The sequence below is a fragment of the Pelodictyon clathratiforme genome (genome assembly GCF_982375515.1).
In genome coordinates, this window is sequence record NZ_OZ455102.1 from 1,235,856 (window position 1) to 1,293,526 (window position 57,671).

Genomic DNA, 57,671 nt, shown 5'->3' on the forward strand with positions numbered 1-57,671 from the left:
TTGTTGCTCTATTTTCTATATTGGAGCTTGTTTGCATCTCGTCATCCGTGTAACCGTATTTAATATCATTTTACCCTATGCATCCGTTTACAAAAACCCTTGTCACAACAGCACTTCCATACGCCAATGGTCCGGTTCATCTTGGCCACCTGGCGGGCGTCTATCTTCCTGCGGATCTCTATGTCCGCTATATGAGGCTCAAGGGTGAGGATATCATTCATATCGGTGGCTCGGATGAACATGGAGTGCCCATTACCATTACAGCCGAGAGAGAGGGTATTTCACCCAAGGATGTTGTTGATCGCTATCACCGGATGAACAGTGAGGCCTTCTCAAAATGTGGTATCTCCTTTGATTATTATGGCCGAACCACTTCTGAGGTTCACCACAAGACGGCACAGGAGTTTTTTACTGACATTGAAGAGAAGGGGATTTTTATACGAAAGAGCGAGAAGCTTTTTTTTGACCGCAAGGCTGACCGTTTTCTTTCGGATCGTTATGTGACAGGAACATGCCCGATCTGCAACAATACGGAGGCGAATGGCGATCAGTGCGAACAGTGCGGCACCCATTTAAGCCCGCTCGAACTCATCAACCCGAAAAGCAAGCTCTCCGATGCGACTCCGGAACTTCGCGAGACCATGCACTGGTATTTTCCGCTGGGACGGTTCCAGGATCAGCTTGAGAGCTATGTGCATCAGCATGAGGATGACTGGCGACAGAATGTGCTCAATTATACGCATACCTGGCTGAAGCAAGGCTTGAAAGATCGGGCAATAACCCGTGATCTTTCCTGGGGGATCAAGGTTCCTTTGGAGAGCGAAGAAGCCGAGGGAAAAGTGCTCTATGTCTGGTTTGATGCCGTGCTGGGCTATATCTCCTTTACCAGGGAATGGGCAGAAAAACTGGGGCAGAGTGAGCGGTGGAAAGAGTACTGGCAGAACCCGGAGTGTCGCCTGCTTCATTTTATTGGCAAGGATAATGTTGTGTTCCACACGCTTATGCTTCCAGCAATCCTGATGGCCTGGAATGAAGGCCGCCAAAGCGAATGCTACAATCTTGCCGACAATGTACCTGCTTCGGAATTCATGAATTTTGAGGGAAGAAAATTTTCGAAGTCGAGAAACTATGCTGTCTATCTAGGCGAGTTCCTCGAGAAATTTCCGGCCGATACCCTGCGTTACAGCATTGCGATGAACTATCCGGAAAACAAGGATACCGATTTCAGTTGGCAGGATTTTCAGAACCGAACCAACGGTGAACTTGCCGATACTTTGGGTAACTTCATCAAGCGGTCGGTTGATTTTACCAATGCCCGTTTTGATGGCGAGGTTCCTTGGGACTACAGCGAAGACTTACTTAATAACGTATTACTTTGCGATCAGATTGATGACATAGCAAGGGCTTATGACGGTTTTCATTTCCGGGAGGCGGTATCATCAAGTATGGACATTGCTCGCAATGCGAATCGTTTTCTTACTCAGAATGAGCCTTGGAAGCTGATTAAAACTGATCCTGATGCTGCGGCTCGTGTTATGTCTATATCGCTTAATCTGTGTCATGCACTCTCAATTCTATTTTATCCTGTTATTCCGGAGACCTGCAATCGCATACATGCCATGCTTGGTTTCGATGGCACGATCGACAGCCTCATAAAGCCAGGCGTTTCCCTCTGGGAGCAGGCGAAAAAGCCCGGGTTGAACAAGGGTCATCGGCTTCTTGGAAAATCTGAAATTCTCTTCACAAAAATCGAGGATGCCGACATCGCTCCTGAACTCAAAAAAATAGAATTACTGGTTGCTGAAGCTGAAAAACGTGAGGCTGGAGCTGAACAGCAAAAGATGGAGTTCAAACCGCTCATCAGTTTTGACGACTTTCTCAAGGTCGACCTTCGGGTTGCAAGGGTCATCACGGCTGAAAAGGTGAAAAAAGCCGCAAAACTCCTGAAACTGCAACTCCAGGTTGGTTCTGCCACGAAGCAGGTACTTGCAGGGATTGCCAAATATTATACTCCGGAAGAGATGGTTGGCAAAAATGTGGTCATTGTGGCCAATCTTGCCGATCGCACCATTCGTGATGACGTTTCAGAGGGCATGATTCTTGCCGTAGAAGGCGCTGATGGGAAGCTTTTTGTCATAGAACCCGAAGGAGAGGAAATAAATGGCAGACAGATACAATAAAAGTTTGCAAATGAAGATTTATTGCTTACATTGAGAGCACAAACATCGTGGGGTGGAGCAATTGGTAGCTCGTCGGGCTCATAACCCGAAGGTTGCAGGTTCAAGTCCTGTCCCCACCACCAGTTAAGCCGCCTCTTCAAAGGGCGGCTTTTTTGTTACCCTCAGTTTACAGGCACTCATGACTCTTGAAAACTTGCGTTCCCGACTGTATTCCCTGGCCAGAAAAAAGCGCGTCTCTCTGTTTTTTTTCTACGCAGTTGTCTTCGTGCTCTTTTCGTATTCTGTTTCGGCTGAACCGTTACTCTGCGGTATCGATCGGCTCGAAGCCTCCGGATTCCAGGAGTTCTCCGGTTTACGGATCGGTCTCATTACCAATGCAGCAAGCATCAACCGGAAAGGGGAGCCGGGCTATGCCATCATGCTTCGCAGCGGTGTTAACCTGAAGTTTCTGATGGCTCCCGAGCATGGTTTTTCAGCGGATATTGAAGCAGGTAAAAAAGTTGGCAGCAGCGTGGTTTCAGATACGCTTCCGGTTTATTCACTCTACGGAGCTTCAAAAAAACCGGATATCCGAAAGTTGCAGGAAGTTGATCTGCTTGTTTTTGATCTTCAGGATGTCGGCACCCGTTGCTATACCTATATTTCGACTATGAAGAGTGCGATGGAAGCGTGTGAAGAGGCTGGCATAGCCTTCATGGTTCTTGATCGTCCCAATCCTGTTATTCCCCTGCATGCCGAAGGGTTTATGCTGGCGCCCGGATATGAGTCGTTTGTTGGGGCGGTTGCTGTTCCTTTTCTTCATGCGATGACGGTAGGCGAGATTGCTCTGTTGCTGAAGGAGCAATGCTGCAAGAAGCTTGATCTCCGAGTGATTGCGATGCAGGGGTACGGGCGGGACAAGTTTGCTGATGAGTATCCGGGATTCAGCTTCAAGAGCCCTTCGCCGAACATCAGAAGTATTGACACGGCAATAGTTTATCCTGCCACCGTCTTTTTCGAAGCGACAACCCTCAGTGAAGGGCGGGGTACCGATGCCCCTTTCATGCAGTTTGGAGCCCCTTTTATCAAAAGCGGTGAGCTTGCTGATGCGCTCAAAAGGTACAGCTTGCCGGGAGTTTCGTTCAGTGCCGTCATTTTTCAGCCCACTTCAGGCAAGTTCAGCGGCGTTCAATGCCAGGGAGTGAAGCTCACGGTGACTGATCGTAAAACGTTCACTCCATTTCGAACAGCAACTGCACTCTTGCTTGAACTTCAGCGCCTCTACCCTGATAAACTTGCTCTTGATCAGAGAGGTGATTTTTTTGACCGTCTTGCAGGAACCCCTCTTTTTCGGAAGATGATCAAAAAACAGCTTTCCCTTGAAAGCATTCTGGAGGAGAGTCGCTTGCAAGTGGAGCAGTTCAAACCCGCCTCTTATTTGCTCTACCACTGAAATGCCTTACCGGGGAATAGCTGTTCTGCCGGGCAGGCCATTTTTTGAAAGCAGTATCTGCCAGAGCTGAATAGAACGGGCCCGGAAAGAGCCTGAAAAGCTTAACAGGTAGTAGCGCCACATGCGTTGAAACCGTTCATTGTATCGGGTGCGCAGTTTTGGCCACTGCTTCTCGAAGTTCTCATGCCATGCCTTGAGTGTCAGGGAGTAGTCATAGGTAAAGACGTGCCAGTCTTCGAGCGTGAAAAGCCCCTCATAATTTTTTGTAATCTGGCTTGCAGAGGGTAGCATGGAGTTTGGAAAGATGTATTTGCAACTCCATGGATCACCATTGGTACAGGGTGTGTTGCTGCCGATAGTGTGCAGCAGGGTGATACCATCCGGCTTCAGGCATCTGTTGATCATCCTGAAATAGTTTCGGTAATTTTTATGTCCGACATGTTCGAACATACCGATTGAATAAATTCTGTCGAAGGAATCCTGGATGGCGCGATAGTCGGTCACCTCAATGGTGACTGGCAGACCTTTGCACTGTTCCCTGGCAAATCTGGCCTGTTCGGCAGAAACCGTTATAGCGGTCACCGAAACACCATACTCTTCAGCAGCGAAGCGGGCAGCTCCACCCCAGCCGCAGCCGATATCGAGGATATGCATTCCTGGCTTAAGCTGCAGTTTGTCGAATACCAGGCGGAGTTTCTTCTCCTGCGCTTCATCAAGATCCTCAGTCTCTTTCCAGTATCCACAGCTATAGATCATGCGTTTATCGAGCATGGTTTCAAAGAGGTCATTCCCGGTATCGTAATGGTGTTTCCCGACGGTAAATGCTCTTGACGGTCGTTGCAGGTTGAAGGTTTTGCCGATCCATTTTCCAGCCAGCATGGCCGGAGTAACGATTTGTTCATCAACCTTCGAGCTGAGGAGCCGGAAAAAGAACTCTTCAAGGTCATGGCAATCCCACCAGCAATCCATGTAGGCCTCTCCAAGACCGAGGTTGCCCTCGGTGATGACACGCTGGAAAACAAGGGGCTGATGAATCTGGATGTCCCAACGACGATGGCCATTGATACTGATGTCTGCAGGTTCGAAGAGACGTTCCAACTGCGTTTTAAAGTAGTTGTTCAACATTTCCTGAGAGTCAGTTTTGATGGGTAAGAAGCTATCCTGAAGCCTTGAATGTTCCTTCTGTCCTCAACCGACAAATCTGCGCATTTCCCTTATGCAAGTATTGCCTGTTGACTGGAAATTGTCAATCTCCAGATCTGCAAGCAATTCTCCCTCGTTATTTCTGAAGAAAAAATCCTCACCTCATACTCAGCAACTTTTTTATTTCATCGCTGATGTATAATACCGAAATACAGTGTAATGTACGTAATGATCGGCTTTTTGTCAAGCCTTCTCCAGGTTGCTTGTGGATCGAAAGGGTGTACTTTCAACCGTGGAGCTGAAAAAAAGCAGGAGAAGAGCTTCCGTTCAGGAATTCTGGATGGGAGCAGGAGTTCAGAGAATGGAAACAGAGAGGAGGTCAGTCAAGCCTCAGACTCTTTTTTCTGTTTTTTTTGTTTCGATGTCGTTTCTGATTCCGGTTTTTTGGGACGTCCTCTTTTTTTTGAGCCACTCTCTTTTTCGGCCTTTGGGCTGGGGAGTTCCGGTTCAGTGGCCATTTCATCGGGCTCTACAAGCTGTTCGTCAAGGCTTTCGTCGAGATGTTCATCGTGGATCTCTGGTTCGACGATAAGATCAAGATCATCGCACAGGAGTTCATCGATGATTTCATCTACCGGAGTCTGTGACTTTCCTCTCACACCTCGCTTGCTTTTCATTGCGGGCTCAATCAGGGTAACAACCTCATTTATGGAAGAAAAAATGTAGAGTTGTTTGTCGAGATTGGTCAATTTGAGAAGATCCTTGATCTGTTTACAGAGAGAGACAAAAATGGCCAATCCCTCTGACTGATTCGAGAGTTGATGAGCAAGCAGCATTGAGCTTATTCCGCAGGAATCAATGGCTTTTACCTGAGAAAAATCGATAATCAGGTTTTTGGTGTTCTCCTTGTTCACCATTCCGTCAATTGCCTGCCTGAATGCCTCTTTATGACGGAAATCGAAAACATCTTCCTCTATTTTCAGGATGGTCAATTCTTTACGGGTTGATACTGAGTGTTTCATGGTGATTTCCTGCGATAAAACCTGTAAAAGATTATAAATAAAACAGAGAGAGAATTACTCGCCAAGAGGATTATGCAACTTGTTGATAAAAAACACAGGGCATGATTTCCATGGGAGAGTCATTAATACCTAAGGTAAAAAAAAAGCTCATTGTTAATATTTATTTTAATCCGGAAAAAAAGATTTCTTGCATACATAGAGGTAAATGGAGTGATCAGGGGCCTTTTGAAAGCCGTTCAGCCAGCGAGTCAAGCTCCTTGCTGTTCAATGGGGCATCTGTCCAGTTTACGCTGAGCCGATTGTGAAAAAAAGTCAACTGCCGTTTTGCATAATTGCGTGTATGCTGCTTTATCAGTCGAACAGCATCATCAAACGAGATCATTCCATCGAGGTATTGAAAAAATTCCTGATATCCCACCGATTGCAGAGAAGATACTTTTCCACTGGCAATCAGTTTGTGATACTTGTGATAAAGCCCTTTAGCCTCATCGTAGAGTCCTGCATCAATCATATTATCAGTACGATGGTTGATACGCTGATAGAGCGTGGCACGCTCCATTGCAAGCCCTGTAGTGACAAAGCAGAGGTCACCATGCTGTCGCTTTTTTGCCCTTGCCTGTAACTCTGTGACGCTCAAACCGGTTATCTCAATGATTTCAAGACTTCGGATAAGGCGCTGGCTTTTTGTGGGGTCAAGAGTTGCGGCCTGATCGGGGTCTCTTTCGAACAGCTTTGCATAGAGCTTCTCGTTTCCTTCCTCTTCAAGTTCACCAAGCAGTCTTGCTCTTATTTCCGGGTTTGCGGGAGGGAGATCAGCAAACCCTTCAATCAGCCCCTCAAGGTAGAGTGTGGATCCTCCAGCAACAACCGCACGCTTTCCCCTTCGGTGCAGAGTGATAATCCGCTCTGCAGCTTCTGTGGCAAAGTCACCAGCCGTGAAGGGTTCTCCAATATTTTTTTCATTGACAAAATGGTGTCTTATCTCCCCGAGCGCACTCTCCGAAGGTTTCGCTGCACCGATATCAAATTCGCGGTAAATCTGCCGTGAATCGGCAGAGATGATTTCACCTCCGATCTTTTTTGCAACTGCCAAAGCAAGGGCAGATTTGCCAGAAGCTGTGGGTCCAAGAATAACAATAACCGACGGTTGTTTCTTCTCTGCTGTGGCCATATTTTTTATTTGGTAGAAGATGATCCATTTCATTCCAAGATAGAAATAAATGGTAAACCAAAATCACCATCTCTTCATTCTGTATGCGTGACTTCCATCATGTCAGCCCGAAAAACTGGATTAACAGTGGCTCTCGTCAAGCTTATTATGAAGAGGTATCATTGGAACTCATTTTTCCTTGAAACGACCAGGAACGTGCGGTTGGAGATACAATTGGAAAAGCGAAATGTTTTTCAGTTTTGATGATTTAACCGTAGATTACACAGGCGTAAAGAGCTGAATTCTTGCCGAAGATAGACGGAATAACCGAAGCTGTTCCTTTTTTATCCCGTGTGTACTGCGATTAACCATTAGTTTCGTTCTGTGATGGCGGGTATAAAATTGTCGACAGCAAGCAGCCGATTCTCCTGGAGCAGTCATCCTGGTAAAATTGGCATAGTGTTCGATTGCGCACGACCGGATACATGCCACAGACGTAATGCCTGTTGTGTAGAGCATCGCTATTTACCATCAAGGTTTCGCAACACATACATCTCCAGCCTGAGTCAAGCATACCTGATCTGGATTGCCCATAGTGTAAAAAATGCATATCCGGAGCAACTGATTACCGGGTTGTCTCTCCTTACGGGTTGCCTGCTTTCCGAATTTATGGAACGAAAATAAAGTATCCATGTTGCAAGACAAATACGATAAAAACGCAGACGAAGCTCATGCCAGCATGGTGCATGGGAACATTGACTTGAGTTTGCTTGATATTTTTCCCGACATCTGTCTTCTTATTGACAAGAACGGTTTAATTGTTTCGTCAAATATACGCTTTGCTGCCAGATTCCGCAGGCGTCCGGAAGAGTGTCTGGGTCTCAATGTTTTCGATTTGCTTTCTCATGATCTCCTGATTCCTGAGACTGCTGAACTACGCAGACATAAACTTGAGGAAGTTATCTGCACTGGAAGGCAGCTTACCTTTGAAGATGAACATGATGGGCGCAGTTATCGCCATACCATTTATCCTCTCCGCTCTCTGGCAGGTGACATCCAGAACATGTTCATTGTCGCACAGGATATAACGGATCTGAAACGATCTGAGCTGGCAGGGGAGAATGAGCAGGCGTTCAGAAAAGCAGTCATTGATGTCATCCCTGGTATCTTTTATCTGCTTGATACAGAAGTCCGACTTTCCGGATGGAATGCCTATCTGCGGGATGACATTATGGGTAAATCTGAAAGTGAGATGGCTGGCATCAATGCGCTGGAGAGTATCCATCCGGATGATTGGCTGACTATTCAGAGTAAAATGCAGAACGTTTTGATTGATGGGGTTGAGGAACGTGCTGAAATAAGGGCATTGCGTCAAGGAGGGCCTGAAATTGTCTGGTTTCTGATGACGGCAAAAAAAATAGTACTCAATGGAACCCCGTTTCTCATTGGTATGGGAATCGACATTACTGAACGCAAAAAGGCGGAGAGCGAACTTCAGAATCTGAACCGTTCACTTCTTGCGATCAGCAATTGTAATCAGGTACTTCTTCACGCCCATGATGAAACAGAATTGTTGAGTGCAATCTGTCGTATCGTTGTTGAGATTGGCGGTTATCGGATGGCGTGGGTTGGCTATGCTGAAGATGATCCGTCAAAAAGCGTACGTCCGGTTGCTCAGGCAGGCTTTGAAGAGGGTTATCTGGATATGCTGATGATCTCCTGGGCAGATGTCGAACGTGGTCGAGGGCCTGTGGGAACAACAATCCGTACGGGCCAGCCCTGTTCTGTCTGCAATGTGCTGTCAGATCAGCAATTTCTTCCCTGGCGTATTGAGGCGATGGCTCGTGGTTATGCTTCGGTTTTGAGTTTGCCTCTGAAATCCGACAATAAAACGTTTGGGGCATTGGCGATCTATTCCATCGTTCCGGATGCCTTTAATGCCGGCGAGATGACGCTGCTCACAGCTCTGGCCGACAATCTTGCCTATGGAATTTCAATGTTGCGAACCCGCAGGGCACAAGAGGCGGCAGAGGAGGCACTGCGTCAGAGTGAAGCCCGCTACCGGAGCCTGTTTCAGAATTACCATACCGTGATGTTGATCAGTGATCCGGAGAATGGTATGATTGTTGACGCCAATCCGGCAGCCATCAGCTTTTATGGCTGGGAGTTGAATGAACTCTGCCGAAAAAAAATCAGCCAGATAACTGTTTCGACGCCGCAAGAGGTTACGTCGGAAATGGAAGGAGGCTGTAATGAGGAGAGTAATCCTTTTCATTTCCGTCATTGCCGCTCTGATGGCTCTGTTCGCGATGTGGAAGTTTTCAGCGCTCCCGTTGAAATTCAGGGAAAAATGCTTCTCTATTCCGTTGTTCACGATGTTACTGTGCGCCTGCGCCATGAATCACTCATTCTCTTCCGTCAACGTCTGCTCCAGATGGCAGAGTCTCACTCGGTTGAGGAGCTGCTGAGATTGACTCTGGACGAAGCTGAAAGAGGTACAGGGAGCAAAATTGGGTTTTATCACTTTTTCGGGGAGAATGATGCGACATCCCTGCAGGTTTGTTCGACCAATGTATACAAGAATATGCAGGGGGGAGTGCAACAGTTCACGCATCCATATGTGAAAGGAGAGGAGTTGTGGGCTGATGTTCTGCATGGGCAGAGCGCCGTGATTACCAACGAATACAAAAGAGATGAGCGTCAGAATAACTTGCCGGGCAGCCATCCTGAAATAAAGCGAACATTGGTCGTTCCTGTACTTCAGGGAGAGAAGATTGTGGGCTTTTTTTGGGTTGGAAACAAGCCAGAGGCCTACATTGATGACGATATTCATTTGGTACGTACCATAGCAGATAGTGCATGGGATATCGTTTCTCGCAAGCTTGCCGAGCAGGCGCAACAGGAGATGCAGTCAGCCCTTACCCAGCTTCAGAAAATGGAGCTCGTCGGACAGCTTGCCGGAGGTATCGCTCATGATTTCAATAACATGCTTGCTGTGATTATCGGCAATATAGAGATGGCTATGGATCAGGAGGCTGCTTATGAAGAGCCATTACCATTCAATCTGAAAAACATACTCAATGCCGCTACACGATCTGCGCATTTGACGCGTCAACTCCTCGCGTTTGCCCGAAAGCAACCGGTAATGCCATTGGTTCTCGAACTGAATACGATGGTTGAAACCATGCTTTCGGTTCTGCGACGGCTGATTGGTGAAAATATCACCATTGTCTGGATTCCTGATACCCATCGTTGTCTGGTAAAAGTCGATCCATCACAGATTGATCAGATTCTTGTCAATCTCTGCATCAATGCCCGCGATGCAATTGCCGGAATAGGTAAAATTACTATTCAAATCGGCAGGCTCTGTGAGAAAAAAACTCTTGTTCCACCCTTGCATCCCTGTAAAATAGTCGGTGATTACGTAACACTTTCGGTTCGTGATAACGGTTGTGGTATTGAAAAAGAGCATCTTCCCCATATTTTTGAGCCCTTTTTTACCACCAAGGAGCCGGGAAAAGGGACTGGTTTGGGACTTTCAACAGTCTATGGCATTGTCAAACAAAACAATGGTTGCCTCGACTACAAGAGCGAACCGGGAAAGGGGAGTACTTTTAAAATTCACCTTCCCCGATACCAGGAAGGTTATGGCGATATCGAAGAGGATGAACCGGCTCCGCCAGAAGGCAAACAGGGTAAAGGAACGATACTCCTTGTGGAAAACGAACACGATATTCTCATCCTTTGTCGGGCGGCACTTGAAGAGGCTGGATACACTACGCTTTCGGCTGAGACCCCTCGTGAAGCAATCCGGCTTGCCCGGCAATACAACGGAGAGGTTGATATGCTTCTGACCGATGTTGTTATGCCTGACATGAACGGTTGTGACCTTGCCAAAGAGCTTCAGTCGATCATTCCGGACCTTAAAACGCTCTTTATGTCCGGTTATTCAAGTGATGTGATTTCCCGGCACGAGATGCTTGTCGAAAGGGTTAACTTTATTCAGAAGCCCTTCTCCCTGAAATTACTGACCACGATGGTGCATAATTTGCTCAATCATGCAAACCCATGATCTGTAAGGTAGTTGTAATTTATTCAGAGATCGAAAAGAGAGCTGAGTATCCAGGAAATTGCACTGATGACGATCGAGCCTGCTATAGCCCATCCAAAGTTGTCGATGGAGAATCCCCCGACAAGTGAGGCCGCAAACTGCAGAAGAAAGGCGTTGATGACCAGCAGAAAGAGCCCCAGCGTTACAATGATAAATGGTATTGAAAAAAAGAGCAGCACAGGCCGTACAACAGCGTTGATGAGGCCGAGCACCAAAGCAACAAGAATTGCAGCGCCAAAACTTTTTATATGAATTCCGTCGAGGATATGCGCAGTGGCATAAACCGCGCAGGCATTGATCAGCCATTGGATCAGGATATGCATCATCGCTCCCACTTTGATTTTTTTATTCCAGAAACAGTACAGCAAAATGTAACCAATTCAGCCAACTATCCCTTGTCGCACTTCCTTGTCGCACTCCCTTATCCAGTCACATTAAGCTCATCAAGTGCGTTCTGGAGTGTTTTGCATCCCGTGATGATGATGGGGAGATTTTTCAGTGATGGTTTCAGTTCGCGGGTATTGGCTTCGGGCAGCACAATTTGCTTGAAGCCAAGATGGGCCGCCTCCCTTATGCGCCGTTCGCTGTCGCTGATAGCCCTCAGTTCACCTGCAAGACCGATTTCTCCGCAGCAGACCGTTGCCGGATCGACCGGACGGTTCATCAGCCCTGAAGCAATGGCAGCAGCAATGGCAAGGTCTGCTGCGGGTTCAGCCAGTTTCAGGCCGCCGGCAATTTTTACGAAGACATCCTGTCCCCAGGTTTCGATGCGAAGCCTGTTTTCAAGCACAGCAAGGATAATCGACATGCGTTTCAGGTCGAATCCTGTGCTGATACGCTGAGGCATGGAGTAGTTGGTCTTCGAGACCAGCGCCTGAACCTCAACCAGAAGTGCTCTTGTTCCTTCGATAGCAGCCAGGATTGAATTTCCGGGCACATCGGTTCTGCGTCCGGAGATAAAGAATTCCGACGGATTACTGACCTCTTCAAGGCCACTCTCATCCATACGGAAGACACCGATTTCATTGGTGGAACCGAAGCGGTTCTTGACTGAGCGGATAATGCGGTAGCGCTGGTACCCTTCACCTTCAAACTGCAGGACGGTATCGACCATATGCTCAAGGGCTTTGGGTCCGGCAAGCGCACCCTCCTTGGTGATATGGCCGATAATCATCAAAATCACATTTTGCTGCTTGGCCGCCCTGATGAGCGTGGCAGCACACTCCCTGATCTGGGTAATGGTACCGGCAGAACTCTGGTATTCATCAGAATGGACTGTCTGAATGGAATCAATAATGACCAGTGCCGGTTTCTCGTGTGCAATGATTGCAAGGATGCTCTCAAGGTTCACTTCCGGTATCAGCCAGAGGTTAGGAGCCTTAATGGAGAGGCGCTGTGCCCGTTCGCGGATCTGGTTCGGCGACTCTTCACCGGAGATATAGAGCACCTTGGCCGGTGCGAGGCGGGGAGCAAGCTGGAGCATGAGGGTAGATTTACCAATACCGGGTTCTCCTCCCACCAGAACAGCAGATCCCTGCATAAGTCCTCCTCCGAGTACCCGGTCGAGCTCTCCAATGCCAGTCATGACTCGCTGAAATTCCGAGGGCACAGAGTCATGCAGGTTCTCCATAACGGCAACTCCTCTTGTTGAACCATCCCTCTGTTTTTTCTGTTCGGGCTCGACACGGCTCTCCTGAAGTGTCCCCCAACTCTGGCATTCAAAACATTTCCCCTGATATTTCAGGGAGATGGCCCCGCAGTTAGAGCAGATGTATCTGGTAGAAGATCTGGCCATTCTGCTCTACAGATTGTTAATGCGCTGGAATGACTGAAGCGTGTTTTTCAGCAGCATGGCAATGGTCATGGGACCGACTCCTCCGGGAACGGGGGTCATGGCTGAAGCAACGGTTGAAACAGCTTCGAAATCGACATCCCCGACGAGACGGTAGCCGCTTTTCGTCGATGGATCCTCAATGCGGTTGATGCCGACATCAATGACCACGGCTCCGGGTTTTACCATATCAGCAGTAATGAATCCTGCCTTGCCAATAGCCGCGATGAGGATGTCGGCCTGCAGGGTGTAGAATGGTATATTTTTCGTGGCGGAGTGGCAGATGGTAACGGTGCAGTTGGTGGCATCGAGCTTCTGCAGCATCAGGTTCGCCATAGGTTTGCCGACAATATTGCTGCGTCCGACAACAACACAATGTTTACCCCTCGTTTCAATGTTATAGCGTCCGAGAAGTTCAAGAATGCCATAAGGGGTGCAACTGACAAAACATTTGTCGAGATGCCCCATCACAAGACGACCAAGATTTTCGGGATGAAATCCATCGACATCTTTTGATGGATCAATGGCAAGGGTGACGGCAAATTCATCAATCTGTTTCGGAAGCGGTTGCTGGACAAGAATACCGTGTACCGTCGGGTCGTTGTTCAGTTTGTGAATAGTCTCAATCAGATGTTTTTCAGTGGTGTCATCGGCCATTTCAATCACCGTGGAAATCATGCCAATCTCTTTGCATGTTTTGGCTTTATTGCGTACATAAACCTGCGATGCCGGATCCTGGCCGACAATGATAACCGTCAGTCCCGGGACTTTGCCTGTGATGGATCGGAAGTTGTCAACACTGGCTTTCAGTTCGTTTTTCAGGTCAAGCGAGACCTTTTTTCCGTCGATAATGAGCATGGTGATATGGCTTTGTTTTATATGTTCCTTTCCGGGGTGATCTTCAGGCTCTCAGCGGAGAGCTGCATATAGCTATGAAAAATTCATCGAAGCAGCAAATATGAAAAGCAATGAGTTGCTTGTCAGAGGCAGAAGTGTCGTTTTTTTTATGAACAGAAGTGTTGTACTGTTGTCAAATTATCATGAGGATGGTTCGTTATGTCGCTGGTTTCTATAGGTGATGTTCTTGTTGACAAGGATGTTTTGAAGGCTTTTTTTTCATGCGATCTTCAGGAGTGCAAGGGCAAGTGTTGTGTAGAGGGGGAACTTGGCGCCCCGTTATCCGAGGCCGAAGCAATCCAGTTGCGCCAATCACCGGAAGAGTTGCTGCGGATGCTCCCTGAAAAAAGTGTAAAGTATATCCGAAGGCATGGTCCGGTTGAACTCTATCAGGGAAGGCACTACAGCCGCACCATTGATAATCGTGAATGCGTTTTTGCCTTTGTGCGTGACGGGATAACCTTTTGCGCCATTGAAAACGCATTTCGAGAAGGCATTATCGGCTTTGACAAACCGTTATCCTGTCGATTGTTTCCGATAAGGGTAAGAAAAAAGTTTGGTTTGGACTATCTTGTCTATGAGCAGCACTCCATGTGTCGCTCCGCCCGGAAAGCGGGTAGTGAGTCCAACGAACAACTTATTGATTATGTTCAGCTTGCTCTTGAATCATTGTATGGTAGAGACTGGATCGTGAGCCTGAAAGCATTTGTCGATTCTTCCACTCTGCGTCATGGCTGATATCCGGCTTCAACAAAGACAATCATTACAGCTCTCTGCACAGCAGATTTTAAGCAGTCAGCTCCTTCAGCTTCCGATGCTCAACCTTGAACAGCGTATTTATGAGGAGTTACAGGAAAATCCGTTACTTGAAGTAGTTGAAGAAAGTAAGGAGAGTGTCGGTGAAGTCGTTGCAGGCAGTGACGGGTCGAATGGTGACGATATGTTCGATGCGGTTGAACGCTTCAGTAAAAGTGCACTCAAGGAGCGCTCCGATGCGCCATTTTCTGTCGAAGATTCTGAAGGAAGGCTCAACTTCACCTATGAAGGCGGCTCAAAGGAGAGGTTCTTTCAGGCCGTTCAGCATGACAGTTTCCATGATACCCTGCTCCGGCAGTTAACATTACATGAAGAGGTCGGGGAGCGGGAGGCAAGGATTGCGGCCGAGATTCTTGGTAATCTTGACGGCGACGGTTATTTTGGCGAGGACTATGGAGTGATTGTTGACAGTCTGCACTTTGATGGCCTTGATATCAGCCAGAGGGAAGTCGAGGAAGTTGTGCGCAAAATTCATTTTCTTGATCCTCCTGGTATTGCCGTCAAAGATTTGCGTGAGCGGTTTCTTGTTCAACTGCAGGCCGGTTCGGAGCGTTATCCATCAAAGACGTATGAGGTTGCGACACGGATTCTTCGTGATCATTTTGATGATTTTCTGCACAGGCGCTTTGAACTGTTGCTGAAAAAACTTGCTGAGACAAAAGAGGGCGTTGAAGCGGCTGTTTCGGCCATCATCCGGCTTGATCCTCATCCCGGCATTTTTCAGGATGAGGGTGGATATATTACGCCGGACTTTCTTGTGAGCTATGAGAATGGTGCATTGATTGCAGTGCTCAATGACAGAAGCGCACTTTCTGTCAAGGTTACCGACCGTTATCAGGAACTTCTGAAAAACAGGAAAGCTCCAAAAGAAGAAAAGCAGTTTATACGGAAAAATATTCTGCGGGCCAATGAGTTTACAAGCGCCATTGAGACCAGGCGCCAGACGCTGCTGAAGGTGATTGAAGCGTTGATGAAACGGCAATATGGCTTTTTTGTTTTTGGCCCCGAACGTGTGGTGCCACTTGGCATGAAAACTATTGCTGCCGATACCGATCTTGATATATCGACGATCAGTCGGGCCGTCAATGGAAAATATGTACAGACCCGCTTTGGCGTTTTTGAGCTGAAATATTTTTTCAGCACAGGACTTTCGACCGGGGAGGGTGAAGATCTGTCAAGCAAGGTTATTCGTCAGCAAATTGCTGATATGATCAGCGGGGAGGATTCCGCAAATCCCCTGAGTGATGAGAGTATAACGGAGATGCTTATGAAATGTGGAATACATATTGCAAGAAGAACGGTTGCAAAATATCGGGAACAAATGCAGATTCCAGTTGCAAGATTAAGAAAAAAAATATTTTGATAGATGAAGAATAACCAAAGGCCAGTGATCCGTTCAACGACGGTTATCGGTGTAATAAGGGACGGCAAGGCTGCGCTCGGAAGCGATGGACAGATGACGCTTGGAAATACGGTCATCAAACACTCGACGCGGAAAATCAGGAGACTCTATCACGGAAAGCTTGTTGCCGGTTTTGCGGGAGCGACGGCGGATGCCGTGACCTTGCTTGACCGTTTTGAAGAAAAGCTTGAGGCCTATAATGGAAAGCTTGACCGTGCGGCAGTTGAACTTGCCCGAGACTGGAGAACAGACAAGTACCTCCGGCGTCTTGAGGCCATGCTGGCAATTGTCAGTCACGACAAGGCGCTGATTATCTCCGGAACCGGGGATGTGATAGAGCCGGAAGATGGTATTGTAGCCATTGGAAGCGGCAGTATGTATGCCCTTGCTGCTGCACGCTCGCTCATGAAACACTCAAGCCTTCCAGCCAAAGAGATCGTCCTGGAAAGTTTGAAGATAGCGGCTGATATCTGTATTTATACGAACGATCATATTATTGTCGAAGAGGTCTGAGCCCCTGTGTTATCAGGGCTGCCGGCCCAAAGCTTTTTTTGTAATCTACATTTTATTGCATGGAAACGACTACGAACAGTGAGGGATCTGTTTTGGCATTATCTGAAGCAAACAGAGGGAAGAGCAGTTCTATTGCAGCAAGTAATCTGACGCCAAACCAGATTGTTTCGCTTCTTGACAAATATATCATCGGACAGAAAGATGCGAAAAAATCGGTAGCCATAGCCCTCCGCAACAGGCTTCGTCGTCAGCATGTGAGCGATGATCTTCGTGATGAGATCATGCCCAACAACATTATCATGATTGGCCCGACGGGTGTTGGAAAAACCGAAATTGCCCGCAGGCTTGCCAAACTCGCAAGAGCTCCCTTTGTCAAGGTAGAGGCCTCGAAATTTACTGAAGTGGGTTATGTCGGTCGTGATGTAGAGTCAATGATCCGCGACCTTGTTGATCAATCGGTAGCTATGGTGAGAAGCGAACGCTCGGAAGAGGTTCGTGAAAAGGCTGTCCTGCTTGTTGAAGAGCGTCTGCTTGATATTCTCCTTCCTCCTGTTGCCTCTTCACGCAATGCGGAGAGTGATGATGAGAGCTCGGCTGAGGAAGGAGTGACTGAGTCACCAGCCGCCGATGAGCACGACAAGTCACTTGAGGTCAATCGGCGAAGCCGCCGCAAAATGCTTGAACGTCTCCGCAACGGAAAGCTCGAAGATCGCCAGATTGAAATGGATATCACCGGTGATGCTCCTGGCGGGATGATGCAGGTTTTTGGACCCCTCGGCCAGATGGAAGAGATCGGCGGAATCATGCAGGATCTCATGAGCGGACTGCCCCGTAAACGCAAGAAAAGAAGGGTTTCGATTGCCGAAGCCCGCAAGATTCTTGAGCAGGAGGAGGTACAGAAGCTTATCGATATGGACAGTGTTGTCAAGGAGGCTATCAACAAGGTTGAACAATCCGGAATTGTCTTCATTGATGAAATCGACAAAATAGCCACCCCATCGTCAGGGTCGGGCAGTAAAGGGCCTGATGTCAGCAGGGAGGGTGTGCAGCGTGATCTTCTGCCCATTGTCGAGGGCTCCAATGTTGCGACCAAACATGGCATGGTCAAGACTGACCACGTACTCTTTATTGCCTCCGGCGCATTCCATGTTGCCAAGCCCTCCGATCTGATTCCCGAGTTGCAGGGCCGCTTTCCGATCCGGGTAGAGCTGAAAAGCCTCACGGAAGAGGACTTCTATCTCATTCTCACGCAGCCTGAGAACGCCCTTATCAAGCAGTACTCAGCTCTCCTTGCTACCGAAGGGGTTGACCTGACCTTCAGCGATGGCGCTATTCGGGAGATTGCCAGAATTGCGGCCAGAGTCAATGAGAGTGTTGAAAATATCGGAGCAAGGCGCCTGCATACGATTATGACCAATCTTCTTGAAGAGCTGATGTTCAATATCCCGGAGAATTTTTCCGATGAACGGGTGGAAATTGATGAAACCATGGTGAAGGAAAAACTCAACCATGTGGTTGCCGACAGGGATCTGAGCCAGTATATCCTCTAACTGCTTTTTGTAAACCTTGACTGAGCCAGTCCGGAGAGAGGGCTGGCCGCAACAATCATGATGAGCGCCATGACGATACTTGTTCTCAATGGACCGAACCTCTCCCGGCTTGGAAAACGAGAGCCGGAGGTTTACGGTCGTCAGACACTCGACGATATCAATCGTGAGCTGGCTGCAAGTTTTCCGGAACTCTCTTTTGACTTCTTCCAGACGGAATCAGAGGGAGCGCTGCTTGAAAAACTCTTCAACTGTGAGGATAAGGGTGGTTACCGGGGCGTTGTGCTCAATGCCGGAGCGCTGACCCACTACTCTATCGCCCTGCGTGATGCCATCAGTGCCATAACCATCCCTGTTGTTGAGGTGCACCTCTCCAACATCTATGCCCGTGAAGAGTTTCGCCGCAAATCAGTGATTTCCGAGGTTTGTGCTGGCGTTATCAGCGGCTTCGGGGCAAACAGCTACCATCTTGGTGTCAGGGCTCTCCTCGGCATGACCTCACTTGAACCAGATTGAATCCGGGTACTTACGGTGGAGTGTTTTGTCGAGTCCAAACCATTGGCCTGACGGGAAAATCATCATCAGCACCGAAAAAATCATGAAGGGTGGGAGAGTGAGGTTGTAGAACCCTCCTGCCGCGAAGTTCAGCACCAGGAAGAGCGCAAAAGCCGCATTTGCCCGGACGGAAATCCCCAAAACAAGGCACACTCCTATGATCAGCTCCCCTATGGTGACAATCCATGCGATTGGCATGGCAGCAGGAATGGCAAACTGTTCAAGGTAGAGCGCCTGAAAGTTGTTCAGTTGCGGGGGAGCGGTGAGGCGCTCTACAAAAAAGTTATGCATCTTGTCGCTCCATAACCACCCCTTAACCAGTTTATGCCAGAACCCATACAGAAAAAAGATGGCAAAGAGATAACGTCCAGCAAGAAAAAGGGTAATCCCGACCGTTCTGAATGGATTCTGTTTCATCTCATGTATGGTTAAAGTCCGTTGCGCTCAAAGATGATATCGACACTGCTTTTCAGCTTTTTCAAAATGTTTTCGGAGCTGAAGAGTTCGGTAATTTCTGCCGGAGTGATCTGTTTCAGTAACTCCTCATCTTTCAAAAGCAGGTCGCGCAGGTGCACCTTGGTCGACCAGCTCTTCATAGCGTTTCGCTGTACCAGTTTATAGGCGATTTCACGGGTCAGCCCTTTTGCTGTAAGAGCGAGCAGGATGGTCTGCGAGGTGGTGAGTCCATATGAAGAGTTAAAATTCTCCTCCATTCTCTCAGGGTAAACAAGCAGGGTATCAAGGGCTTCGCTGAAGGTGCGCAGCATGTAGCAGAGCGCTGTGGTCGAGTCGGGCATGATGATGCGCTCAACCGATGAGTGGGAAATATCGCGCTCATGCCAGAGTGCCACGTTTTCCATGGCAGCCAGGGAGTTCGAGCGAACTACGCGGGCAAGTCCGGTAAGCCTTTCAAAGGTGATCGGGTTACGTTTGTGGGGCATGGCGGAGCTGCCTTTCTGTCCCTCGCTGAAAAACTCTTCCGCTTCACGCACTTCAGTACGCTGCAGATGGCGCAGTTCAACCGAGAATTTCTCGATAGAGGAGGCGATGATAGCAAGTGTTGTGGCAAATTCAGCGTGTCGGTCGCGCTGGAGAATCTGTGTCGATATCGAGGAGGGTACGAGATCCAGTTTCCGGCATACTGCGGCTTCAATATCGGGAGAAAGGTGCTGATAGGTGCCCACCGCTCCTGAAATTTTACCGACGGAGATGGTTGTTACGGCCTTTTTCATCCGTTCGAGGTTTCTGAGCATCTCCTGGTGCCACAAGAGCAGTTTCAGACCGAAGGTGGTCGGCTCGGCATGAATGCCATGGGTTCTGCCCATTTCAAGGGTGTATTTAAACTCAACAGCCCTTTTGGCAAGAACCGTCACAAGTTGCTCAATATCGGCAACAAGAATTTTTCCGGCATCACGCATCTGCATGGCCAGGCTGGTATCGCCCACATCCGAAGAGGTGAGCCCTTCATGAATGTAACGGGAATCGGGGCCGACATTATTGGCTACGTTGGTCAGAAAGGCAATGACATCGTGTTTCGTCTCTTTTTCGATCTCAAGAATTTCGGCAACATTGAAGGCTGCTTTTTGTTTGATGGTCACAAGCGCCTCTGCAGGTACCAAACCCGCCTCCATGCGAGCTTCAACAGCGGCAATTTCAAGTTGGAGCCAGCGTTGGAATTTTGCCTCTTCTGTCCAGATGGCAGCAATGTCTTTGGGTGAATAACGTGGTATCACTTGTTGGATTCAGTTTAGTATGTTGTCGTAAATGGATGCAATATAGTGACCGAAGCCCTGAAAAGCCACACTTCCGGCAAAAGGCCTCTTATTGTTTATCGCCCCCGTTTGTCTCTCCTCTCAATTCATGGTAAATCACTCGTATATAATCAAGAGCGGTATTGCGGTCGTAGGCAATCAGGCCGTCAATGACCGCATTTTCCATCCTTTTCTTGATCATCCCCACCATTTTCCCTTCCGTCAGCCCGAGCGTTGCCATAATATCTTCACCGCTTATCGGAGGGCGCCATTTGGCAAGCTGGTCTTTTTCTCCAACTTCAGAGATCTTTTCCTCAACATGGTTGAAGTTGCTCATGATGCGTGACACCTTTCTCGGATTTTTACTGGTGACGTCAGCCCGGCAGAGGTGCATCAGATCCTGAAGATCCTCTCCCGCATCAAACATCAGCCGTCGAATGGCCGAATCGGTAATCTCCTCTTTCGACAGGGGAATCGGGCGATGATGGAGGCGTACCATCTTCTGGACATAGTCGAGCGGATCGAGTGGCCAGCGCATCTGGCGGAATATTTTTGCCACAATCTTCGGGCCTATGGCATCGTGACCATGGAATGTCCAGCCAACATGTTTAGCGAACCGTTTTGTCGCCGGTTTGGCAATATCGTGCAGAAGCGCAGCAACTCTGAGCCAGAGATTGCCGGAATGTGCAGCAACATTGTCGATAACCTGGAAGGTGTGAAAAAGGGTATCCTTGTGCCCCAATCCATCAACCTGTTCAATACCCGCCATAGAGGCAACTTCCGGTAAAATTTCCTGCAACAGGCCGGTTTCATAGAGGATAATGAGTCCCCTTGACGGGCGGGGGGAGAGCATGATTTTGAAAAACTCCTGACTAACCCTCTCAATCGAAACAATCCTGATTCTTTCATGCATAGCCTTCATAGCCTCAACAACATCAGGGAGCAGTCTGAAATCAAGCTGAGCCGAAAACCGGGCAGCCCGCATCATCCGCAGCGGGTCATCGGAGAAGGTCTGCAGAGGATCAAGCGGTGTTTTCAGAATGCGGGCCTCGATATCGGCAACCCCGTTAAAACGGTCGATGATCTGGTTCCGTTCTTTGCTGTTCAGTACAAGGGCAAGAGCATTGATGGTGAAATCCCGTCGTGAAAGATCGTCGTCAAGTGTTCCGATAAGCGTCACCGGTTTTCTGGAGTCGTTATTATAGGACTCTTTGCGAGCCCCGACAAGTTCAACCTTGAAGGAACCCTGTATCGGGTCGGAGAGCTCAAGTTGAGCGGTGCGGAACCGTTCAAAAAGGATAAAATTCCGGCCATTCAGCTTGTCGCGTACCGCTTTTGCAAAAGGGAGAGGATCGCCGGTCACCATGATATCGATATCGGTACAGGCTCTCTGCATAATCATGTCGCGAACATAGCCGCCGACAAGGTAACAGCCGATGCCGTTTTCATCGGCCATGTCGCCGATACGATAGAGTATCTCAGGTAAGAGAGCTTGTGAATCTGTGGTCATTGCCTGTTTGCCTTGCACGGGTCAGTTATTCAAGTAAGGCTGCATTGGCGGCAATTTCGTCAGCGATTTTGCCTGCAACCATAATCGCCCGGCGTCCGTCAGAGGAGCTGACCGGAGCTGGCGTGTTGTTTCTGACGGTATTGATAAAATATTCAAGTTCGTCACGCAACGCATTTATTTTCGGAATTTCCGGGTGGATATAGTCCAGAACCATCCCCTGCATGGTCTCCTGAATTTCACCGAACTGTTCAAGTATTTTACGCGCAGCAAAGGATTTGAGCGGGTTTTTGGAGGAGGCCTCACTCTGTTTCACCAGCCTGAATACCTCCGATTTCCCGGTCGTCAGATCCAGTGAGGCGTAACTTTTCGGGTCATTGCAAAAAAAACGGAGCTTGCGCATTCTGTTGCGGCTGAGTCTGCTTGCGGTAACATTTGCTGCTGCACCGTTGACAAAATCAATTCTGGCCGTTGCCATGTCGAGTTCATTGGAGAAGACCTTCACCCCCGAAGCGGCGATATGCTTGATCTCGGAAGGTATAAGAGAGAGAACCAGATCAATATCGTGAATCATCAGGTCAAGAACCACAGAAACATCCGTCACCCTTCGCGAAAACCCGCTCAGCCGTTCAGCCTGGATATAGATGGGACGCCCGATAGAGGATTCCACCGCCCGCAGCGCCGGGTTGAAGCGCTCAATATGACCAACCTGGATACGTACCCCGTTTTCTGCTTCAAGCCGAATCAGTTCGTCAGCCTCTTCAATTGTCGTCGTTATGGGCTTTTCAATAAACAGGTGCAGCCTCTCGCCAAGCAGGGTTCGGGCTATTTCATAGTGGGAGCTTGTGGTGGTTGCAATAACGGCAGCATCACAAGCGTTAGCCAGAAGCTCAAGCGAGCTGAAACGCGTAACACCATATTTCCGGGCCATCTCTTCAGCCCGGTTACTGTCGAGATCAAAGAGCCCTGCACAATGGACATCAGGCCGCTCCTGTGCAATTTCCGTGAGGAGCTTTGTGTGAAACTCTCCCAGCTTGCCCACTCCGATAACGCCAATTTTCATAATAGGTACTCCTGCATTGATAACATATCCGGATAAGCTCTTTCAGCCATTGTTAGCTTCAGTTGAAGGGTCAAGGGCTTCAATTTTGTACTTGAAGAGGCTGAGTGCAATGATTGCCCCAGCGAGAGTCAGAATTCCGGCGACAATATAGGGCGCATGAAAGTTCATGCCATAAAGGATACTGCCGCTGAAAGGCCCCATAATGCGGGCAAAAGAGTTGACTGACTGTGAAAGACCAAGAATCTGTCCCTGCTGCTGTTTATAGCTGTAGAGCGAAATCATGGAAAGGTTGATAGGCGCAACCAGACTGGTGCCGATAGCAAAAAAGAAGAGGATAACCAGCCCGATTGAAAAGAGCGAACTCTGAGGTGCGAACGGTACAAAAAAGACACCAATAAAGGTGAAAAAATGGCCCCAGAGAAAAAGCTTGTGCTCACCCAGCTTCTTGATAAGCTTTCTGATAAGACCACCCTGCACAATGACAGACCACACTCCGACATAGGCAAAGATATAACCGATCTGCTCGTCAGTAGCTCTGAAATACTCCTTCCAGAGCAAAATGGATGCAACCTGCATATTCACAATGGCAAAGGTATAGATGTAGTTTGCAATCATCAGCAGGGCAAGGGGGCGTGAACTGAAAGTCAGTTTCAGTCCATCAACATACTCAGTGGCTTTTTCACCAAGAAAGAGAGAGACCGATCGACGGGGTGCGCTCTCGGATGTTCGCTTTTTCAGAAAGCCGAACACCATCTTCTGAGCATTCCTGTTTGACTCGGGAAGCAAAAAGATAGCAAGGATAAAGTCGAGAGAGATCAGTGCCGCAGAGACATATCCGACCATCGGAATACCGTAATAGTGCTTGAGCACACCTCCAATCAGCGGGCCAATAATAAAGCCTATTCCGAAAGCGGCTCCGATCATGCCCATCGCTCCCGAACGATTTTTACTGTCGGTGACATCAGTGATATAGGCCTGAGCTGTGGCAATATTGGCCGACCCAATACCCGAGAGTCCACGGGCAAAAATAAGGAGGGGAATGGTGCTGGCCTGTGATAAAACAAGATAGGATACAGCGGTGACAAAAATACTGATCAACATGACCGGTCGCCGACCGATTTTGTCGCTCAGCTTGCCCCAGAGAGGGGAAAAAATAAACTGCATGATGGAGAAAATTGCAGCAATCAACCCGATCATGGCAGGATTTGCACCGAGATCCTTGGCATAGGTCGGCAGCAGTGGAAGCACAATACCGAACCCGATAAGGTCAAGTAAAACCGTCAGGAGGACAATGACCAAGGGAGCGCGCTTCATGCATGATTTCGTTTTGTTCTGCCAAAGGCCCAAAGATAAAAAAATTAACGTCGATTCTCTGACAGGGAGCGCCAAAAAATCAGGGAGCAGCTCTCTCAACAGGATAAATCGTTCGATGTAACTGTGCTATCCCTTCAAGAACCCTCGGGCCAGGGCGAAGAAAGAGGCTGTTATCGAACTGGTCATAAACCTGACGCTGTTGTACGGCAGCAACAGAGCCCCAACCGGGACGCTCCATGAGCTTGCTGGCAGCAGAGACATTTTTCGACATGTACATGCAGGCAATCACCTCCGGGCTCTTCTTGATTACCCACTCCTGCGATATTTCGAAATACTCTTTATCCACAACATCTCCGATATTCCTGCCACCGGCATAGGCAATAAGTGCAGAGGTATAACTTCCTTTTCCGCCTGTCCAGAAAGGATCATCCCAGATTTCAAGATAGACACTCTTTTTCTTGGCTCTCTTTTCTGCCTTTGTTTTAAACATCGCAAGACCCTCGCTGATAGAGAGGGCCAGACTGTCGGCCTCTCTGGTATGACCGGTCAATTTTCCCAGTTTTCTGAGGGAGGCAGGAATATCATCCGGGCTTTTGCATGCGATATTCTCTCTCTGAATACCAAGCGCCGATATTTTTTTCCCCATCTCCTCATCGGCCAGATCAACATCAACCACCAGATCGGGATGGATCGAAGCAAGCAGCTCAAGCGAAGGGCGTCCAAAAGCCCCCACTACAGGCACCTGTAATGCTGCAACAGGCCAGTCGCAGGCGCTGGTTCTGCCCACCAGTTGATCGCCAGCGCCAATAGCAAAAATCATCTCCGTCAGGCTTGGAGCAAGGCTGATGATTCGGGGTTTGCCCGTTGGCGATTTGTTTTCATGCTGTTTGTTTGCACATCCTGAGGCCAGAAGCAGGAAGAGCAAACAAAAAACAGAGAGGGTGGTTTTAGCGCGGAAGCTGTTTCGCATAGTGTTGAATGATCTACAGGTTTTCATATCGAGGGCTTTCCGGTACATTCTGTTAAATTCCTGTTCATGCTTATCAGGCAATAGTAAAATAAAATCATGGCAAGAACAAAATTACCAAAAACCACCATGAAGCAAAGCAACATTTCAATCCTTTGAATCCGAAAACGCACGTATAATAAAAGCAGCTCAAAGCATTGTATCGCCGCCATACGCTAACCGTCATCAGTTGACCAGAAATTGTACTCTCTATGATTTTCAGTGAAGATTCACGAGTCAAAATACCCTGCATTCTGCATCTGGTCAGGCTTGGCTACCAATACCTCTCCCTCAGGAGTGCCAAATGGGATAAAGAGAGCAACATCTTCCCTGAACTCTTCTCTGCCGCCATCGTCCGGATCAACCCCGGTATTGAGGCCGACGACATCAAACGCTTGCTGGCCGATGTCCGGCTCTTGCTCGACAATGAGGATCTCGGCAAGGCATTTTATGAACGGCTCACGGAACGCTCCGGAATTCGGCTGATTGACTTTACCGATTTCCCTAACAACCCTAACAACAGCTTCCATGTTGTCACTGAACTGACCTACAAAAACGGTGATGACGAATTTCGGCCTGATATCACCCTGCTGGTCAACGGTATGCCCCTGATCTTCATTGAAGTCAAGAAGCCAAACAATCGAGAAGGGATTCTGGCCGAGCGCAACCGTATCATCACCCGTTGCCGGAATTCCCGCTTCCACCGTTTTGTCAACATCACACAACTGATGGTGTTCTCCAACAACATGGAGTATGAAGATGGTTCTCCGCAGCCCATTGAGGGAGCCTTCTACGCCACTCCATCCTACGACGCACCTGTTTTCAACTACTTTCGTGAAGAAGAAGAGCTGAACCTCTCCGAACTTCTTGCCGACGAGAATGACAGGATCGAAAACGAGGTATTGCACGACAACAATCTGAACGTCATCAAGCACAGCCCGGAGTTTCTCAGCAACAAGTCGCCCGGCACGCCGACCAACCGCCTCTGTACCTCTCTCTTTAGCCGCGAACGCCTCTCATTTCTTCTGCAATATGCACTGGCCTTTGTCAACGAATCCGATGGCCAGCAGAAGCACGTGATGCGTTACCCGCAGCTCTTTGCCACCAAAGCAATTGAAAAAAAGCTGGACTCCGGCATTCGCAAAGGGATTATCTGGCATACCCAGGGCAGTGGAAAAACCGCGCTGGCCTATTACAACGTCCACTTTTTGACCGACTATTTCCAACGTAGCGGCATCATTCCAAAGTTCTACTTCATTGTTGATCGTCTCGATCTGCTCATACAGGCGCAACGGGAGTTTTCCAGTCGCGGCCTGACGGTGCATACCATCGGCACTCGCGAGGACTTTGCCCGCGATATCAAAGCCAACAATGCACTCCACAATCACTCCGGCAGGCCGGAGATTACCGTTGTCAATATCCAGAAGTTCGAGGATGATCCCGATGTGGTTCGTGCCGAGGATTACGATGTCACGATCCAGAGAATCTATTTTCTTGACGAAGTTCACCGCAGCTATAACCCGACAGGCAGCTTTCTTGCCAACCTCAGCCAGTCAGACCAGAATGCTATCAAGATTGGTCTCACCGGCACACCGCTTCTGGGGGAGGACTACAACTCCCGTGCACTCTTCGGCGACTACATTCACAAATACTACTATAACGCCTCCATTGCCGATGGATATACCCTGCGCCTGATCCGCGAGGAAATTGCCACAAGTTATAAACTCTCACTGCAGGCGGCCCTTGCAGCGGTGGAACTCCAGCAGGGGGATATCGAAAAAGAGGAACTCTACGCCCATCCCCGTTTTGTTGAACCGATGCTCGCTTACATCCTTGACGATTTCGAGCATAGCCGTGGCGCCCTGAACGACTCCACCATCGGCGGATTGGTCATCTGCGACAGTTCCAAACAGGCCCGGGAAATGTTCAAAATCTTCCACTCCCGTAAGGCTTCCAATAGCGTCAAAAAAGTCACCACTGAAGATGAAGACTCGCTTGAAGAGCTGCCAATGGTTGCTGTCCCCACGCTCTTTTACGCAAACCAGCAGAGCGAGGCAAACAAGGTGAAACGCTGCGCCCTGATTCTGCATGATGAAGGCAGCAAGGAGGATCGCAAGAGATCGGTGGAGGAGTTCAAAGCCGGCAAGATCGACCTCTTGCTGGTCTACAACATGCTCCTCACCGGTTTTGACGCCAAAAGGCTGAAAAAGCTCTATGTGGGCCGGGTAATCCGCAAACATAACCTGCTTCAGGCCCTCACCCGGGTCAATCGCACTTACAACGATTTTCGTTACGGTTATGTGGTTGATTTCGCCGATATCCGTAAAGAGTTCGATGCCACCAATAAAGCCTATTTCGAAGAGCTGCAGGCCGAACTTGGCGACGAACTTGAGCACTATTCCAATCTTTTCAAGTCCCCCGAAGAGATAACCCGGGAGATCGAAGCGATCAAGGATATTCTCTTTCGCTTTGACATTCAAAACGCCGAGCACTTCTCGCAGCAAATCAGCCAGATTCAGGATCGTGCCACCTTGCAGGCGCTCAAAAAAGCGTTGGCCGATGCCCGCAGCCTCTATAATTTGATCCGGATGCAGGGCGACTACAGTTTGTTGCAGCAGCTCGATTTCCAGAAACTCAACCAGCTCTACCGCGAAACATGCAACCACCTCGACCTGTTGAACCTGAAGGAGAGCATCGAATCAAACGCCGATACCACCAATCTGCTCAATATCGCTCTGGAAGATGTGCTCTTTATGTTCACCAAGGTGCGGGAAGAGGAGCTGGTGTTGGCCGACAAGCTGAAAAATACCCTGCGTAAGACTCGCGAAGCCCTCATCGATAACTTCGACCAGCAAGACCCCAGGTTCATCACCCTGAAGGAGGAGCTGGAGCGGCTCTTCAAAAAGAAGAAACTCAACGAGGTGACGCAGGAGGAGATGAACGCCAATATCGGTGCGCTCAACCAGATCTACGAGCAGGTCAAGGAGCTGAACCGTAAGAACAACCAGCTCAGGGCAAAGTATCACGGCGACCCGAAATATACCCGCATTCACAAACGGCTGCTGGAGCGAGGTTTGCTAACCGCATCGGAGCGTCGCATCTTCGACGCATTAACCGGCGTCAAACAGCAGGCCGACGATCAGGTGCTGCAGAACACCCAGCTTTTGGCAAACGAAAGCTACTTTGAGGGGATGATGATGCCGATGGTCATTGGCGAATTTCAGGCCCGCCGTAAAATAAAACTCAACCCGGACGTCTCCCGAACAATCAACCGGCTGGTAGTGACCGAATACATGAATGAATTTATCTCAGGCAACAGAAAAGGAGCAAGTGCGTGGTAACACAGGATTTCGAAAAAAGAACCCGGCAACTCATCGACAACCTCAAGAGTATCTGTGCATCGTATGGCCTCGGTAACGATGGCAACGAGTTCAAGATCATCACCCAGGTTTTTCTCTACAAATTTTTGAACGACAAATTCGCCTTTGAAGCCAAAAGAATCGACTCCCGCCTTTCCGGAAGCGAAAGCTGGGAGCAGGCCTTAACTCTGCTCACTGCCGATGAACTCGAAATGCTGCAACTCCAGATGGGCCCCGATACCGCTCGCCTGAAACCGGATCATTTCATCGCCCATCTGTTCAGGAATCAGAACGCTCCACAATTTGCCAAGCTCTTCGACGATACCCTGCGCGACATCGCCATCACCAACAACGATATCTTTGCCGTCAAAACCGATGGTGGGGCCAAGGTTACCCTCTTTGACCGGCTGAGTGAATACATCACCGATGAATCCAAACGCGACGATTTTTGCCGTGCCATCATCAACACCCTGGTGGATTTCAGCTTCGAGCGCATCTTCACCCAAAAGTACGACTTCTACGCCTCTCTTTTCGAGTACCTGATCAAGGATTACAACAAGGACAGCGGCGGCAAGTACGCCGAGTACTATACCCCTCATGCCGTAGCTAAAATCATGGCCTCCATTCTGGTGCCAGAAGTACAGCGGGGCAAAGTAACCAACGCCAGTTGCTACGATCCCTCATCCGGTTCGGGCACCCTGCTTATGAACCTCGCCCACGCCATCGGCGAACAGCGCTGCACCATCTATTCACAGGACATTTCACAGAAATCCTCAAGCTTGCTGCGCCTGAACCTGATTTTGAACAACCTCGTTCACTCCATCCCCAACATCATTCAGGGCAACACCCTGCTTCACCCCTACCACAAAGAGGGCAAGGCGCTCAAAAAGTTCGACTATATCGTCTCCAATCCACCCTTCAAGATGGATTTCAGTGATTTCCGAAACGAGCTCGACACCAGGGAGCAACACGAACGCTTCTTTGCCGGGATACCGAATGTCCCCAAACAGGCAACGGACAAGATGGCCATCTACCAGCTCTTTTTGCAACACATCATCTATTCGCTCAAACCCGGAGGCAAGGCTGCGGTAGTCGTCCCTACCGGCTTTATCACCGCCCAATCAGGTATCGACCGAAAAATCCGCGAGCGGCTGGTTGACGGCAAAATGCTGGCCGGGGTAGTCTCCATGCCGAGCAACATCTTCGCCACCACTGGCACCAACGTCTCCATACTCTTCATTGATGACGGCAACAAGGATGATGTGGTGCTGATCGACGCATCCAGCCTCGGCACCAAAGTCAAGGAGGGCAAGAACCAGAAGACCGTGCTCTCCGAAGACGAAGAAGACTGGATCATCACCACCTTCAACTCCAAAGAGGCTGAGGAAGATTTCTCCGTTGTGGTCAACTATGACGAAATCGCCGCCAAGAACTATTCGCTCAGTGCCGGGCAGTACTTCGATGTGCGGATCGAGTATACGGATCTGACACCGAAAGAGTTCAGCATGAAGATGCAAGGGTTTACCGATAATCTGGACAGACTGTTCAAGGAGTCTGGTGAGCTGGATCGGGAGATAAGGAAACAGTTGGAGGGGGTGCGGTATGAGTAAGTTTGTGAAACTGAGGAGTATCACATCCAAAATTGGCAGTGGCGCAACACCCAGAGGTGGGAATAACGTTTATTCTGAACAGGGTGTTGCATTTGTACGAAGTCAGAATATTCTTGATATGAGTTTTTCTGAAAAAGGCTTGGTTTTCATCAATGATCAGCAGGCAGAAAAACTCAAAGGAGTAACAGTAGAAAACGATGATATTTTGCTCAATATCACTGGAGATTCTATCGCAAGGTCTTGCATTGTTCCAACTACGATATTACCTGCTCGTGTAAGTCAGCATGTCTCTATAATAAGATGCAAAGACCGAAAAAGTGCCCCGTATGTAAACTACTATTTACACTACTTAAAACCGCATCTTCTCCAGATTTGTCGAGTCGGTGGGACTCGAAACGCGCTCACAAAAGAAGCTGTCGAAAACCTGTACATAAATCTTCCTTGTGACTATAATGCCCGGGCAAAGGTTCTCTCCGCCCTTGATGCCAAAATCGAATGCAACAACCGCATCAACGCCGAACTTGAGGCGATGGCCAAAACCCTCTACGACTACTGGTTCGTGCAGTTCAACTTTCCCGACCACAACGGCCACCCCTACAAATCCTCCGGCGGCAAAATGGTCTACAACCCCACACTGAAACGTCAAATCCCTGCCGGGTGGCATTACTCGACAATTGGTGAAACGTTCACGACGCATCTCGGCGGCACTCCATCGAGAGATAAAGATGAATATTGGACCCCGTGTGAAGTTAATTGGTTGAGTTCTGCTGAGAATCCAGGCACATTCGTCGTAGATCCTGACGAACGAATTTCATACTTGGGGTTGCAGAACTCACCTGCAAAACTTCTCCCGCAGGGTACTGTGATTCTCTCAATAGTTCGACACCTTAGAGCATCCATACTCGGAATTGAAGCCGCAACGAATCAGTCGGTCGTTGGCATTGTCGAAACCAGCATGTTCAAACACTGCTTTATCTACCCTTACCTTGTTCGCGAAATACCGCGATTAATGGTGCTGAGAACCGGGGCGCAGCAGCCACACATTAACAAAGGGGTACTTGATGAGTCACTCTTGGCGGTTCCTGACAAATCAACAATAGAGGCATATACAAGGCTCGCAGCCCCATTGTTTTTGCAGATGAAGAATTACCACCAGCAAAACAGGGAACTCACACAGCTCCGCGACTGGCTCCTGCCCATACTGATGAACGGCCAGGCCACGGTGGTGTAGAGAGCTCTGCACACGAACCGGTAAATATAGTCCACTACGGATGTTGTGAAATCCACAATCTGAAGCACCCCAAAAGATTATTCGCAGATGGTACACGAAGAAGGCCGACCTTCAGGACTTCCTCAACAAGATAACCGAACAGCCAGGTCAGGAAAAGCAGACTGGATCAAGCGCACAACCTTGAGTAAATTCAATGTCCGTTAATCCTCAACAGCGGACATTGAAAAAGAGTCTTAAAACCCGAAACGAAGACATAGCGAAACCTGACAGAGACAAGAATCTGAGCGTACCACAACCAAACAAAGAAAGCCATGCTAACCGTTGAACTACTTCTCGGATCAGTAACAGAATGGAACGCAGCTCGAAAGGCACATCAAAAGGGCAGGCCCAATCTCAAAGGGGCGGATCTCAGCGGGGCACAGCTTAACAAGGCAGACCTCAGTCGTACAGACCTGGTTGGGGCAAACCTCAGAGGGGCAGACCTCAGCGGGGCACAGCTCAACATGGCAGACCTCAATAGGGCAGACCTTAACGGGGCGCATCTCTATAATGCAAACTTCGGTAAAGCAAACCTTATCAAGACAAATCTGAGTAAAGCAAACCTCAGCGGTGCAACCCTATGGGATGCCAATCTCAGCGGGGCAGATCTCAGCGGGGCACAGCTTATATGCGCAATTCTCACCAATGCAACCCTTACTGGGGCAAACCTCACTGAGGCATGCCTTAACTCGGCAGACCTCACAAGGGCAAATCTCATTGGGGGGGACTTCACAAGGGCAAGTTTCAGCGGAGCAACCCTCGATGAAGTACAGCTTGCAGGGGCAGACCTTACTATGGCATTCCTCGGTCAGGCAAAGCTCTACAGGTCAGATCTCAGCGGGGCAAATCTATGCGGCGCAAAGCTCAATAGAGCAACCCTTATTGAGGCAAATCTTAGCAAGGCAGACATGCACGGGGTAATCATCTGGCATACAATTTTTGTAAATGTAGACCTTAGCAACGTCAAAGGTCTTGACACTGTTCACCATGTGGGTCCATCTACCGTAGGGATTGATACTCTCTGCATATCAAAAGGGAATATACCCGAGGTATTTCTGAAAGGCTGTGGTGTACCAGATACCTTCATTGAATACGCGCACTCCCTCACCAGCAAAGCTATTGAATTCTACTCCTGCTTTATCAGCCATAGCACTGCGGATAAAGCATTTGCAGATCGTCTCTATGCTGACCTGCAAGCCAAAGGTGTTCGGTGTTGGTACGCTCCGCATGACATGAAGGGAGGCAAAAAAATACACGATCAAATTGGTGAAGCCATACGACAACATGAAAAGCTGCTGTTGATTCTCTCCGAAAGCAGCATAAACAGTGACTGGGTAAAGCAGGAGATTATAAAAGCAAAAAAACGTGAGGATACAGAAGGAAAGCGAGTGCTTTTCCCCATCAGTTTGATTGAGTTTGGCAAGATTGAAGAATGGGAGTTCCCTGACAGCAAAGGAAGGGATTTAGCAGAAGAAATCAGGTTGTACTATATCCCGTCATTTATAGGGTGGGAAAAAGACAACGCAGCCTATACAAAAGAATTCGGAAAGCTGTTGAACTCATTCCAGGCAGAGAAGGTCACTGACGGAAAAGCCTGAACTTCCATAAAATAATCATTATAGATGCGAAGGACGCGAACCCATAAAATCAGAGCTGAAGCGCATTTTATTGACAGATGCAGACACTTGCAAAGCCATGAATGAACCACAGGACAAAATGATCTACCTGATAATGGAAGAGGTGATACTGTTGAGTCTGCCTCCAGACGAAGAACCTGACGCTCCGTGTGGGACAACAGCACCTCACGCAGTTCCGCGACCGGCTCCATCCCATGTTGATGAACGGCCAAGTCACGGTGGTGTAAAGCATACGGATGCTTCTTGAGTTACCTATCAGAGCGAAGGTACCCTGAAGAGATGAAGGAATAAACAATACCAAAGATACCGGATGCCGAAAACTTCACAACAGAGATCAGTTACTGATTAGGGAGAGACTTGATATGTTTACAAATTTTCAAAACATAGATGAACTAAAAGCATGGTGCGTTGAACAGGAGCGTCAAACGAATCGTTTTACAGAACTCCTGCCAGAACTTTCCACCGAAGATGGTCTGGTTCCCATCCATGCATTGATTGTTGGGGATGACGGCAGTTTAACGCTTCGTGTTGATTCATCTATAGAAATACATCCGCACGGTCGAGCTCGTGGTCCTGCTAAGCTTCTTCTAAATTCGCCTGACCTTTGGAAATATTCGGCTATTCGGGTGCAATCTGGCCGACCTACAGTGTCAAAAGCACCGGTATACGGCGTGCCCTTTCGAAAAGCACTTGACATTGTGCTTCGAGAAGGAGTACACATTTCGACCTTCCAAATACCAAAACAAAATATAGATGCATACTACTCAACACTGGTCGTTCGCTTGAGTCGTCAACAAGGCCAAACTGGAGCTGAGCTCCAACTGGATGCTTGGCAGTGGATCGGCAAGGATGTATATGTTGATTATGTACATGCAATCCTCACTGATGATGCAACACAAGTTGTTCACCTTGATGGCGCACTCATGAGCTTCTCTTGCGAATCTGATATTGAGTCTTTCCTGTGGAATAATAAAAAGCATAAATGCGCCCACAAAGAGAAATACTTTCGCGTTGATGCAGCGCTACCCTTGGATGAAGCTGTCCTATTAATAAGGGCGTTCTTCTCTGTTGAGGAAATGGCCGACGAATACTTCGAGTATAAAAGTGAATAAATTATTGGTTTATCTGCTGTATCGGCATGAAACTCATTCAAATATACTAACCCAATAAAAAACCCATGCTAACCGTTGAACTGCTTCTCAGATCAGTAGAAAAATGGAACGAAGCTCGTCAGGCAAATCCCGATGTTAAAATAGATCTCCACGGGGCAGACCTCAGCGGAGCAAACCTCAGTGATGCAGACCTCAGCGGGGCAAATCTGAACGGGATTAACCTTTTTGGGGCAAACCTAAGCGGGGTAAACCTTCTCGGTGCACATCTCATTCATGCAAACCTCAAAGGGGCAAACCTAAGCGGAGCAAACCTCAGCGATGCGGACCTCAATGGAGCAACACTCAGTTGGGCGGATCTCAGAGGAGCAAACCTAAGCGGGGTATATATTGCCTTTACAGTTTTTGCTAATATAGATCTCAGTTCTGTCATAGGACTTGATACTGTTCAACATAGAGGCCCTTCAACAATAGGCATTGATACACTCTACAAGTCAAAAGGGAATATCCCAGAGATATTCTTGAAAGGCTGTGGATTACCTGATACCTTCATTGAATATGCGCACTCCTTCACCAGCAAAGCTATTGAATTCTACTCTTGCTTTATCAGCCATAGTACTGCGGATAAAGCGTTTGCAGATCGTCTCTATGCTGATCTGCAAGCCAAAGGAGTACGGTGTTGGTACGCTCCGCATGACATGAAAGGAGGCAAAAAAATACATGTTCAAATCGGTGAAGCCATACGACAACATGAAAAGCTGCTGTTGATCCTCTCCGAAAGCAGCATAAACAGTGAATGGGTAAAACAGGAGATTACAAAGGCCAAAAAACGCGAGGACAGAGAAGGAAAGCAAGTGCTTTTCCCCATCAGTTTGATTGAGTTTGGCAAGATTCAAGAGTGGGAGTTCCCTGACAGCAAGGGCAGGGATTTAGCAGAAGAGATCAGATTGTACTACATCCCGTCATTTGTCGGTTGGGAAAAAGATAACGAAGCCTATACAAGAGAATTCGGAAAGCTGTTGAACTCATTCCAGGCAGAGAGGGATATTGAAGGAAAAGCCTGAACGTCCAACTATTCCGGATAGAACCCAAACCTCTTTTTATCTTTTCGTTTGATTTTTGGTGAGTTAATGAGTTTGTTTCTCACAGCAGTCAAATCCGTGTCGCATAACGTTCCAATCACAACTCCGGGCCTGTTTTTTATTGCGAGTTCTATTTCTTTTTGCTCTCTAATCACAAATTCTGAGCAGTCAACAAAAGAGTCATGATCAAGATATGTTCTGCCTGCTGCCTGAAAAGGGAGATGAAGCTCTTTGAGTTCGGGGGAGTAATTGATGTTCTCATTGATCTCTGAATTGATGTATACGGTTGCCAGACAGAGCCCGTCAATATTCTTTCCTACAATGATAAATCGTTTTTCTTTTGGTGGTTTGGTATCCGTGACGTAGAGCTTAAGAACACTCCCAACTTCCAGGTTCCTTCTGGCGTAATCAGCCTTAAAGACTTCCGGGAAAAATTCACCTAAACTCATTCAAATACAGCTAAACGGTTCTCACAGCTCTCTTTGATATACTCAATCATGTCATTCCCGGCACCGCCACACTTTGCAACATCAAGGAGATCTATTTCACTATTAAATACCGCTTTTTGCCATGCCGTATCATGGGATTTCTCTGTTAAATCTGAAAACTTGAGATGGTAATTCTCTTCGATGGATTCGTCAATGCATCGCATCTCAGACTCGGACAAATAATCAAGATCAGGGCTCTTTTTTGCCTTTACAGTGTGTTTATTGATTTGTAGTTCAAAATATGGAGTAAATTGCTCTTTTTGTGAAGTAAAAAGACCCTCGCCCCGTAACGATTTTAAAATATCGTAAGCCATTGACGGTACCGGGCCATTGGCCATGGCAATATAGGTATCATCAGTAATAGCAGACCCATACCTCGACAGATGTTTCTGATCCGCGAAGTAAAGAATTTTAAATACCTTATGAAAATCACAGATGCCGCCTGACTTCTGGATGATATACAATAAGGTATTAACGGTAATGGCAATTTTTTCGGCTGGTGAGTTCATGGCCTCAATTTATAAAAATTATGCATTTCCGCATATTTTTTTAACGGTATACCGTTCAACAACCATTTTCACTTCCGATTCCTCACCAAAAAACACCAATATTCTTCATTTTTCTGCACTTTTGTCAGGACTTTTGGTTCGTGTTCGATAGTAAAAAAGATGTAAAATCATACGATTTAGTGCAATATATATACTTTTTACCGGGTTTTGTCAGTTCTTGAGTACGAAGATGTCATTCAACGCTACCGGGAAGAACCTTGATTATCAAAGGGAGATGAACTTGTGCTTGAAGTTTTTGCAAATTATAGGTGAGGTGAAACAATGAGCGTGCTAAGTTTACGTTTACCCAAATCATTACACGAGCAACTTCGTGAAGTAGCCCAAGAAGAAGGGATTTCCGTCAATCAGTTTATTATGCTTGCTGCGGCTGAAAAAGTTGCGGCTCTTTCAGCATTTGAATATTTGGAAAAGCGGGCAAATCGCGGCAGCCGTGAAACATTTCTTGAAATTTTGAGCAAAGTTCCTGATGTGGAACCAGAAGCCTGTGATACATTGTAAAGAGGTTATTTTTTCTACCCTTTCTTTTATTCGATCAGGGAGCTGCTATGAGTGAGGTCAGAACAACCGAATACGCAGAATTTCTTATCGATATCAAGTCTCGTATTCACCAGCGGCAGTATCAGGCTTTCCGGGCAGTGAATACGGAGCTGGTCGCGCTTTATTGGGAAATTGGTGAGTCCATTGAGAGGAAACAACAGAAACTTGGCTGGGGAAAAGCGGTAGTGGAGACGCTTGCCCGTGATCTGCAGGCAGAATTTCCCGGCAGAAACGGATTTTCTGCGCGCAATTTGTGGAATATGAGGGATTTCTATCTTGCCTATGCAGAGCATTCAAAACTGCAACCGCTGGTTGCAGAAATCAGTTGGGCTAAAAACCTTGTTATTTTCACCCGATGCAAAGATGAGCTTGAACGAGAATTCTATCTTCGGGCGACGGCCAGGTTTGGCTGGACAAAGGCGGTACTTCAGCACCAGGTTGACAACAAAAGCTACGAAAAATACCTGCTCAACCAGACCAATTTTGATAAAACACTCTCTCCTGAACTGCAAGCTCAGGCTGTGCTTGCGGTCAAGGATACCTACACTTTCGACTTTCTGGAGCTGGCTGATGAACACTCTGAGCGGGAACTGGAACAAGCATTGGTGCAGAACCTTCGCCGTTTTCTCTCCGAAATGGGCGGCGCCTTTAATCAAGCCCGAAATCAGGAAATTTTTGGATTTTTGAACAGATTTGGAGCAAATTAACCGCAAAGTATTTTAGAATAATAGGTACGTATGATCTGCAGATGATTGAAGGCAAGCGGAAGCGTGAGCGCTTCATCGAGTGGAAACCATGCTATCTCCTCTACTTCGTCGGGCTTCAGCTCTATCGAACCAATTCCTCTGCCGGAGAATGCGAGTGCTACCGCATGAAAGTGATGCTCCGGAAACACTTCATTGAAAAAATGAAGAAAAACCGGGTCGGAGAAGAGGAGGCCGGTCTCTTCCTCAACTTCCCGGACAACGGCCTCTTCAGCCGTTTCATACTCATCAATGTGCCCTCCCGGCAGGCACCACTGCCCCTTAAAGGGAGGAACACTCCTCTTCGTCAGCAGGATGGTATCGCGTTTATCATCATCGGGAGTGATGATGGCGGCAACGGTTGCTTTAGCCATACGATAAATCAGGTTGTGAAAAGCAGGACAAGTTCGTTGTATCAAGGCTAATCTACGGAAAAAGAAAATTGATGCCGCGCACGGGAACTGCTCAATCTCCACGACAACAGATAAAAACCCGGCATACATCCGGGCTTTTATCATTCTCCTCTTCTGGTCTATCCTGCTATAATCAAGGGTGTGCTATAGCGCTCAGTTCTGTTGCTGTTTTAACGTCAGCCAGAGAACCCGCTTTGTCTCCCATCTCGTTTTTCAGTTTTCCGCGACGGGAATAAGCTTCACGATACTTCGGATCAAGATCAATGGCTTTATTAAAGTCAGTCAAAGCCCCTTTCTTGTCGTTGATGGCGGATTTGGCAATCCCGCGATTACAGTAAGCTTCTGCATCTTTCGGAGTACGATCAAGCTTGATGCTCTTTGCAAAGTCCTCTCTTGAACTCTTGTTCTCTCCCGTCAAACTTTTTGCAATCCCACGATTAAAGTATGCCGCAGCAAGTTTCGGATCAAGTTCGATTGCCTTGGTGAAGTCGACAATCGCTCCCTTGTGATCTCCTGATGCAAGCTTTGCCTTGCCGCTTGACAACAGGTTTTGTGCATCGTCAAGGGCTGTATAGAGTGGATTTTTCTCTCCATTATTTTTCAGCCACTCACGGGCAGGGATATTACCAAGGAGTGCTGCTTTTTTCATGTCAACCAGAGCCCCCTCTTTGTCTCCCAGAGTCGATTTGGCAATCCCGCGATTATGGTAAGCTGCAGCATCTCTCGGAGTTGGATCAAGATCAACAACCTTCTCGAAATCAGCTTTGGAGCCCAGGCTGTCTCCAATGGTACGCCTTGCAACTGCCCGGTTGTAGTACGCTGTTGAAAGGTCTGCTGGTGAAAGTTTTGGTTCAAGCTCAATGGCCTTTGTCAGTTCTGCTATAGCTTCCGTATTCTTGCCTGACTTGCAGTATGCTTCGCCACTCGACAAAAGACGTTGAGCCTCTTCGTTATGTGCATAAGCAACATTACCTGTAAACAGAAACGCGATTATAGCGATATAAAAAAAACGTAAACGATTTTGCATCGGTTTCCTCACTGTTTATAATTATTGACCTGTTATTTAAATGGCAGATGGCAATTCATCCACTCTTGTTACATTAATCAATCACATCTTTAGGGAGCATTACTTGATGATTAAAAGGAACTTAAAAGAGTCTGTGGCAAGGAATTTGCCGGAGCGTTGAAAAAAAGTGGTTGCAGGCTGAAGAACCGGTTTTTTAATTTTATGACATTGCATACTGTTACTTATGTTCAGCAAATTCCTCTCGATCTTGATGCTGTATGGAATTTTTTTGCTTCTCCGGCCAGCCTTGCCCGGATAACACCTCCGGAAATGATGGTCAGGATAACCCATGGCGACGGAATGCAGCCGCTTTATGAAGGAATGCTGATCAGTTATACGCTCTATCCTTTCATGATGCTTCCGGTACGGTGGGAAACCGAGATTACCAGGGTTGAGAGACCGTTTCTGTTTGAGGATCGCCAGAAATCGGGGCCTTATGAGAGCTGGCATCACCTCCATCAGTTTCGTGCAATACCGGGTGGTGTTGAAATGACCGACAGAGTTGACTATGTCATGCCGATGGACTTTTTTGGCGATATTGTCAATACCCTGATTGTGAGTCGACGGCTTGAGGAGGTTTTTGCTTACCGTAAAAAGAGGATTGAAGAGATTTTAGGCCGCATGTGAACCCTTTTCAAAAGGGATAGTGAAAAATGGATGAAATGATTTCGCCAGTTGGTATAGCTGTTCTTTTTGCCGGTGGTCTTGCCCTTTTTCTCTACGGCATCAGGATGTTGAGCAGTGGCCTGAAAAAGGCTTCAGGCGAGCGGGTGCGCCTGCTGATATCGAAGGTGACCGGCAACAGCTTGTACGGGTTGCTTGCCGGGGCATTTGCCAGTATGGTCGTCCAAAGCAGCAGTACCATTATCGCCATCCTTGTCGGGCTCGTGCAGTCACGGCTGATGAGCTACAGCCAGGCGCTGAGCGTTATTCTTGGCGCTGAAATAGGTACAACAGCCATGGCTCAGCTTGTAGCATTCCGGCTGCACGATTATGCCCTGATCATCTTTGCCGCAGGCTTTGCCTTGCATTCGCTTGGCAAAACGGAGCCCTTGCGTTTCAGCGGGGAGGCGCTCTCGGGATTCGGTCTTCTTTTTTTCGGGCTGAAGCTCATGTCGGAGGCAGTTGCGCCGCTTGAGAGCTATGCGCCTTTTCTTTCGCTCTTGCGTTATCTTGAAAATCCCTTTCTTGGAGTTGCTGCAGGGATGCTCCTGACCGCACTGATGCAAAGCAGTTCGGCCTTTATTGGTATCCTCATAACGCTTGCCCTGCAGGGTGTGCTGACTCTTGAAGCAGGAGTCGCATTGCTGCTTGGAGCCAATATCGGCACCTGTATCACCTCTGTGCTGGCAAGCGCCGGAATGCAGCGTGCAGCAAAGAGGGTAGCGCTTTCGCAGGTACTCTTCAATGTGGCCGGAGTGCTCATTTTTTTCCCTTTTATTCCCCAGTTTGCGGAGTTTATCCGTGCTCTTTCCCCCTCTGCAGAGAGTTTCGGTGCAGGAAGGCTTGCTCATGAAGTGCCAAGGCAGATAGCCAATGCCCACTCGTTGCTCAATATTTTCATGGCACTCTTGTTTCTACCCTTTCTTTCGCTTTTCGACCGACTTGTTTACCGGCTTCTTCCGGATGACCCGGAAGAGACAAGGCTCATCCCTGCAGTCTGGTATCTGAAGGAGTCTGCACTCTCCACCCCTCTGCTGGCTCTCAGCTATGTAAGGGCCGAAGTGGCAAGGATGGGCAGCATAGCCGCCAAAATGGTGCGTGCATCACTCTACCCGTTTATCAACAGCGATCTTGGTCATGATGTTGTTTTTCCAAGACTTTCCGTCATCAAGGGGATGAGTATGAGAGAGGAGAAACTTGATTTTCTTGAGAGCCGTATTTCAGATTATCTCATTAAAATCACTCGCAGTTCACTTAACGAAGAAGAGTCGAGGGAGGTTTTTGCGCTCATGAACATTGTCAAGGGGCTGGAGTCGATCGGCGATGTTATTGAAACTCTTGAAGGAAAAATGCTTGAAAAAAAAAGGGGAGTGGAGAGCGATCTGAGCCAGGCGGGGAAGGATGAACTCATGGAGATTCATAACCTCGTTTGCCTCGAAATTGAAGAGCTTGCTCATGCCCTGAAACAGATGGACAGAGTGAGAGCCGGGGCGCTTCTTGAGGGTGAAGAGCGCTTTAAACGGCTGGTGGAGCAGGCTGAAGTAGCCCATCTGAAACGAGTGTTCCTGCTCCCTGAAGCTGAGATTACTCACGACATCCACATGGAACTCATCTACCTGCTCGAACAGATACACCATTATGGCAAGAGTATAGCGCGAAGCATCGTGAACGTGGGGGAGGGTTGATCTGCATCCCGCTCGCCAGTTTTAATGATTATCGGAGAGTGATGGAATGATTTCGTTGGGAACCCGGTCAAAGTCGAGCCCTCTGATTTGCTTAATTCAGAGTGATATACGTATACTCTTCAAATTGATCATTCCTTGATGCCCCAATTTTGATGCAAGCTGAAAAACACCTTTTTGCCACAACACCCCTCCTCGGAAGCATCCTCAGGAAGAGGGCGGTGGAACATCTTTTTTCAAGCAAGAGCCGGGAAGCTGCGGTCAAGCTGGCGGGCGCGGTAGAAGAGGGGCATCCGGAAGCGGATGCGATATTCCACCGTCTTCTGCTTCTACAGCACAGCAGCCAGCCAGTCATGCACAGCGCCCTGTGGAACTCCTGGAAAGCCTCCCGCTTCGAAGAGCTGCTGAAAAGGATGCACGCTTCCGAAACGATTCAGAGGGATCTGCTGCAGGCCATTGTTGCCATGCCGGAAGACGACTGGGGCAACGGCATGGTGTTCATGCTCTGGAGCATCGTTGAGCGCGACGACATTGCCGAAAAGATTGAAGCGAACGGTCGCCATGCCCCTGCTCTTGAAATGGACGCCCTTTTCGGCCTTGTGCGAGGCTATCCGGGGCGCTACCTCGATCTTGAAGATCCCGATTACTCCATTTTTGAAAAAGCCTGGCTTGCCGCTTCAGGCGCACAGAGGCAGCGGATCAGCACAACAGTTCTCAAAAGTCAGGATCCCCGGCTTGTCGCGGCTTACGACCATGCCGTCAAGGAGGGGCATGATCCGCAACTGGTCATCGAGGCGCTGAAACTCTGCGGAGATCACGATGCGCTGCTCGACCGGCTCCACGGTTTGCCCTTCACCAGTGCGCTCGAAGTTATCGCTTTCTGGCAAGAGGGCGGCGGAAGGCCGAAAACTCCCTCAAAAAAAGCCGTTGTCGAGGCTGCGGTCGCTCTCTATCGTGAACTGGCCGCACTTCTTCTTGATTCACCTTCGTCTGCTCCGCCCGGCACGAGGGATATCTTCTCTTTCTGGATGGAACGGTATCGATCCGACGAGCTGCAGCAGCAGGATCTTGCAAGCCCGGACCCTTTCAGACGGGCTGGTGCGCTCTTTTCAGGGGCGCAGCGAGGGCTGGTTCCCCGCAACAGAATGCAGGAGATCTCCCTCAACGGCACATGGCCTGAAAAACTCGCGCTGCACTACCTCTTTACCGTGCCGGAGGCAGGCTCCCGGCAGGAGCACGTCTCTTGGCTCCAGCCACAGGATAATATCGTGGCAGCCATACTGACGACACGCCTGCCCGGTTTGCTTGAAGAGAGCAGTCTGTTGGCCGGGAAAGTTCATGCTGGTGTCGGACCGGCCGATCCGTCGGCAGAGCTGCAGAGGAAACTCCTGCAGTTGCTCGGGGTTCTGCAGGGGTACTTCCTTCGCGGTCTGATCACCGTTGACAGTAACGACGACGCTGCAGAAAAAAATGCCGTGGAGACCGAGGAGCTGACGGATGCGGAGTGGTAAACCAGGATAACCGTTTGAATTAATGGCTCTCGCTTTTGATTTCGGGACATGCAACAGCGTGGTCGCACGCTGGAACGAAGCCCTGAACGATATAGAGACTCCCGAGCTACCTAACCTCGGCATCCTCTATCCGCAGCCAGGATCGGAGCCTGCGCGGGTTATTCCCTCCGTCATTCACTTCGCCGTGGAGAGCGCCCTCCTTGTCGGCAGCCAGGTTGACGCAGCGGGAGTAGTCAATCATCCGGGAACATTCAGATGGCTGAAAATGGATATGCTTCGCAACGGCGGGGCCAATCGCGGGCGGCGCGTCAATGGCAGGGTTATCTATCCCCGCCATGCAGCCGACGAACTTGTCGATCGTATCCTGATGTTCGTACGCGGCTATTTCGGCGACATCGACGAGGAGATCGTGCTGACCGTCCCGGTCGAAGCCTTCGATCACTATATCGACTGGCTTCGCGAAGCGGCGATAAAACGCTTTCCGGGCGGGATCACCTTCATCGACGAAGCAACCGCCTGTATGCTTGGCTACATCGATATGGTTCTCGACCGTACGCCCTACTGCATCGTGGATTTCGGCGGAGGCACCCTCGATGTTTCAGTCGTTCGTACCGATCTGCTGCGTGCCGGACATGCGAAATGCCGGATACTGGGCCGGGCGGGCGAGGAGATCGGCGGGATTATGATCGATAACTGGCTGCTGGAACATATACAGGAAGAGGAGGGGCTTACAGATGATGATATCGCCTCGATCGGCCCATCACTGCTCGAAGCGATTGAGCAGGCGAAAATAGCCATTTCGAACGGCAGCGAGCAAGCATCCTTTACCCGGTATAACGATGTTACCGGCCGACTCATCGAGGTCACGCTCACTTCCCGCACCCTGAAGGAGGCGCTTGAAAAAAAACGGGAGCCGGACAGGAATAACCTTTACCAGCATATCATCCGCACGCTCGATCGTGCTCTCGATCAGGCACGCGACAGGGCAGGCATCCGCAAAGAGGAACTCAAAGGGATTTTTCTTGTGGGGGGAAGCAGTCTGCTCCCCGGCATCGAGGAGAAAATCCGGGAGTTTTTCCCCCTGAGCGAGGTCCATTCCGGCAATCCCTTCGAAGCCATCGCCAGAGGGGCATGCCGCTACTCCGGCGGCATCTTTGATCAGACGCTGACCCATGATTACTGTCTGCGGAGCTGGAACCGCGAACTTCGGGATTTCGAACTGGTTCCCGTCGTTCCCCGAGGTACCCCGTACCCGACAGGGAAACCGGTATGCAGCAAATATATCAAGGCAGCTTCGGACAACCAGGAGACGCTCGGACTGGTTATTTATGAGCGCTCGTCAATGAGCCGCCCGCTGATCACCTATGTCAACGGGGCCGACGGCTTGCGTCCGGTACGGGAAGGGGAGCGGGAGGAGAGTCGGCATAAGCCACTCAATCCCGAAGACAGCGAGTTCATCCATGCCGTCCCGCCCTGCCGTTCGGGAGAGCGGCGCTTCATCGCAGGATTCGGTGTAGACAGTAACCGTCGCCTCACGCTCTGGCTGCGGGATACGGAGGAGAACAATAGTTCCTACATTCTATTACGCGACGGCTCGCGACTTCCGTTGCCGGTGAGCGATCTGCCGGTGGTGAAACTGTAACGTTACAACCCAATAACTGAACGCAGCATGGCCTGGCTCGACGAACTCAAACTCAATGTTGACGCGCGGGTAGCCGTCATACACCTCGCAACCATCGACGAAGAGGAGGCCCTGCGCACCCTTTCCGGCTGGTCGCAATCAAGCCGGTGGCCTGCAGGAATGGGGCTCATCACCTGGGATATCGGCGACCAGTTCCGCCACCTGCGCGAGCCAGCGGTGACCTTCAGCAAACTGGCCGCCACCCCGGAAACGGTGCTTGACATCATCGACGACTACAAGGGCTCCGCAACCTTCGTGCTCAAAGACTTTCACCATTTTCTGGAACATAACCGGCGTGTTTCACGTATGCTGCGGAACCTCGCATCGCGTCTTCCGTTCCGCAGCGAAACGGTGAACATCATCATCACCAGCCCCCAGTTTGCGCTTCCCGTCGAACTCCGTCACGACATTCCAACCATCGATGTCGGCAAGCCTGACGGCAAACAGATACTCGAACTGCTCGATCGGGAAACCCGCTCGACAAGAGCGCTTGACAACGCCACGCACGGCTTGCGCGAACGTCTGGTCGAAAGCGCCCTCGGCCTCTCCATTGTCGAAGCGGGAAGGGCCTTTCGCAAAGCCATCGTGGTTGCCGGAGGCCATGGGCTCGACGAACGGAGTGTCCGGCAGGTGCTGAACGAAAAACGGCACATCATCCGTGAAAGCGGCGCTCTCGAACTCTACCCCTATACCGGCTCCATGAACAACGTCGGTGGACTTGGCGCCCTGAAGGCGTGGCTCGATCAGCGTCAGGAGGCCTTCAGCCAGGATGCGCGCGAGTATGGCCTCAGTATGCCCAAAGGGGTGGCCCTCATCGGGATCCCCGGAACCGGAAAAAGCCTCTGCGCAAAAGTAACCGCAGGCCACTGGGGGATGACGCTGCTGAGAATGGATGTCGGCGCCATCTTCAGCGGCCTGCTCGGTTCGAGCGAACAGAATATTCGCGAAGCCATCCGGATTGCCGAGGTTATCGCACCCTGCGTGCTTTGGGTTGACGAGATTGAAAAAGCCTTCGCTGGCTCCATGGGCGACAGCGGCACGGCAAGCCGGGTGTTTGCCACCTTCCTCACCTGGATGCAGGAAAAAACCGCTCCGGTATTTGTATTCGCCACCGCCAACAACGTTCGGCGCCTTCCCCCCGAACTCCTGCGCAAAGGCCGGTTTGACGAGGTCTTTTTCCTCGATCTTCCCACCCACGGCGAGCGGATAAAAATACTTGAAGTCCATCTCAGAGAGCGCGGCTATACCATGCTTTCGCAGCGCTTCAACCTCGCCGCCGTCGCATCGGCAACCGAGGGGTTCGTCGGCGCCGAACTTCAGGCGCTGGTCAACGACGCCATGTTTCCCGCATTCCGCGACAACCGCCGGGAACTGGAAACGGAGGATCTGCTCAACGCAGCCGGAGAGATGGTTCCCCTCTCGGCATCGCATCAGGAGCATATCGAACAGTTGAGAACGATGGTCAGAACCGGACAGGCGCGCAACGCCTCCGACGACCGGAATAGTTTGGCTGCGTCATAGAAACAAGAGAACACAGAGCACTATGAATACACCAACACATACCGAAATCCTTACCGGCCTCAGAACTCTCGCGCTCCGTCCTTCCGGTGGCGATCTGCCCCCGGTCGTCATCAACGAACAGGACGGATCCCCGATGGTACTTGTCCCCGCAGGCAGTTTCACCATGGGAGACGGCCTCGACAAAGAGAGCCCGCAGCACACCGTCACTCTTGAAGCGTTTTACATTTCGGTCTACGCCGTCACCAATCGCCAGTACCGGGCGTTCGTGCAGGCTACGGGCCATCGGCCACCCAACATTGGCGCAAGGATAGACTCGCTTTCGGTCTGGCACGAAGACGGCTGTCCCGAAGAGTTCGACGACTACCCGGTCGTGCTCATCAACTGGGACGACGCGGATGCCTACGCCCGGTGGGCAGGATGCCGTTTGCCCACAGAAGCCGAATGGGAAAAGGCCGCACGAGGGCCGGAAGGATCGATCTACCCTTGGGGAGACCGGTGGGACGAAAACAACTGCCGGCACCGGAACAACCGGGGAGCGGATTCGGTCGCCCCGGTCTACGCCTATCCCGAAGGCGTATCGGGCTACGGCACCTGGAACCAGAGCGGCAACGTCATGGAGTGGTGCAGCGTCTGGCACGACGAAACCGATTCTGCAAATACCGACACCGGTGAAGAATCTCTCCGCCAGGAAAGGGGCGGCTGCTGGCGCTATCCCGACAAATTCGCCTTCCGCTCATCGCAGCGCTCGTTCGTGGTTTCCAAAGCGGTTAACGATTTCCGGGGATTTCGGCTGGTGTTACCGGTGAAGATGGGGGAGTGAGGAGCGGAAACTGGGGAGTTGGTGCTCACCTGAGCCTAAATAAGCGGGAACTTTAGGTTAATAGTTTTGAAATATAACTGTACTTTATAACTTTAACAGTTGGCACCGGCTTGCAAAAAGTGTTAAAACATGCACTCAATCATGCCAAAATCAAAAAACCAGTAACGCTTCATTGGTTGCGGCACTCTTATGCAACACATTTACTGGAAGCAGGAATTGATCTACGATACATACAAGAGCTCTTAGGGCATAAGAGCAGTAAGACGACAGAAATCTATCCCATGTATGCGAACAGAGTTTACTAAAAATTTCCAACCCCTTTGATAATTTGTAAAAAATATTACGCACCTCAAAGGTGTATAAAGCATGCCAGAATAGCTGCCTTTATACACCTTTTGGTGGGATATGGTGCATATATAAAGGAGTTAGGTGGCATAATAAAAAACAAGACAGATGACTACACAAGAGATATATAAAAGGATAATAAATTCAATTGAATCGGCCATTTCTAATACGACTGGCGAAGTTAGAATTGTCGAAGATTCAATCAACAGAATTCAAGGATTATCTTGGAATCAAAACGTAAAAGTTCAAGCTGGATTTTGTCATCAAAAGCCATATGCTTTTTTTATAAACCCTGATAACCTTTTTACAAAACAAAAAACGGAGCTTGGAGATTTTTTATTTGTAATCAAATACATTGATGGGGGTAGGATTATTGACAAAAGAGCTTTATTCTTTCAAGCAAAATACAATAATAGTGGTAAACAGTTTTCAATAGAATTACATCAATTCCATTTCTACAAACAAATTGATAATATTGAGTTTAAATTTGGAAATTCAGTGTACAGAAACCTTGGTCTAACTCCAATTATCTGGAAAAACATTTCAGTAGCCAATGAATTTGGTGATTATATTCTGCTAGGTAATACTTTTGCGGTTGATTTGTCAACAAATGAAATAGCTTCACAATATGAGCATAAAAAATATGGTCATTTTAACTATGACCTTGATTTAATTTGTGATTGTTGAAATTTCCGTAGGCATCATTACGAAATTTGTTGTAAGTCTAATAGTCCTCTATTTGATTTCTTAACTCCCTTTGGAAAAGGTAATCAAATATATGGACAATTCGAGTTGTTCATTAATTTAATATATAAACGTTTAGGAATGATTCAAGACCCTCCAGAAGAACATGAAGGATTCTGGGAAGAAGGTAGCAAGGGAGGTTTTGGATTAATTGAAATCACAATTAGTAATGATGAAAATGTTAAAGGATAAATAATTACGCCACCTAACACGCGGTATAGCCAATAAGGGTTTTAGTGGTATGCGAAGGTTTGTAGCCCGCCCCAGCTTTTCGTGTACTGTGATAGGAAATCGCCCGCAATCCCTTATTGGCCATACCGCCAAACGTTAGCGGGAATGCTAAATAAACGCACACAATTTAAGACAACTACTATGAATAAAGACCAAATTGAAATTGAATATCAAAATTTTTTTTAAAGAATTTGATATTAATCCGGCAAGTGGAATATTAAGCAGTAACCCAGAATTTAAATTTGTAACAATGCCCTTCATTGGAAGCAAATATTACTTGTCTAAAAATAAAATTCTATTTGTTGGAATGGATGTTGGAAAAGACGAAACTCCAGGACGTTTTCAAGATTTAGCAGAAAGAAATACCAATATTGAATGTGATATCAATTTTAATCCACACATTGCAGGAACTTATTGTTCTGCATTATATCTTTTAAAAAACGAGAAAGACTGGCAAAATGTCTGGGATAAATTCATTAAATATGACACTTATTCCCAAGCAACAAAAATCCAGAATCACAAAAATGGAGAAAATCCATTGTCTTTTGTAGCATTAACAAATCTCCATAAATTTGTAACGATATCGAGAGTAAATCGTTCTGGCAACGAAAATAGGAAATTCCTAAAAAAAGAATTAGAAGAATCATTGTTATTAAAAGAAATTGAAATCTTAAAACCAAACATAATTTTGTTTCAAGGTAAACTACCTAGCTCTAATAGTCTGAGAGAAATAAGAGAGAAGAATATTGAAATAATCTTTGCATTTCATCCTTCAAATAGAAAAAAAGCTGGTAGAAATCCACAAATTTATATTCGGACATTTACAGAGATAAAATAAGCACTACTGCTAACAAACGCTATAGCAAATACGGGTATGCGTGTTCGTTGAAACATTTGGAATCTTTACATACATTTGTGCTGGCATACTTTGAGCAGCAATATATTTCCGCACTTGCCATAGCGTCAGCCGTTAGCTGCAATGGAAACGCTCCGAACAACCGACATCGCAAACACAAACATTTGAGCATTTAATGAACAGACAAAACATGAATTCAGAAGCAGAAATTTATCAGGAAGGTAATCCTTGGCAGAAAAAAGTTTATAGGACAATGGCTTCATTCCTTGAAACCAATCCTGAAATAAAATCCTTTGGACAATCTGCAAACAGAAACAAATACAAACACCTTTTGACTGTTGAGCAATCACAATTCAATTTTATCACGGAAGACATTCATACAGCAACGAAAGAAAGATTTAGCAAACACAAAGCAGGTGACTTGCACCGTATACTGACAAATACTGCTGCTTCTCAACCATACTGTTTTAATCTCATAATTTATCTTCAACAACATCCTGCGCTAGCAGACAAATTATTTTCAAACCTGTTTGACAAGCAAGTAAGAGTTCATCATCTTGAACCAGAGTTTACTCCAAACTTGTGCGACAACATTATTGGCTTTGAACGAACAGGTGACGAAAGTATTGGCGACCAAAATCTCAAACTTGGTAGCGGGACAGATTCTGACATTGCAGTTTTCTACACTTACAACAACTACAAGAAAGGTGTGTTACTAATTGAATTCAAATTTATTGAACATGAATTTTCTGTTTGCTCTTCTTATGCAGGTTCAAAAAAGAAAGAAGGTGAAATACCTGAAGAAAAACAACAAAGATTAGAACGAAATAAAGAGAGACGAGCAATTTGTAATTCCAATAACTTTTATAGCAAGATGGTGGAAACAAAAAATTCTCTATGTGGTTACAATAAGTATTTCAATTGGGACTTGACAGCAAAGTCAAAAGTTATTGACGGAGAAAAGATAAAATCAATGTCGGCTTGTCCTTTCAGCTTTTGACTAAATCAACTTTGGAGAAATATGATTCTTGCGGAGCAAGTCGCATTGTCACGACATTGCGATGAATTTGGTTTTTGGGTTTTCTCTCCAATTGAAAACGACAATTACTTATGGAAAAATGAAGAAACGGAAAAACAGTTTCGTGAAATTTTAACTCCACAAGGCAACAAACATTTTAAGAAAGTTCATCTTGAAAATATCTTAGACAAACTTGCCAACATTGTTTCTGATGAGCAAGAAAATAATTGGCTGACAAACTTGGAAACGAAATACAGAATCTAATGAGAAAGTTTTCTTCTAACCTGAAACATCACCGAATTGGACGAACAAAACCATATGCAGCTAACAGCGGGTTTAAGAAATTGGCGGTTCAGTGATTAAATGAACATTCTACCTCGTATCAACATTTGTGCAGGTTGACAGTTTTGTGCTTCGAAATCGCTAACTTCTTAAACCCGCAAACCGTTAGGGCTCAAGCGGAGGAGCAATTGAGACCGTAAGAAGAACATACGTCAATTTTATATTGTGAAATAAGTCATTAAAGTAATTTCAATCGTTTCAATATTGTTTCATAATTTATAGTAAATTTTAAATTAATATGAATTTATCCTGGAAAACAGCACGTGTCTTTATAAGTAGCACATTTAGAGATATGCAGGCTGAGCGTGATTGTTTACGAGATATTGTATTCCCTCAGCTTGATGACCGATTAATGCAATTAAAGTCACACTTTGTACCAGTTGATTTACGATGGGGAATTGATACAGTGTCAGAATCAGTGCAAGAAGATAAAGAGGTGAAAGTTTTAAAAGTATGCCTTAATGAAATTAACAGATGTCGCCCATACTTATTAGTTATATTGGGAGATCGTTATGGATGGATTCCCCCGAGTGATCAAATATCAGCTGTTGTGAACGAAGCAGGATTTGATGTAGATACAAAGGGGAAAAGTGTCACCTCCCTTGAGATAGAATATGCTCTGTTTTCAAATTCGGAATTGGAGAAGAGGTGCTTCTTCTATTTTCGAAGTGATTTACCTTATGAAAGAATGACTGAAGCAGAGAGAGCTTTTTATTCTGATCAATATAGTAATGAGTCTGCAGGCCGTGAGAATTACAATCGTATTTTGGCTTTAAAAAACCGGATTGAATCTGATCTGCAATTAAAGAAGAGGGTAAGGTATTATTCAGTTAAGTGGGAAAATAACCGAATAAGTGGATTAGAATCTTTTGCTAATCAGGTATTGGAAGATTTTTGGAGTGAATTCAAGAAAGACTTTAGTTATGAATCTATAGAAACTAAGAGTTCGTGGTACGAAATAGAACGTCAGACAATAGCAGAGTTTATTGAAATCAACTCAAGAGACTTCATTGGTCATAAAGCTGTCTTAGATAGCATATTAAACTGGTCGTTAAATGAAAATAATAATAAAGAATGGGGGAAATGCATTACAGGTTTTTCTGGTAATGGTAAGAGTGTACTATACGCAAAATTGAACACAGAACTTAGTAAAAGGGATTGCCTTATTTTATCACACACGGCTGGTATTAGCATCAGATCAACCAGCGTGATAAATATGCTTGATAGGTGGAATGCTGAACTTGAGGGATATTTAAACATCCCAGAAAAACATAATTCCAATGGAATACAAACTTTCGATAATAGAAAAGAACTATTTAGCAGACTGTTAGAAGAAGTAGCTATTAAAATTAGAGTAATCTGTATTATTGATGGGCTTGAAAAATTTGAAAGGACACCGATTGCACGGTACCTTAGCTGGTTGCCTGATGAATGGCCTAAAAATGCAAGATTTATAGCAACTGCTATTGAAGGTGAAGAAACGACAAATCTTTCTAAAATGAGTGGATGCCATACAGAACAGCTACCATTAATTACAGAACAGGAATCAACAAAAATCATTCAAAATATATGTGAGCGATATCATAAAAATCTGCATCCTGATATTATAGTATCAATAATCTCAAAACCATTGTCAGACAGAATAACAGCTGCAAGTAATCCATTATGGATTTCCTTAGTTGTTGAACATTTATTATTACTTGATGAGGATGATTTTGCAGCAATAATGAAGTTGCCTGGAACTGCGGATCAGAAGATATTTAGGTATATGTTACAACTAGTTGATGAATTTCCGCCAGATACAGAAGATCTACTACATGTAATATTTAATAGATTCTATATGCGATTCGCTGCACGCATAGAAGTTTCATGGATGTCAGAGATGCTTGACTTAATTGCCCTCAGTAGATATGGCCTTCGTGAAAAAGATATACAAAATATACTTGGCTTGGAAGATGATCCGTCATTTTCCTTAAAGTTTGCACTGGTAAGAAGATACATACGTTCACATATTATTTGGCGGGGCCAGCAAGGATTAATCGATTTCAGTCATTCACACCTGAAAAGTTATTTAAGAAAAGAGAGGCTTTCAAACATCCAATACAAAAAAGACTTATATAAGAAGATTATTGAATATCTGGAAGCTTCGGTGGATGGCGATACCCTTAGACAGACAGAACTGATGTATTTCTATATGCAGATTGATGAACCTGAATTTGCTGCAAGAGGCATTGCATATTATTGCAATGACATTGACGATAAAGAACTGGACGCTATTAATAAAGTATTTGAGGATGAATTAGCAGCACATAGCGAGGATGAGACAAATGAAGCATATGTATGGCTTCAAAAAATGGTTTATTTAGTAGATAAGACTTTCCTCGAAAATAGAACTTTGGAAAAAGAAGTAATTTTTCGGGTTTCACTATTTTTAATCAGATTGAGCAGTGTAATACTAGAGAACCTTTCAGAATGGTTGTCAACAAACCTACAACTGGGATTACTGAATGCGATTATCAATATTGCTGATAATCTGAACAAACAGCAACCGAATCGACAGAATATTCTAAGATTGTTGGAATGTCTCTACGAAGGGGAAGGACGAATATATTTGGAGCAGGAAAGATGCAACGAGGCAGCCAGACTATTTGAAAAAAGTGGTGAACTCTTAAACTCTTTACTTACTGATGATGATGAAAATATCAGCTATTTTTATAGTTTGTCTATTTCATTGGAACGTTTAGGGGAAACTTATAGTAAACAGGCTAATTATGATCTCGCTCTCGAATACCAGAATAAAGCACTTTCATTACGTGAAAATCTCTTCAAAACTAATGACAATGATAACCATTTAAAGCATCTTCTTGGAGCATCACACAATCATATTGGAGATATTTACCTGCATAAAGGTGACTTGAGCAAAGCCATGGAGCATTATCAAAAAGCCTTCGGTTTCAATCTGACGGTTTTTGAAAACAGTGCGGACTACATAAATGCCCATCGACTTGCTGTCACATATGAACGAATTGGTGTGACCTGCAATAATCAAAAAAGATATCAGCAGGCTCAAGAGAATTTTGAGAATGCTCTTCAAATACTTAAAAAAGTCAATCAAAACAGACCTCACCAGTATGATATCTTATTATCTATATCCAGTGTATATATTAATCTTATTGATATGTTCCTGAGAAATAACGAAATAATTAATGCAAATGAATACAGCCAAAATTGTTTTTCTCTATTGGATACTATGATAAAAAGAAAGCCAGATTCTTTTCGGGCTGCATTGCATTTAGCAGGTATTTATCACATAATGGGAAAGAAGTTATTTACTATCGAACATTATGATTTAGCATTACAATCATATACTGATGGTATCTTTATGTGGAGGCAATTATTAGTATCTAATCCTGCAAATACAAAAATACTGTATGCACTATCAGAGGAATATTTGGGAATCTCACAGATCTATAGAAAACAGGGGAGTCTTGATAAGGCCATTGAGAATCTGAATGAATTTTTAGAAATATTTACTTCTGAAGAAACAAATTTTACTGAAATAGATAACAAGTTAAAAATATCCTCAGCCTACAGACAAATTGCAGAACTTAAAAAATTAATGGGAGACATTATGGGTTCTATGTCTTTTTCACATCAGGATATTGCATTTTGCAATGAACTTAAGAAAAGTTCAGATAATGAGGAAATAGACAGCAATTTAGTAGAGAGTTATGATCGATTGGGTGAACTAAATCTGTGTTATAATAAAATAAGTGAATCACTCGAATTTCATAAAAAAGCATATACACTCTGTACAGAGCTACATAATCGGCATCCGAAGAATGTTACACTTATTCGTCAACTCGCTGTGTGCTGTGATAATATTTCTGCTGTTTATTTAAGGTCTGGAAATATATCCGAATCCTTAAATTATTGCGCAAAAGCTAATGAATATTTCTATGAAATCCAGGTTAGTGATACTGACAATACTCAGTATTTACAAGACCTATCGGTAAACTGCGAAAGACTGGGTAACATTTACAACAACAATGGTGAAAAAGAGAAAGCTCAGAATTTTTATATAGACTCGTTGGAATATGCTAAACGACTATTAAAACTAAAACCAGATCAACTTGAGTATCTTCGAGATATTCTCATATCCCATTATAATCTTGCAATATTCTATCAGAGCTATAACGATCTCAATAAATCTATGGAATATATTATTCAATGTAAAGAAAATCTAGATTCCATGATTGAACAAAATATGACTATTGATTTCCAAAGCCAACAAATACAGCAGCAAATTTACCAGATTCTAATAAATAACTTGCAATAACCACAATCAAGAATTATCCTTCTACGATATTAACCAACCAGTATATACATGCCGATTTGACCCAGTCTCGATTCGCCAGTCATGTTGTATTAATGCAGGAAATAGGTGACGCGGTGCTATAGAATCACAGTAATTTATTGTTCTTATCGTGTTTTGATTGCAATCGTATATTTTCTTTTTGCAAAACGAGTTATTCTACCCAAAGGCTTCCATAACCCTTGCATCTTTCGAATGGATAAAAAAACTCTTTCCGAGCGGGATGTCGAGGATAATAAACAGTTCCTCTGTGACGGGGTGCAACAGGCGCTTAAGGATGAACTGAAGGCTTGCCTCTCGATAGACAAGAGGGCGAAATCATGAGCGGGAGGAAAAAAACAGGAAAGGAGCTCTCTATTATCCGCTCTTCGGCGGCTGAATACCTGACCTTTATCGCTGCCAGCGGCACAGGGGGCGTCGATGCGGTTTATGCCGATGAAAATATCTGGCTTACCCAGAAGATGATGGGGGTGCTCTATGACGTGGCGACTCATACCATAAACTATCACCTGAAAAAAGTTTTTTCAGACAGCGAATTACAGGAGGACTCAGTTATTCGAAATTTTCGAATAACTGCCCGAGACGGAAAAAACTACAACACCAAACATTACAGTCTTGTCGCTGTCATTGCCGTCGGTTACAAGGTAAATTCCGAATGTGCAGTACAATTCCGCAAGTGGGCGACCACTATCATTGAGGAGTTCACCATCAAGGGCTATGCCATGGATGACGAACGCCTGAAAAGCGGTGGCTCCATCCTTACCGACCAGTATTTTGAAGAGCAGTTGCAGCGCATTCGGGAAATTCGCCTCTCCGAGCGCAAGTTCTATCAGAAGGTCACTGACATCTATGCAACCTCCATCGACTACGACGTGACAGCCCAGGCCACCAAGCGCTTTTTCGCCACCGTGCAGAATAAACTGCACTGGGCAATACATGGCCAGACCGCAGTGGAGGTCATCTTTAACCGGGCAGATGCCGAAAAACAGAATATGGGGCTGACCACATGGAAGGATGCTCCCGGAGGAAAGATCCAGAAGTTCGACGTTGTGGTCGCAAAGAACTACCTGACCGAACATGAAATAGCACAACTTTCACGGTTGGTTTCGGCATACCTCGATGTTGCAGAGGACATGGCGCTACGCAAGATGCCCATGACCATGCAGGACTGGGAAACCCGCCTCAATCGCTTCATCGCAGCGACTGATCGTGAAATTCTTCAGGATCCGGGCAAAGTGACTGCAGAAATTGCCAAAGCTCATGCCGAAAGTGAGTTTGAAAAGTACCGCATCGTTCAGGACAGGCTATTCGAAAGCGACTTCGACAGAATGGTCAAGGAGATCGAGTCTCTGCAGAAGCCGAAGGGAGGGGGCGATGAGTAGTATATTTATTTTTTGTAAAATGAGTTAGCCATGCATGATTTTGTATGGCGAAATTCAATTATTCCCCATTAAAATCCGCAAAGAGCACTTGGTCTGTAATAAACGCTACAAGGCGTACCCTATCAGTAAGACGCTTCTTTGTTGCGCTTATTCATCGGGCTCTCCGCATAATTTAGTGGAATGATGGGATAAAATTGTAGACTGCAGTATTTCAATCCTAACCACCAAGATGCAAAAACTAACCGAGCATTACCAGCAATTACTGGGATTTCCTGCCATCTGGGAGGTCGATGATGTCAACCTTTCCGTTTCTGGTCTGAAGATAGAAGTTCACCTCCGTTTTGTAGGCGATGAAGTAATATGCCCTCAATGTGGGGTGCGCGGGAAAGCCTATGACAAGGCCCCTGAACAACGTTGGCGGCATCTTGATACCATGCAGTTTGAAACCATCATCATAGCACGCATTCCCCGTTGTCAGTGCGAAACGTGTGGTGTGAAGACCATAGCAGTCCCTTGGGCGGCCCCCCATTCCCGTTTTACCCTCATGTTTGAAGGTTTTGCCGTTGCTCTGCTCCAGCACTGTTCCAGTGTACAAGCGGCCTCAAATATACTCAAGCTTGATTGGCATGCTGTGGATCAGATTATGAAACGTGCTGTAGAGCGAGGACTTCTACGCCGTGAGCCCGATGATGTAGTGCATGTAGGTATGGACGAAAAAAGCTTCAGGTCGGGCCAGAAATACATCACCATACTCAATGATCTTGATAAAAGCCGAGTACTTGATGTCATTGAGGATCGGACACTGACAGCAACGAAAAAGCTGTTAGGAACCCTTTCAAAACAACAACGAAAGGCAGTTAAGTCGGTATCGCTGGATATGTGGCAAGCCTTTGCAACAGCTACACATAAGCTCCTTCCTGCGGCTGATATTGTTCACGACCGGTTTCACATCAGCAAATATCTTAATGACGCAGTTAACAAGGTTCGGCATCAGGAATCACAGGAACTGAAGAAAGATGGGGATACAAGGTTGGTTGGCTCGAAATACACCTGGCTTCGAAATCCCGAAAAGATGACCAAGAGCCAAAAAACACGGTTTAACGAGTTGATAGCATGCGAATTTAAGACCGGTGTGGCTTGGGTGTTGAAGAATATCTTTCGTGATTTCTGGAACTGCTCATCAGGACTGAGGGGCGAGATATTTTTCGCGTACTGGTGTGAGTTAGTCGACAAGACAAAACTGAAGCCACTGATAAAAGTGAAAGATATGATGGAACGTCATAAAGGGAACATTCTCAATTACTGTGCGCTGTAGCCAAGCATTATAAGAGATGAGGGAAGTCCCCTCGCATTCGGCTTGCAGGAGCAGGGTGCAAA

At 47.1% G+C, this 57,671-nt stretch carries 47 protein-coding genes, 1 tRNA gene and 1 pseudogene; 33 read left to right on the forward strand and 16 right to left on the reverse strand.

Annotated elements, in window-relative coordinates:
- The first annotated feature begins 77 nt into the window (after window positions 1–77).
- The 3 genes from metG to AC56AD_RS06035 all read left to right on the forward strand — a co-directional run bounded on the left by metG (window position 78) and on the right by AC56AD_RS06035 (window position 3,612).
- The gene (metG, locus tag AC56AD_RS06025; protein WP_012507961.1) at window positions 78–2,180 is read left to right on the forward strand and encodes a methionine--tRNA ligase; all 2,103 of its coding nucleotides are present in this window, start codon (window positions 78–80) and stop codon (window positions 2,178–2,180) included.
- A 46-nt stretch (window positions 2,181–2,226) separates the two neighbouring features.
- Window positions 2,227–2,302: transfer RNA gene (locus AC56AD_RS06030), tRNA-Met, on the forward strand.
- A gap of 56 nt (window positions 2,303–2,358) precedes the next feature.
- Window positions 2,359–3,612 (forward strand): exo-beta-N-acetylmuramidase NamZ family protein, encoded by a 1,254-nt coding sequence (locus AC56AD_RS06035; protein WP_012507962.1) that lies wholly within the window; start codon window positions 2,359–2,361, stop codon window positions 3,610–3,612.
- A 6-nt stretch (window positions 3,613–3,618) separates the two neighbouring features.
- Here the strand turns inward: AC56AD_RS06035 and cfa are convergent, their stop codons facing one another.
- The 3 genes from cfa to miaA all read right to left on the reverse strand — a co-directional run bounded on the left by cfa (window position 3,619) and on the right by miaA (window position 6,948).
- Window positions 3,619–4,737: a cyclopropane fatty acyl phospholipid synthase gene (gene cfa, locus AC56AD_RS06040; RefSeq protein ID WP_012507963.1), complete on the reverse strand. Its 1,119-nt coding sequence runs from the start codon at window positions 4,735–4,737 to the stop codon at window positions 3,619–3,621.
- 401 nt (window positions 4,738–5,138) lie between these two features.
- On the reverse strand, window positions 5,139–5,777 hold the full coding sequence (locus tag AC56AD_RS06045) for an STAS domain-containing protein (protein ID WP_012507964.1): 639 nt from the start codon (window positions 5,775–5,777) through the stop codon (window positions 5,139–5,141).
- 214 nt (window positions 5,778–5,991) lie between these two features.
- On the reverse strand, window positions 5,992–6,948 hold the full coding sequence (miaA, locus tag AC56AD_RS06050) for a tRNA (adenosine(37)-N6)-dimethylallyltransferase MiaA (RefSeq protein WP_012507965.1): 957 nt from the start codon (window positions 6,946–6,948) through the stop codon (window positions 5,992–5,994).
- A gap of 670 nt (window positions 6,949–7,618) precedes the next feature.
- On the opposite strand from miaA, the gene AC56AD_RS06055 reads away from it, so the two are divergent.
- The gene (locus AC56AD_RS06055; protein ID WP_012507966.1) at window positions 7,619–10,999 is read left to right on the forward strand and encodes a GAF domain-containing protein; all 3,381 of its coding nucleotides are present in this window, start codon (window positions 7,619–7,621) and stop codon (window positions 10,997–10,999) included.
- A 23-nt stretch (window positions 11,000–11,022) separates the two neighbouring features.
- On the opposite strand, the gene AC56AD_RS06060 is transcribed toward AC56AD_RS06055, so the two are convergent.
- From AC56AD_RS06060 to folD, 3 genes are all read right to left on the reverse strand, one after another.
- Window positions 11,023–11,364, reverse strand: coding sequence for a phage holin family protein (locus AC56AD_RS06060; RefSeq protein ID WP_041526454.1), 342 nt, complete (start codon window positions 11,362–11,364; stop codon window positions 11,023–11,025).
- Window positions 11,365–11,459: 95 nt separating this feature from the next.
- Window positions 11,460–12,833 carry a DNA repair protein RadA gene (radA, locus tag AC56AD_RS06065; protein ID WP_012507968.1) on the reverse strand — a complete coding sequence of 458 codons (1,374 nt, stop codon included), beginning with the start codon at window positions 12,831–12,833 and terminating at the stop codon, window positions 11,460–11,462.
- A 6-nt stretch (window positions 12,834–12,839) separates the two neighbouring features.
- Window positions 12,840–13,727 carry a bifunctional methylenetetrahydrofolate dehydrogenase/methenyltetrahydrofolate cyclohydrolase FolD gene (gene folD, locus AC56AD_RS06070; protein ID WP_012507969.1) on the reverse strand — a complete coding sequence of 296 codons (888 nt, stop codon included), beginning with the start codon at window positions 13,725–13,727 and terminating at the stop codon, window positions 12,840–12,842.
- A gap of 198 nt (window positions 13,728–13,925) precedes the next feature.
- Here folD and AC56AD_RS06075 point away from each other — a divergent pair, with 198 nt between their 5' ends.
- Genes AC56AD_RS06075 through aroQ form a run of 5 tightly spaced genes read left to right on the forward strand, consistent with a single transcriptional unit; the run spans window position 13,926 to window position 18,560 of the window.
- The gene (locus AC56AD_RS06075) at window positions 13,926–14,504 is read left to right on the forward strand and encodes a DUF3109 family protein (RefSeq protein WP_012507970.1); all 579 of its coding nucleotides are present in this window, start codon (window positions 13,926–13,928) and stop codon (window positions 14,502–14,504) included.
- Window positions 14,497–15,945, forward strand: coding sequence for an RNA polymerase factor sigma-54 (gene rpoN / locus AC56AD_RS06080; protein ID WP_012507971.1), 1,449 nt, complete (start codon window positions 14,497–14,499; stop codon window positions 15,943–15,945). The genes AC56AD_RS06075 and rpoN overlap by 8 nt, the downstream gene beginning before the upstream one ends.
- A gap of 3 nt (window positions 15,946–15,948) precedes the next feature.
- Window positions 15,949–16,497, forward strand: coding sequence for an ATP-dependent protease subunit HslV (gene hslV / locus AC56AD_RS06085; protein WP_012507972.1), 549 nt, complete (start codon window positions 15,949–15,951; stop codon window positions 16,495–16,497).
- A 59-nt stretch (window positions 16,498–16,556) separates the two neighbouring features.
- Window positions 16,557–18,047, forward strand: coding sequence for an ATP-dependent protease ATPase subunit HslU (hslU, locus tag AC56AD_RS06090; RefSeq protein ID WP_012507973.1), 1,491 nt, complete (start codon window positions 16,557–16,559; stop codon window positions 18,045–18,047).
- Between the two features lie 60 nt (window positions 18,048–18,107).
- Window positions 18,108–18,560: a type II 3-dehydroquinate dehydratase gene (gene aroQ, locus AC56AD_RS06095; RefSeq protein WP_317623610.1), complete on the forward strand. Its 453-nt coding sequence runs from the start codon at window positions 18,108–18,110 to the stop codon at window positions 18,558–18,560.
- Here aroQ and AC56AD_RS06100 read toward each other — a convergent pair.
- The 6 genes from AC56AD_RS06100 to AC56AD_RS06125 all read right to left on the reverse strand — a co-directional run bounded on the left by AC56AD_RS06100 (window position 18,543) and on the right by AC56AD_RS06125 (window position 25,204).
- The gene (locus tag AC56AD_RS06100; RefSeq protein ID WP_012507975.1) at window positions 18,543–19,016 is read right to left on the reverse strand and encodes a DoxX family membrane protein; all 474 of its coding nucleotides are present in this window, start codon (window positions 19,014–19,016) and stop codon (window positions 18,543–18,545) included. The genes aroQ and AC56AD_RS06100 overlap by 18 nt on opposite strands.
- Before the next feature lie 11 nt (window positions 19,017–19,027).
- Entirely contained in the window at window positions 19,028–20,332 is a 1,305-nt protein-coding gene (gene purB, locus AC56AD_RS06105; RefSeq protein WP_012507976.1) for an adenylosuccinate lyase, read from the reverse strand.
- A gap of 88 nt (window positions 20,333–20,420) precedes the next feature.
- Window positions 20,421–21,860 (reverse strand): CCA tRNA nucleotidyltransferase, encoded by a 1,440-nt coding sequence (locus AC56AD_RS06110; protein WP_012507977.1) that lies wholly within the window; start codon window positions 21,858–21,860, stop codon window positions 20,421–20,423.
- Window positions 21,861–21,885: 25 nt separating this feature from the next.
- Window positions 21,886–22,920, reverse strand: coding sequence for a Gfo/Idh/MocA family protein (locus tag AC56AD_RS06115; RefSeq protein WP_012507978.1), 1,035 nt, complete (start codon window positions 22,918–22,920; stop codon window positions 21,886–21,888).
- Between the two features lie 42 nt (window positions 22,921–22,962).
- Window positions 22,963–24,234 (reverse strand): MFS transporter, encoded by a 1,272-nt coding sequence (locus AC56AD_RS06120; RefSeq protein WP_012507979.1) that lies wholly within the window; start codon window positions 24,232–24,234, stop codon window positions 22,963–22,965.
- 79 nt (window positions 24,235–24,313) lie between these two features.
- Window positions 24,314–25,204, reverse strand: coding sequence for a cobalamin-binding protein (locus AC56AD_RS06125; RefSeq protein WP_041526455.1), 891 nt, complete (start codon window positions 25,202–25,204; stop codon window positions 24,314–24,316).
- A gap of 248 nt (window positions 25,205–25,452) precedes the next feature.
- On the opposite strand from AC56AD_RS06125, the gene AC56AD_RS06130 reads away from it, so the two are divergent.
- From AC56AD_RS06130 to AC56AD_RS06160, 7 genes are all read left to right on the forward strand, one after another.
- The gene (locus AC56AD_RS06130; protein WP_012507981.1) at window positions 25,453–28,581 is read left to right on the forward strand and encodes a type I restriction endonuclease subunit R; all 3,129 of its coding nucleotides are present in this window, start codon (window positions 25,453–25,455) and stop codon (window positions 28,579–28,581) included.
- A complete protein-coding gene (locus tag AC56AD_RS06135; RefSeq protein WP_012507982.1) occupies window positions 28,575–30,209 on the forward strand; it encodes an HsdM family class I SAM-dependent methyltransferase in 1,635 nt (544 codons plus the stop codon). Before AC56AD_RS06130 ends, AC56AD_RS06135 begins: the two co-directional genes overlap by 7 nt.
- A complete protein-coding gene (locus tag AC56AD_RS06140) occupies window positions 30,202–31,440 on the forward strand; it encodes a restriction endonuclease subunit S (protein WP_012507983.1) in 1,239 nt (412 codons plus the stop codon). Before AC56AD_RS06135 ends, AC56AD_RS06140 begins: the two co-directional genes overlap by 8 nt.
- Window positions 31,441–31,751: 311 nt before the next feature.
- Window positions 31,752–33,077 (forward strand): toll/interleukin-1 receptor domain-containing protein, encoded by a 1,326-nt coding sequence (locus AC56AD_RS06145; protein ID WP_012507984.1) that lies wholly within the window; start codon window positions 31,752–31,754, stop codon window positions 33,075–33,077.
- A gap of 97 nt (window positions 33,078–33,174) precedes the next feature.
- Window positions 33,175–33,363 carry a hypothetical protein gene (locus AC56AD_RS06150; RefSeq protein WP_150085613.1) on the forward strand — a complete coding sequence of 63 codons (189 nt, stop codon included), beginning with the start codon at window positions 33,175–33,177 and terminating at the stop codon, window positions 33,361–33,363.
- Window positions 33,364–33,478: 115 nt separating this feature from the next.
- Complete coding sequence (locus AC56AD_RS06155) at window positions 33,479–34,228, forward strand: hypothetical protein (RefSeq protein ID WP_012507985.1); 750 nt, start codon at window positions 33,479–33,481, stop codon at window positions 34,226–34,228.
- Window positions 34,229–34,293: 65 nt separating this feature from the next.
- Window positions 34,294–35,289 carry a toll/interleukin-1 receptor domain-containing protein gene (locus AC56AD_RS06160; protein WP_012507986.1) on the forward strand — a complete coding sequence of 332 codons (996 nt, stop codon included), beginning with the start codon at window positions 34,294–34,296 and terminating at the stop codon, window positions 35,287–35,289.
- A gap of 8 nt (window positions 35,290–35,297) precedes the next feature.
- Here the strand turns inward: AC56AD_RS06160 and AC56AD_RS06165 are convergent, their stop codons facing one another.
- Window positions 35,298–35,756 carry a hypothetical protein gene (locus AC56AD_RS06165; RefSeq protein WP_012507987.1) on the reverse strand — a complete coding sequence of 153 codons (459 nt, stop codon included), beginning with the start codon at window positions 35,754–35,756 and terminating at the stop codon, window positions 35,298–35,300.
- Window positions 35,753–36,304: a Panacea domain-containing protein gene (locus AC56AD_RS06170; RefSeq protein ID WP_012507988.1), complete on the reverse strand. Its 552-nt coding sequence runs from the start codon at window positions 36,302–36,304 to the stop codon at window positions 35,753–35,755. The genes AC56AD_RS06165 and AC56AD_RS06170 overlap by 4 nt, the downstream gene beginning before the upstream one ends.
- 321 nt (window positions 36,305–36,625) lie before the next feature.
- Here AC56AD_RS06170 and AC56AD_RS06175 point away from each other — a divergent pair, with 321 nt between their 5' ends.
- Both AC56AD_RS06175 and AC56AD_RS06180 read left to right on the forward strand, forming a co-directional pair.
- Window positions 36,626–36,862 (forward strand): toxin-antitoxin system HicB family antitoxin, encoded by a 237-nt coding sequence (locus tag AC56AD_RS06175; protein WP_012507989.1) that lies wholly within the window; start codon window positions 36,626–36,628, stop codon window positions 36,860–36,862.
- 47 nt (window positions 36,863–36,909) lie between these two features.
- Complete coding sequence (locus tag AC56AD_RS06180) at window positions 36,910–37,608, forward strand: PDDEXK nuclease domain-containing protein (RefSeq protein ID WP_012507990.1); 699 nt, start codon at window positions 36,910–36,912, stop codon at window positions 37,606–37,608.
- Here the strand turns inward: AC56AD_RS06180 and AC56AD_RS06185 are convergent.
- Together AC56AD_RS06185 and AC56AD_RS06190 are read right to left on the reverse strand one after the other, a co-directional pair.
- Window positions 37,605–38,018 (reverse strand): NUDIX hydrolase, encoded by a 414-nt coding sequence (locus AC56AD_RS06185; protein ID WP_041526456.1) that lies wholly within the window; start codon window positions 38,016–38,018, stop codon window positions 37,605–37,607. The genes AC56AD_RS06180 and AC56AD_RS06185 overlap by 4 nt on opposite strands.
- A 172-nt stretch (window positions 38,019–38,190) precedes the next feature.
- A complete protein-coding gene (locus tag AC56AD_RS06190) occupies window positions 38,191–39,084 on the reverse strand; it encodes a tetratricopeptide repeat protein (protein ID WP_012507992.1) in 894 nt (297 codons plus the stop codon).
- Between the two features lie 201 nt (window positions 39,085–39,285).
- On the opposite strand from AC56AD_RS06190, the gene AC56AD_RS06195 reads away from it, so the two are divergent.
- The 15 genes and pseudogenes from AC56AD_RS06195 to AC56AD_RS06265 form a co-directional block, all read left to right on the forward strand.
- Window positions 39,286–39,750 carry an SRPBCC family protein gene (locus AC56AD_RS06195; protein WP_012507993.1) on the forward strand — a complete coding sequence of 155 codons (465 nt, stop codon included), beginning with the start codon at window positions 39,286–39,288 and terminating at the stop codon, window positions 39,748–39,750.
- Window positions 39,751–39,776: 26 nt separating this feature from the next.
- Window positions 39,777–41,471 (forward strand): Na/Pi cotransporter family protein, encoded by a 1,695-nt coding sequence (locus AC56AD_RS06200; protein WP_012507994.1) that lies wholly within the window; start codon window positions 39,777–39,779, stop codon window positions 41,469–41,471.
- Window positions 41,472–41,623: 152 nt separating this feature from the next.
- Window positions 41,624–42,979, forward strand: coding sequence for a hypothetical protein (locus AC56AD_RS06205; protein WP_012507995.1), 1,356 nt, complete (start codon window positions 41,624–41,626; stop codon window positions 42,977–42,979).
- Between the two features lie 22 nt (window positions 42,980–43,001).
- Window positions 43,002–44,621 (forward strand): Hsp70 family protein, encoded by a 1,620-nt coding sequence (locus tag AC56AD_RS06210; RefSeq protein WP_012507996.1) that lies wholly within the window; start codon window positions 43,002–43,004, stop codon window positions 44,619–44,621.
- 27 nt (window positions 44,622–44,648) lie between these two features.
- Complete coding sequence (locus AC56AD_RS06215) at window positions 44,649–46,181, forward strand: AAA family ATPase (RefSeq protein ID WP_012507997.1); 1,533 nt, start codon at window positions 44,649–44,651, stop codon at window positions 46,179–46,181.
- A gap of 22 nt (window positions 46,182–46,203) precedes the next feature.
- Complete coding sequence (locus tag AC56AD_RS06220; RefSeq protein WP_012507998.1) at window positions 46,204–47,001, forward strand: formylglycine-generating enzyme family protein; 798 nt, start codon at window positions 46,204–46,206, stop codon at window positions 46,999–47,001.
- Window positions 47,002–47,120: 119 nt separating this feature from the next.
- Complete coding sequence (locus AC56AD_RS06225; RefSeq protein WP_317623611.1) at window positions 47,121–47,306, forward strand: tyrosine-type recombinase/integrase; 186 nt, start codon at window positions 47,121–47,123, stop codon at window positions 47,304–47,306.
- A gap of 148 nt (window positions 47,307–47,454) precedes the next feature.
- Window positions 47,455–48,033 carry a hypothetical protein gene (locus tag AC56AD_RS06230; RefSeq protein ID WP_012507999.1) on the forward strand — a complete coding sequence of 193 codons (579 nt, stop codon included), beginning with the start codon at window positions 47,455–47,457 and terminating at the stop codon, window positions 48,031–48,033.
- A gap of 451 nt (window positions 48,034–48,484) precedes the next feature.
- Complete coding sequence (locus tag AC56AD_RS06235; RefSeq protein ID WP_150085615.1) at window positions 48,485–49,159, forward strand: hypothetical protein; 675 nt, start codon at window positions 48,485–48,487, stop codon at window positions 49,157–49,159.
- A gap of 208 nt (window positions 49,160–49,367) precedes the next feature.
- On the forward strand, window positions 49,368–50,177 hold the full coding sequence (locus tag AC56AD_RS06240; protein WP_041526458.1) for a PGN_0703 family putative restriction endonuclease: 810 nt from the start codon (window positions 49,368–49,370) through the stop codon (window positions 50,175–50,177).
- 21 nt (window positions 50,178–50,198) lie between these two features.
- On the forward strand, window positions 50,199–50,459 hold the full coding sequence (locus AC56AD_RS06245) for a hypothetical protein (protein ID WP_012508003.1): 261 nt from the start codon (window positions 50,199–50,201) through the stop codon (window positions 50,457–50,459).
- A 316-nt stretch (window positions 50,460–50,775) separates the two neighbouring features.
- Window positions 50,776–54,876, forward strand: a complete 4,101-nt coding sequence (locus AC56AD_RS06250) for a DUF4062 domain-containing protein (protein WP_012508004.1) — start codon at window positions 50,776–50,778, stop codon at window positions 54,874–54,876.
- Between the two features lie 231 nt (window positions 54,877–55,107).
- Entirely contained in the window at window positions 55,108–55,236 is a 129-nt protein-coding gene (locus tag AC56AD_RS06255; RefSeq protein WP_263053227.1) for a hypothetical protein, read from the forward strand.
- Window positions 55,233–56,294 carry a virulence RhuM family protein gene (locus AC56AD_RS06260; protein WP_012508006.1) on the forward strand — a complete coding sequence of 354 codons (1,062 nt, stop codon included), beginning with the start codon at window positions 55,233–55,235 and terminating at the stop codon, window positions 56,292–56,294. The genes AC56AD_RS06255 and AC56AD_RS06260 overlap by 4 nt, the downstream gene beginning before the upstream one ends.
- Window positions 56,295–56,523: 229 nt before the next feature.
- Window positions 56,524–57,597: pseudogene (locus AC56AD_RS06265) on the forward strand (ISL3 family transposase); the annotation flags it as partial.
- Window positions 57,598–57,671: the final 74 nt, after the last annotated feature.

Excerpts from the sequence above, each read along its gene's own strand:
- aroQ (WP_317623610.1), top strand. The coding sequence starts at position 18,108 with ATGAGCGCCATGACGATACTTGTTCTCAATGGACCGAACCTCTCCCGG.
- hslU (WP_012507973.1), top strand. The coding sequence starts at position 16,557 with ATGGAAACGACTACGAACAGTGAGGGATCTGTTTTGGCATTATCTGAA.
- AC56AD_RS06240 (WP_041526458.1), top strand. The coding sequence starts at position 49,368 with ATGAATTCAGAAGCAGAAATTTATCAGGAAGGTAATCCTTGGCAGAAA.
- AC56AD_RS06180 (WP_012507990.1), top strand. The coding sequence starts at position 36,910 with ATGAGTGAGGTCAGAACAACCGAATACGCAGAATTTCTTATCGATATC.
- AC56AD_RS06215 (WP_012507997.1), top strand. The coding sequence starts at position 44,649 with ATGGCCTGGCTCGACGAACTCAAACTCAATGTTGACGCGCGGGTAGCC.
- AC56AD_RS06200 (WP_012507994.1), top strand. The coding sequence starts at position 39,777 with ATGGATGAAATGATTTCGCCAGTTGGTATAGCTGTTCTTTTTGCCGGT.
- AC56AD_RS06100 (WP_012507975.1), bottom strand. The coding sequence starts at position 19,016 with ATGAAACAGAATCCATTCAGAACGGTCGGGATTACCCTTTTTCTTGCT.
- AC56AD_RS06250 (WP_012508004.1), top strand. The coding sequence starts at position 50,776 with ATGAATTTATCCTGGAAAACAGCACGTGTCTTTATAAGTAGCACATTT.
- AC56AD_RS06255 (WP_263053227.1), top strand. The coding sequence starts at position 55,108 with ATGGATAAAAAAACTCTTTCCGAGCGGGATGTCGAGGATAATAAACAG.
- AC56AD_RS06060 (WP_041526454.1), bottom strand. The coding sequence starts at position 11,364 with ATGATGCATATCCTGATCCAATGGCTGATCAATGCCTGCGCGGTTTAT.
- AC56AD_RS06110 (WP_012507977.1), bottom strand. The coding sequence starts at position 21,860 with ATGACCACAGATTCACAAGCTCTCTTACCTGAGATACTCTATCGTATC.
- AC56AD_RS06205 (WP_012507995.1), top strand. The coding sequence starts at position 41,624 with ATGCAAGCTGAAAAACACCTTTTTGCCACAACACCCCTCCTCGGAAGC.
- AC56AD_RS06170 (WP_012507988.1), bottom strand. The coding sequence starts at position 36,304 with ATGAACTCACCAGCCGAAAAAATTGCCATTACCGTTAATACCTTATTG.
- AC56AD_RS06230 (WP_012507999.1), top strand. The coding sequence starts at position 47,455 with ATGACTACACAAGAGATATATAAAAGGATAATAAATTCAATTGAATCG.
- AC56AD_RS06175 (WP_012507989.1), top strand. The coding sequence starts at position 36,626 with ATGAGCGTGCTAAGTTTACGTTTACCCAAATCATTACACGAGCAACTT.
- AC56AD_RS06055 (WP_012507966.1), top strand. The coding sequence starts at position 7,619 with ATGTTGCAAGACAAATACGATAAAAACGCAGACGAAGCTCATGCCAGC.
- AC56AD_RS06125 (WP_041526455.1), bottom strand. The coding sequence starts at position 25,204 with ATGCGAAACAGCTTCCGCGCTAAAACCACCCTCTCTGTTTTTTGTTTG.
- AC56AD_RS06210 (WP_012507996.1), top strand. The coding sequence starts at position 43,002 with ATGGCTCTCGCTTTTGATTTCGGGACATGCAACAGCGTGGTCGCACGC.
- AC56AD_RS06190 (WP_012507992.1), bottom strand. The coding sequence starts at position 39,084 with ATGCAAAATCGTTTACGTTTTTTTTATATCGCTATAATCGCGTTTCTG.
- AC56AD_RS06220 (WP_012507998.1), top strand. The coding sequence starts at position 46,204 with ATGAATACACCAACACATACCGAAATCCTTACCGGCCTCAGAACTCTC.
- rpoN (WP_012507971.1), top strand. The coding sequence starts at position 14,497 with ATGGCTGATATCCGGCTTCAACAAAGACAATCATTACAGCTCTCTGCA.
- metG (WP_012507961.1), top strand. The coding sequence starts at position 78 with ATGCATCCGTTTACAAAAACCCTTGTCACAACAGCACTTCCATACGCC.
- cfa (WP_012507963.1), bottom strand. The coding sequence starts at position 4,737 with ATGTTGAACAACTACTTTAAAACGCAGTTGGAACGTCTCTTCGAACCT.
- AC56AD_RS06130 (WP_012507981.1), top strand. The coding sequence starts at position 25,453 with ATGATTTTCAGTGAAGATTCACGAGTCAAAATACCCTGCATTCTGCAT.
- AC56AD_RS06245 (WP_012508003.1), top strand. The coding sequence starts at position 50,199 with ATGATTCTTGCGGAGCAAGTCGCATTGTCACGACATTGCGATGAATTT.
- AC56AD_RS06155 (WP_012507985.1), top strand. The coding sequence starts at position 33,479 with ATGTTTACAAATTTTCAAAACATAGATGAACTAAAAGCATGGTGCGTT.
- AC56AD_RS06140 (WP_012507983.1), top strand. The coding sequence starts at position 30,202 with ATGAGTAAGTTTGTGAAACTGAGGAGTATCACATCCAAAATTGGCAGT.
- AC56AD_RS06160 (WP_012507986.1), top strand. The coding sequence starts at position 34,294 with ATGCTAACCGTTGAACTGCTTCTCAGATCAGTAGAAAAATGGAACGAA.
- radA (WP_012507968.1), bottom strand. The coding sequence starts at position 12,833 with ATGGCCAGATCTTCTACCAGATACATCTGCTCTAACTGCGGGGCCATC.
- folD (WP_012507969.1), bottom strand. The coding sequence starts at position 13,727 with ATGCTCATTATCGACGGAAAAAAGGTCTCGCTTGACCTGAAAAACGAA.
- AC56AD_RS06195 (WP_012507993.1), top strand. The coding sequence starts at position 39,286 with ATGACATTGCATACTGTTACTTATGTTCAGCAAATTCCTCTCGATCTT.
- miaA (WP_012507965.1), bottom strand. The coding sequence starts at position 6,948 with ATGGCCACAGCAGAGAAGAAACAACCGTCGGTTATTGTTATTCTTGGA.
- AC56AD_RS06185 (WP_041526456.1), bottom strand. The coding sequence starts at position 38,018 with ATGGCTAAAGCAACCGTTGCCGCCATCATCACTCCCGATGATGATAAA.
- AC56AD_RS06035 (WP_012507962.1), top strand. The coding sequence starts at position 2,359 with ATGACTCTTGAAAACTTGCGTTCCCGACTGTATTCCCTGGCCAGAAAA.
- hslV (WP_012507972.1), top strand. The coding sequence starts at position 15,949 with ATGAAGAATAACCAAAGGCCAGTGATCCGTTCAACGACGGTTATCGGT.
- AC56AD_RS06120 (WP_012507979.1), bottom strand. The coding sequence starts at position 24,234 with ATGAAGCGCGCTCCCTTGGTCATTGTCCTCCTGACGGTTTTACTTGAC.
- AC56AD_RS06165 (WP_012507987.1), bottom strand. The coding sequence starts at position 35,756 with ATGAGTTTAGGTGAATTTTTCCCGGAAGTCTTTAAGGCTGATTACGCC.
- AC56AD_RS06260 (WP_012508006.1), top strand. The coding sequence starts at position 55,233 with ATGAGCGGGAGGAAAAAAACAGGAAAGGAGCTCTCTATTATCCGCTCT.
- AC56AD_RS06145 (WP_012507984.1), top strand. The coding sequence starts at position 31,752 with ATGCTAACCGTTGAACTACTTCTCGGATCAGTAACAGAATGGAACGCA.
- AC56AD_RS06075 (WP_012507970.1), top strand. The coding sequence starts at position 13,926 with ATGTCGCTGGTTTCTATAGGTGATGTTCTTGTTGACAAGGATGTTTTG.
- AC56AD_RS06045 (WP_012507964.1), bottom strand. The coding sequence starts at position 5,777 with ATGAAACACTCAGTATCAACCCGTAAAGAATTGACCATCCTGAAAATA.
- AC56AD_RS06115 (WP_012507978.1), bottom strand. The coding sequence starts at position 22,920 with ATGAAAATTGGCGTTATCGGAGTGGGCAAGCTGGGAGAGTTTCACACA.
- AC56AD_RS06150 (WP_150085613.1), top strand. The coding sequence starts at position 33,175 with ATGAATGAACCACAGGACAAAATGATCTACCTGATAATGGAAGAGGTG.